Genomic DNA, 57,671 nt, shown 5'->3' with positions numbered 1-57,671 from the left:
GTTGGAAGTTGGGATTGATTTGGTGCAGGTTTATCGGGGCGAATGTCGGAATTTCTTTATTGGGGTGATTTCGGTTTTGAAAATATAATGGTGGAATTGAAAATAAAATCGGATTTTGAAAATAAGTTGGCCGGTTTTGAATATATCTTCTGTCTCTAAGGCCGTAGACCGGTACACTCCACGGCAATCCAGCCGGTTTCTTCAAAAATAGAGCCGAATCCAGACATAATCCAGCCAATTTCCTTAATAATCCGGCCGATCCACGTCAAAATTCAGCCGAAATGAACAATAATCCAGCCGAATTACTTTTTTTACCAAATACAATCAACCAAACCACCGCACCGCTAAACAAAAAAGGCAAGCTCCCCTAAAAGAGCTCACCTTTCATCTACCTATTTACGCATCCTTAATCATATCTTGCTCAGAAACAGGTGTTTCCTCAACTTCCTTCACACGCTCGATATCGGCACCAAGGCCAGCAAGCTTCTGATGGAAGTTCACATATCCACGATCTAAATGCTTTAGTTCTGTCACTCGAGTGTAACCGTCTGCTACTAGACCAGCGATGGAAAGTGCTGCTGCTGCACGTAGATCCGTTGCAGCCACTTCCGCCCCTTGAAGAGGTGTTGGTCCGTTCATGATCACAGAGCGTCCTTCGATCTTGATGTCTGCTCCCATACGACGGAATTCTTCTGCATGCATGAAACGATTTTCGAAAACCGTTTCAGTGATGACGCTGGTACCGTCAGCTGCAAGAAGCAAGGCCATCATTTGGGATTGCATATCTGTAGGGAAACCTGGATGAGGCATTGTTTTGATATCGACGGATTTCAGCTTCTCCGGTCCAATGACACGAAGTCCTTCTTCTTCGTCGATGATCGTAACGCCCATCTCTTCCATCTTCGCTACTAATGAAGATAAGTGTTCAGGGATCGCTCCCTTTACAAGGACATCACCTTGCGTAATCGCAGCTGCAACCATGAATGTTCCCGCTTCGATACGGTCAGGGATGATGCTGTGCTCAACGCCGTATAGACGGTCTACACCTTCGATACGGATCGTGCCTGTTCCTGCACCTACAACATTTCCTCCCATTTTGTTCAGGAAGTTCGCTAAGTCGACGATTTCAGGCTCTTTTGCTACGTTTTCAAGGATGGTCGTTCCTTCTGCAAGAACCGCTGCCATCATGATGTTTTCTGTAGCCCCTACGCTTGGGAAGTCCAGATACACTTTGGCACCTTTCAGTCTTCCATTTACTTCAGCTTCGATGAAACCATTTCCTACCTTCACTTTGGCTCCCATTGCTTCGAAGCCTTTCAAGTGTTGGTCGATCGGTCTTGATCCAATTGCACAGCCACCAGGAAGAGCGACACGCGCTTTACCTGTACGACCTAAGAGTGAACCCATTACAAGAACGGATGCACGCATTTTACGCACATATTCGAACGGTGCTTCAATAAACAACTCTCTTGATGCATTCACGATGACTTCACCATTGTTGAACTCTACATCTGTATTTAAATGACGTAATACTTCATTGATCGTATATACATCGGAGAGTGGTGGTACATTTGTAATTTTACTTTTTCCTTCACTTGCTAATAATGTAGCAGCGATGACTGGTAAAACGGCATTCTTTGCTCCTTCAACTTGCACTGTACCGCTTAAACGCTGACCGCCGCGGACGATAATTTTTTCCAAGAGTATTCCCCTCCGCGTCCAATTTCTCTATATTAATATTCAATAATTAGGATGGGTGTGCCAATCACAAAGGTTGTCTTAGCGCCCATTCCGCTTTTCCGTAGACCTAGTTGTATATTCATATCATCATTTTTAGTTGGTATAGTCCGTGACATTTGTTCCGAGTAAGCTGAAATGGAATAAAAGTCTTCTTCTTTAAGTGATTCCAGTTCTTTTGCGTCTAATTTCGACATTAATTCGACAGCCTGATTCGACAAAACTTTCTCAAGCTTATCATTGAATTCGCCTTTTATACAAGAGAAAATCAACGGTTTAGTAGTAAAAATGATTTCCATATTTGGGATGAATTCAGACTTGATATACTGCTTCGTATCTGCTCCCAACGCTTTCTGATTTCCGCGCATTTCATACATAATATACGAAACGGAGTGCTCGTTTGTGAGGGTCCTCTGGAATTTAATGGTTTCTTCCCCGTGAGACGTCTGACGATGTCCCACAACCACTACTTCTTCAGCTGACTCTTTCGTCACCCAGTCAAAATCAGAAAATGTTTCTTGCATAGTAGTACTATATTTGGCAAACCCTTTATTCGTGAAGCTTTTTTTGTTTTCCCTTGCATATAGAGACCATTCAGTTATCTGACCTTGAGAATGAACAATGGCTTGATCAAGCTTTTCAATGTCTAATAAATGTTTGGCTTCGATAGTGTTGTTCCCATTATAGACAGTAAGAAAACCTAATCCAACGAAAAAGATTAAAATAATGTAAAGATACCGACCCATTTTTCATTCCTCCCCTTACCTTAAGTCTGTCCGAATAGGAGAAGAACATACTTGAAAATGGTCGTCATCTTTTTACAATTATTGAGGCTTTCTGGTCGTCTTATGAAAAGGGTTTCACTTTGAAACTTTTTCACAAAGGGACGAACACAAAATTAATCTTACTCAAATCAGCCTCCCTTGAAAACATGCAGGAAGACCTATTTTTTGTCAGAAACTCTATTTATTCAAAGAAAACAGGCAAACTCTGAGACCACAGATAATAATCCAGTAAAAAACGGCTGACGGCTGACCCGATCGCGACCGTTAGTAGGATATACAATAGTCTCCCTTGAGCGACTCGATTCTTCTTCAGGAGCTTGTCTAGCTGAATGGCTTGCAGAGCCCAAAAGGTGATCCCGAATACAAATAGATGCACAAGCATGCTGATAAGGGCCTGTTGTCCAAAGCTTTCCACCACTCTTCTCACTCCCTCTAAATTATTTTGGCGCACATAGACCATTTTACCACATAATTCTGTAACAACACATCCATTAATAAAATTTAAGTTGAGTTGGATATGAATTTTCGTAGGATATTATCGGTTTAAGAATTGGTGGGATAGCGCTTGGAAATTTGGCGTGGCATTCTTTGTCTGAGATAACCGTTTGTCGAGGTCCGTCCCTCAAAATGACGTTATTTTGATTCATCTCTGGACGGTCATTGTGATGGATACTGTGTTTCTTTAGGATTCATTCCTATTATAATGAGGTCCGTCCCTCAAAAAAAGCCACCCCTTACAGAAAACTGTAAGGGGTGGCTTTTTGGGGTGGTGTTTGAAGTGGATGGTGGTTATTTGCCTTTGTTTTTGTTTTTATCTTTGTTTTTGCTTCTTTGGCCTTTCTGCATGCATTCGTAGTAGTAGCCTTGGCATCCACATTTTCTTTGTTTGCCTTTGCCTTTACCCTGATCCTTTTGTTTGTCCTTGCCACCTTTTGCGTCTTGCGGGCCCATTTCTCCCATCATCCATTGGTATTCCCCGTATTGTCTGCATTGCTTCTGACCTTTTCCTTGTCCTTTTTTCGTGCTCATCATTTCATCTCCTTTTGTTCTTTCTTTAGTTTACGTTTCTGAGTGGTGGGGCGTATGGGTTGTCCTCCCAGTTTCTGAGCCTTTTTATCGTGATTAAGTGACGATCCGTGTAGCAAAGACCCTCGCAGCCCGACGACTAGTCCTATAAAAAGGGCTTCTGTAATAGTACGTCGTCACGGCCTGTCACATATACATAAAGTGAAAACGTTTAGATAACTGGAGGGAACGAGTATGAATAAAGAATTATTGGGTTCATTGGTCGGAAAGGTTGTTAAAGTGAACCGTGGAGGTCCTGAGTCGAGTACTGGAAAGGTTTTGTACGGGGGGGATGATCACTTTGCCCTGCTGTCTGAAAAAGATGGGGTGGTTTACTACAATTCGGCACATGTGAAGAGTATTTCGCAAAACATCAAGTCTGGGTTGCCGGTTAAGGAAGAGCTGTCAGAAGAAGGATTGGAGTTTATGAAAGAGGACACATTGGGAGCTTTACTCACAAGCTTGAAATATCAATGGGTCAAGATCAACCGCGGCGGCCCTGAAAAGATTGAGGGGATCCTTGATCATTCAAATGAGGATTACGTCACGCTTGTATTGAACGAAGAAGTTGTACGCCTGGCTACGTACCATGTCAAGAGCATCAGCTACGGCGTGAAACCGGAAAAAGAAGAGAAAACAGAAGAAGAAAAGTAATTCTAAATTGGCAAGGAGGAGCATAGATGAGTAATTTCAATGATTCATTAAAAGCATTAACAGGTCATCAAATCAACATCATGTTGAATGACGGCACGAAGCTGTCAGGTCAGCTGGCAGAGGTCAGTGCTGAAATTATGACCCTCTATTCAAGTGAAAACGAAACATTATATTATCCGATTTCACAAATACAGTCCGTAACGAAAAGCTCTAAGTACGTAAAAGCATTGCCGGTCTCCGGTGAACATCTAAAAGGGGAAAAGATTTCAGATGTATTGTCTCAGAGCCTGCTGAACTGGGTGACAATCAACGGTACCGGCAATGCTTCCTATTCCGGCATTCTTTCAGCAGTGGAAGATGATCATCTCGTCTTGACCCAGGGGAAGGACAGAGTTTACCTGAAGCATTCTTCCGTACTGAACGTATATGATGCGTCTAAGAAGACGACTTCCAACGATACAGACAGCGGCACGTCCGATTCGTCCGACAATGCGTCCAACAACGAATCCGCTCAAGCAACGTCTCAGAAGCAATCCTCAAAAAAATCTTCAAGTAAAAATGCGAAGAAACGAAAGCCTGCCTTTTACCTCGATGAAATTGAAGGGGCCAATTCTTCCAAGTAATCATGCTCTATTCAACATTATTAAACCCGGGATTGGGAGTACACAATGAGGAGCATGTTTAATAAAAGAATAATCTCAGTATCCACTAAGGGGTTTTCCAAGAGGGTGCTGGGATTGTTCTTATCATCTTGTCAAAAACTTCATTTTATTCAAGCCGATTGAGTCCAAAAATGTGGACAAAGTATCTAGGCAAAGAATCAATGAAATGAATAGCTACCTTGTTCAGAAAGGAGTAACATGCACATGAAAAATGTTTATTCGAAATTCACCGGAGAAGCTGTCATCATTGAACTGACTGGTAAAAAGACCATCAATGGGTATTTAATCGAAGTGGGCAATGAAGTTCTGATTGTCTATAACGGATACGATTATATTTATATTTCTACCTCTCATATTAAAAACCTATCGGTCGTATCAAAAGAAGCCATCGGGATCGATGAACCGAAGGATAGTCCCCAGCTTGAGCAGGAGGACCAGCTGTCACTGCGAAAGATCCTCACAACGGCCAAAGGAGTCTTTCTTGAAATCTACACGATGGGCAATCAGCCGGTTCACGGCTATATTACGGGCATCATGAATAACTACTTTTCCTTCTATTCCCCTGTTTACAAAACGATGTACATCTCCCTGCAGCATTTAAAATGGCTGATTCCTTACTCTACGAATCAGTCACCTTTCCGCCTTGCTAAAGAGAACCTCCCCGTCAATCCATCGACCGCCATCACCCTTGCGAGAAGCTTTGAGGTCCAGATTGAAAAATTGACGGGCCACCTTGTTGTATTGAATCTCGGCGTTAACGAAGAGTTGATCGGTAAGATTGAGAAAGTGGACGGCAATATCATGGAAATAATCACGGCTAGGGGAGAATCCCTCTACTTAAATATGCAGCATATCCAGACTGTTCATTTGCCATGAAAAAAACCACCTTTCGATGAGAAAGGTGGTTTCTTCGTTATTAGAAGTTACGTTCGGAAACGTTAATTCTGTTCATGGCACGCTTCAGAGCGAGCTCAGCACGACGGAAGTCTACATCATCCTGTTGTGCCTGCATGCGGTCTTCTGCACGGCCTTTTGCTTCTTTCGCGCGTTGTACATCGATAGCTTCTGCTGTTTCAGCAGACTGTGCTAGAATTGTCACTTGTTCAGGACGTACTTCTAAGAATCCGCCACTGACAGCTACAAGCTCAGTGTTGCCACCTTTTTTCAGGCGAACCGCACCGATTTGTAGTGGAGCAACCATCGGAATGTGTCCAGGTAAGATTCCAAGCTCACCGCTTTGAGCTTTCGTGCTCACCATTTCCACTTCTGAATCGTACACTGGGCCATCGGGAGTGACAATATTGACTTTTAATGTCTTCATTTTCTTCCCTCCTGGTCCCTAATTATACCTCTACGCCCATTTCTTTCGCTGCAGCCAATACGTCCTCGATCGGACCTACCAGACGGAATGCATCTTCAGGAATGTGGTCGTATTTACCTGCAAGAATATCTACGAAACCTTTTACCGTGTCTTTTACTTGTACGTATGAACCCGGTTGGCCTGTGAACTGTTCTGCAACATGGAAGTTTTGAGATAAGAAGAATTGTACACGACGTGCGCGGTGTACTGTCAGCTTATCATCGTCAGAAAGCTCATCCATACCAAGGATCGCGATGATATCTTGAAGTTCTTTATAGCGCTGTAACGTTTGTTGAACGTTACGTGCAACATTGTAGTGTTCTTCTCCAACGATCTCTGGAGAAAGAGCACGGGAAGTCGATGCCAATGGATCTACCGCAGGATAGATACCCATTTCAGAAAGCTTACGCTCAAGGTTCGTTGTTGCGTCAAGGTGAGCGAAAGTTGTTGCAGGAGCCGGATCCGTGTAGTCATCGGCAGGTACATAGATCGCTTGGATCGATGTTACAGAACCTACGTTTGTTGACGTGATACGCTCTTGCAGTTGACCCATTTCAGTCGCAAGTGTCGGCTGGTAACCAACGGCAGATGGCATACGGCCTAGTAGGGCAGATACCTCAGAACCTGCTTGCGTGAAACGGAAGATGTTATCGATGAACAGAAGTACGTCTTGACCTTGCTCATCACGGAAGTATTCAGCCATTGTAAGACCTGTCAGGGCAACACGCATACGTGCTCCTGGCGGCTCGTTCATTTGTCCGAATACCATCGCTGTTTTCTTGATAACGCCAGAATCGCTCATCTCGTGGAAAAGGTCATTTCCTTCACGAGTACGCTCTCCAACACCGGCGAATACAGAGATACCACCGTGCTCTTGAGCGATGTTGTTGATAAGCTCCTGGATTAATACGGTTTTACCAACACCGGCACCACCGAATAGACCGATCTTACCACCCTTGATGTATGGAGCAAGTAAGTCTACTACTTTGATACCTGTTTCAAGAATCTCAACTTCTGTAGAAAGCTGATCGAATGTAGGTGCTTGTCTGTGAATTGGATCGCGACGAGCTCCTGCATCAACAGGCTCATCTAAATCGATTGATTCACCTAGAACGTTGAATACACGACCTAATGTAACATCCCCTACTGGTACAGAGATTGGCGCGCCTGTATCAAGTACATCGGCTCCACGTTGTAAACCATCTGTAGAAGCCATTGCGATCGTACGTACAGAATCATCACCTAGGTGAAGGGCAACCTCTAATGTAAGTTCAGCTCTATCTGCAATTTGGACCTTTAAAGAGTTGTAGATATCAGGAAGTTGGCCGCTGGCGAACTTGACATCAACAACTGGACCCATTACTTGAAGAACGTGTCCTTTGTTCATCTCTTTCCCTCCTAACTAGCTTTTGACAAAAACTTTATGAAGTCTAAACGGTCTAAATACCGTTAATGTTCTATTCGAGTGCAGCTGCCCCGCCGACGATCTCAGTGATTTCCTGAGTGATCGCTGCCTGACGCGCACGGTTAAATTTCAGTGTAAGGTCACTGATGATTTCTTTCGCATTATCAGTTGCATTTCTCATCGCTGTCATACGAGCGGCGTGCTCACTTGCTTTACCGTCAAGTAACGCACCGTAAATCAAGCTTTCAGCGTATTGAGGAAGCAACACTTCAAGGATCTCCTCTGCAGAAGGCTCGAATTCATATGAAGCAAGCTTTCCAGAAGGAGTCAGATCCGTTAACGGTAATACTTTTTTCTCCGTAACATCCTGTTGGATGGCACTCACATAGTGGTTGTAGAACATATACAGTTCATCGTATGCCTCGGCCGAGAACATACTAACCGCTTTGTTTGCGATGTCTTTAATATCAGCGAAATTCGGTTGATCCGGAAGACCAACGACGGATTCCATGACATTGTAGCCTTTTTTACGGAAGAAATCAGCACCGACACGGCCCAGAGCAATAATGGCGAATTCATCATTCGAGCTGTGACGCTCTTTAATTCGATTGCTAACAGCGCGGATCACGCTACTGTTATATGCCCCCGCCAAACCGCGGTCTGATGTAATGACCAGGTACCCGGTTCTTTTAACGGGGCGGGAGACTAGCATCGGATTCCTCACACCTTGACTGCCCGCTGCAACGGATGTCACCACTTCCTGGATCTTGTTCATGTAAGGAACGAATGACTTAGCATTCGTCTCAGCACGATTCAATTTAGAAGCCGATACCATTTCCATTGCTTTGGTGATTTGACTTGTCTTTTTGGTAGAAGTAATACGAGTTTGTATATCGCGTAACGATGCCACTGGTTCTCACCACCCTTTACATATTGTCAGATATAGGGAGGGGCTTTAAGAAGCCCTTCCCCCTATAATCCCTTATTCAGACTTGATGAACGTCTTCTTGAATTCGTTGATCGCAGCTTTCATTGCATCGTCTTCAGGAAGACCTTTAGTCGTGCGAATATGGTCTAACAGTTCCGTATGGTTGTGATCTAACCAGCTTAGAAGTTCAGACTCGAAACGACGGATATCTACTACTGGAATATCATCTAGAAGACCTTTTGTCAGTGCGTAAAAGATCATTACTTGTTTTTCAACTTTAAGTGGTTTGTTAAGATCCTGCTTCAGTACTTCTACTGTACGCGCTCCACGATTCAGTTTCGCTTGAGTCGCTTTATCAAGATCTGATCCGAACTGAGCGAATGCTTCAAGCTCACGGTAAGCCGCTAAGTCAAGACGTAGCGTACCGGATACTTTCTTCATCGCTTTGATTTGTGCAGATCCACCAACACGTGATACGGAAAGACCCGCATTGATCGCCGGACGTACACCGGAGAAGAATAGGTCAGATTGTAAGAAAATCTGTCCGTCCGTGATGGAGATAACGTTTGTTGGGATATAAGCGGAGATATCTCCTGCTTGTGTTTCAACGAATGGTAATGCTGTGATGGAACCGCCACCTTTAGCATCACTCAATTTCGCCGCACGCTCTAACAAACGAGAGTGCAAGTAGAATACGTCACCAGGGAATGCTTCACGGCCTGGAGGACGACGTAGTAATAGGGAAAGCTCACGGTAAGCAGAAGCCTGCTTAGAAAGATCATCATAGACAACAAGAACGTGCTTGCCGTTATGCATGAACTCTTCACCCATTGTGATACCAGCGTAAGGTGCTAAGAATAGCATTGGAGCCGGTGATGCAGCTGATGCCGTTACAACGATTGTGTAATCTAGGGCACCGTGCTTACGTAGGGTTTCAACCGCGTTACGTACTGTTGACTCTTTTTGACCAATGGCAACGTAGATACATACCATGTCCTGGTCTTTTTGGTTAAGGATCGCATCGATGGCAACAGATGTTTTACCTGTTTGACGGTCACCGATGATCAATTCACGTTGTCCACGACCTATTGGAACTAACGCATCGATCGCTTTGATACCCGTTTGAAGTGGCTCGTGTACGGATTTACGATCCATAACACCAGGTGCTCCACTTTCAATCGGACGTGTTTTCGTTGTTGCAATTGGACCTAATCCATCAACTGGTTGTCCAAGTGAGTTTACTACACGACCAACTAGTTCTTGTCCTACTGGTACTTCCATGATACGTCCAGTACGACGAACCTCATCGCCTTCACGAATGTCAGTATATGGTCCGAGAATGATGATACCAACGTTGTTTTCTTCTAAGTTCTGTGCCATACCCATGACACCGTTAGAAAATTCAACAAGCTCTCCAGCCATGACATTGTCGAGGCCATGAGCACGAGCGATACCGTCACCGATTTGGATAACTGTACCTACATCGCTTACTTTCATCTCAGACTGATAGTTTTCAATTTGCTTTTTTATCAGCGCGCTGATTTCTTCCGCCTTGATGCTCATGAATTTCACCCCTCATTTATACGAAAGTTAACGAATTAGTTCACGCTCAAGACGAGTCAATTTACCTTGCAGGCTTCCATCATAGATGCGTGTCCCGATCTGGACCTTGATGCCACCCAGTAAATTTTCGTCTGTCACATTGGTAATTCTTAATGATTGTTTTCCGACTTTTTTTGCAAAAGAAGACGACAATGCTGTTTGCTCATCTTCCGTTAACGGACGTACAGAGTACACTGTCGCATCTGCAATTCCGCGTGCTTCGTTTGTCAATTCAATGAATGCCTCAACCATTCCTGTGATTTCGCCCGTACGGTGACGGTCCGTCATCAGCATCAATGTATTCAAGACATACGGGGAAGCTGTAGAAAATGCTTCCTGAATCAATGACTTCTTCTTATCTAACGTAAGCTTAGGATTTTCAAAGAGAACCGTTAATTCGGCATTCTCAAGGAAAACCGCTCTCACTGTACGAAGCTCTTCTTCGATTCCTTCAAGCTGATTATGTTCTTGGGCAATCTCGAAAAGAGCTAACGCATAGCGCTTTGCAACTGTAGAGTAGCTCATCGCTCTTCCCCTACCTCTTGAATATAATCGTTAATTAACTTCTGTTGATCATCAGCTGAAAGTTCTTTCTCAATGACCTTAGAAGCAATAAGTACTGATAAAGATGCAACCTGTTTCTGGAGTGCAGCCACAGCTTGTTCTTTTTGTGTTTCGATTTCGCGCTTTGCAGATTCTTTCAATCTCTCTGCCTCTTGACGAGCAGTTGCGATGATCTCTTCACGTTGTTCAGAACCTTGTTTCTTAGAGTTTTCAATCATAGATTGTGCTTCAAGGCGAGCTTCTTTCAGAAGTTTCTTTTGCTCTTCTAAAATATTGTTAGCCTCAGTGCGGCTCTTTTCAGCTGCCGTGATTTCACCGGCGATGTGGTCTTCACGCTGTTGCATGATCCCCATTAATGGACCCCAGGCAAATTTCTTAAGAAGCGCCATTAGGATAAGGAACATGATCAGTTGGAAAACGATATCCCCAGTGTTCAGGCCAGCATGAGCTGCCTCACCGATAACGAATGCGTTAGTTAACATACTCGATTCACTCCCTTCAAGAATCGATTGGATCGTATTTTTTATAAATGAACCATTCTTGCAAAGAATCTATTCTCTAGTACATAGGAATGGCGAAGATAATCGTCAAGACGAACTTCGCCATTTAACATGTGTCAGTTTCTATTAGCTTCCTAGTGCGATGAAAGCGATAACTACACCGATGATTGGAAGTGCCTCAACTAGTGCGATACCGATGAACATTGTTGTTTGTAAAGTACCACGTAATTCCGGTTGACGTGCAATTCCTTCTACTGTACGACCTACGATAAGACCGTTACCAATACCTGCTCCTAGTGCTGCTAAACCAACTGCAATTGCTGCTGCGATAAGACTCATTCTAAAGTTCCTCCTTTAATGTATAAGAAAAATATTTTTTACATATATGTTTGTCCACCGTAATGAACAGGTATATATTAATGGTCGTGGCTTACTTTGTGAGCCATATAGACCATTGTTAACATACAGAAAATGAAAGCCTGGATCGATCCGACAAACACCGAGAATCCTTGCCAAGCAAGCATTGGTGCGATAGCCCCGATCGTTCCGCCGATACCACCGTTAACGGCAAGACCCGCAAGTAGTGCAAGCAGGATTTCACCGGCATAGATGTTACCGTAAAGACGAAGACCCAATGTAAGAGTGTTTGCAAACTCTTCAATGATTTTTAGCGGGAATAACCACCACATCGGCTTGAAGAAATCCTTCCCGTATTCGCCAAACCCCTTTAATCTGATTCCATAGAAATGGGACAGTACCACGACCATAACCGCAAGGGTCATCGTGATGGCAGGATCAGCTGTAGGTGATTTCCACCATAATTCACCGTCATATACGACAGAGAATGGCAGACCCAGCATATTGGAAACAAAAATATACATGATAATCGTGAGACCTAAGATATGGAAACGGCCACCCGTCTTCCAGTCCATGTTGCTCTTAATGATCCCTTTAACAAAGTCCATGACCCACTCGAAAAAGTTCTGCATACCGGTAGGCTTCAGGGCTAAGCGACGTGTAGATAAGAGGGCAATAATAAACACTATGGCCGTTGCGACCGTGATCATCAAAACGTTCGCAAGGTTAAAAGTCAAACCCAGAAAATCGGTTGTAGGTGCTCCATGATTCAAAATACTTCACCTCTCTTCCCCGCTATTTATTAGTTTTGAAACTGCTGAAAAAATAATCTATCATAATGACAATATAGGTCGTCATTAATCCAATAATAAGACTTAGGAGATGAAATGTTTCTGGAAATCGTGTGGCAATGATGACTCCAAGGGCGGCTGCGGCCATACGGGAAGTGGTTCCTAACGATCTCACTTTTTGCCCGGCTACCACTGCGTCCCCGAACTTCGAGACCCGCTTGGTCATGCCCCAGTGCATATAAAGACTTAATAATGTCCCTAAAATTAACCCTAAGAATACTGATTTGTGGGTGGTGAATCCCCAACCCAGGACGTAAATAGATAGCACATAAAATATGTATTTCCGCTGTCTATTAAACATTTGATGGAGTTCCGGCATATCTTATTATTCTCCTAAGAAGAAATGTCGTACAGTTCGAAGCATCGCATAAATTCCTGCGGCGAGACCGAGGAGTAATCCGATGATTAAAAAGAGTGGTGCTGAATCAACCTGCTGATCGATCCATCTGCCAAGGAAAATCCCGACCAGGATAGACCCGACAAGCTGTGCCAAAATGGCCGAATAAATCGCCATCGCTTTATATGGGCTTTCGTTTTTTTGACCCATTTCAACCTCTCCCATTCAAACGAAATTTGAACATGAGGCAAGCATTTCAGACATGATGCAAAACCGATTGCATAAGGGTTTTCGCATTGTGAAAACCTTATCATTTTACATCCTTTGTAAGCATACAATAGGGCTTAATCTATGTCAATGCGTTCAAGTTAAAAAGTTCACAACCTATCCACGTGTTTCTATATTGTTCACATTTTCAACACATTTGGTAGAAACGCGTAGGCGGGTTGGTCTGGAGCGACAAGCATAAGATCAACTGGCTGGACTATGAAAATTTTGCCTCCATCCAGAGACAGAAAACTTCTATAGTACCGCTTCCCCACTTGCTCACTATAGTAACAATCTCAATAGATTCCCTACTTCACATGCCCCTCCATTATATAGAAGATTCCCTTATTGAGTAACCCTTGAATTTAATGTAAATACTTCCAACTGACTTCAAAATACTTTCGTTTTAAAGAATAAAGGTCCGTCCCTCAAAAAGTTGTATGAGGGACGGACCTTTAATAATTGTTATTCGTTCGGATCGAAGGATTTCGGACGTTCGTCCAGGTGACCGAACTGGTAGCGGATCGCTTGGGTAATCCGGTAGGAAGCCTGTCCATCTCCGTAAGGGTTTGTTGCTTTGGACATTTTAGCATGTGCTTCCGGATCTGTCAGAAGTTCTTTCGCAAGCTTGTAGATGTTTTCTTCTTCGTTTCCTGCTAGCTTCAATGTCCCGGCTTCAATTCCTTCAGGACGTTCCGTTGTATCCCGAAGGACAAGGACCGGAACACCTAATGAAGGTGCTTCTTCCTGAACACCGCCTGAGTCAGTTAGAATCAAGTGAGCTCGGGATGCGAAGTTATGGAAGTCGATTACATCCAATGGTTCAATCAGATGGATACGCTTATCGTCTCCAAGTACTTCATCCGCTACTTCACGAACGGCAGGATTCAAGTGCACCGGATAGACAACCTGGATATCATCATGCTCTTCCACTAATCGCTTAATGGCGCGGAACATGTTACGCATCGGTTGACCGAGGTTTTCACGGCGGTGAGCCGTCAGCAGTACTAAACGGTCATCTCCGACCTTATCCAATACGTCATGATGATACTCGTCTTTTACCGTCGTTTTCAACGCATCGATCGCTGTATTTCCAGTGATGAAAATACCCTCTTCTTTTTTATTTTCGTTCAGAAGATTCTGAGATGATTTTTCAGTAGGAGCAAAATGAAGATCTGCCATGACACCTGTCAGCTGACGATTCATCTCCTCTGGGAACGGTGAATATTTATTCCAAGTTCTTAGTCCGGCTTCGACATGACCGACAGAGATCTGATTATAGAAAGCGGCAAGGCTTGCAACGAATGTTGTCGTTGTATCACCATGGACAAGAACAATATCCGGCTTTGCTTCTTTCATGATCTTATCGAGACCTTCCAGTCCGCGTGTCGTTACATCGATGAGTGTTTGACGATCTTTCATGATGTTCAGGTCATAATCAGGCGTGATATCAAAGATATTCAAAACCTGATCCAACATTTCACGGTGTTGAGCAGTTACTGTCACAATCGTTTCAAAGTTATCTGGATACTTTTTTAATTCCAGTACAAGGGGTGCCATCTTGATGGCTTCCGGCCTTGTTCCGAAAATCGTCATTACCTTGATTGGATTCGTCATTTTTTCGACCTGCCTTTCTTATTTCGTTCCGTACAAACGATCGCCAGCGTCCCCTAAACCAGGAACGATGTAGCCTTTTTCATTCAGCTTCTCATCAAGAGCGGCGATGAAGATATCAACATCAGGGTGTGCTTCTTTAATGGCATCTACACCTTCGGGGCATGCGACTAAGCACATGAACTTGATGCTGACAGCACCGCGTTTCTTCAATGAATTGATGGCTTCAACGGCAGATCCGCCTGTCGCAAGCATCGGATCGACCAGGATGAAGTCACGCTCTTCCACATCACTTGGAAGCTTTACGTAATATTCAATCGGTTTAAGAGTCTCAGGGTCACGATATAACCCGACATGTCCCACTTTTGCAGCTGGGATCAACTTAAGGATTCCATCGACCATACCAAGACCGGCACGTAAGATAGGAACAATCCCTAATTTTTTACCTGCAAGGGTCTTCGCTTTCGCCTTACTCACCGGCGTTTCTACATCGATATCCTCCAATGGAAGATCACGTGTGATTTCAAAGGCCATCAGTGTTGCAACTTCGTCTACCAGTTCACGAAATTCCTTTGTTCCTGTTTCTTTATCACGGATAAACGTTAACTTATGTTGGATCAACGGATGATCAAATACATATACTTTGCCCATTCGACTCTCTCCTTTAAATTCAGTTTTATGTAAAAATGGTTCTTCCACTTCATTTACACCTCAGACTATTGTACATAAAAGACTATTTAAGAGCAACATGAGATGGGAAGTGTAATGGAATCGTTAGAATTGAGAAGAATGGAGGTGGGATTGACTTCCGTAATGGGGACTTAGTGCATATTTGACTCAGTTTATGGATTTAAGAGTATGTGGTGCGGCGATGATTGCGTCATTTTCGAGTTTATTGCGTCATTTCTGGTGGGAATTGCGTCATTTTACTATATAATTGCGTCTTTTGCCATATTATGGTAAATTCACCATAAAAATAACCTCTCCACCAGGAACATACATCCCTAATGAAGAGGTCATCATCTATTATCTTTCAGGATATAATTCAAATTTGCTTGTTAAATCCAACACACGCTTGCGTGCTTCTTCCAATTTTGCTTCATCTTCGTGGTTTTTAAGAGTCAACGCCATGATCGAAGCAATTTCGTCCATATCCTCAAGTCCGAAGCCTCTTGACGTAACAGCCGCTGTCCCGATACGGACACCACTTGTAACAAATGGGCTTTCCGGATCGAATGGAATCGTATTTTTATTAACGGTAATCCCGATTTCATCAAGGACTTTCTCCGCCACTTTACCAGTCAAGCCAAGTGAACGAGTGTCGATCAGTAAGAGATGGTTATCAGAACCGCCTGATACTAAATCGATTCCTTCCTTCACAAGACCTTCCCCTAAACGCTTCGCATTGTCGATGATGTTCTGCGCATACTCTTTAAACGAGTCCTGCAGAGCTTCACCGAAAGCAACAGCTTTAGCCGAGATGACGTGCATAAGCGGTCCGCCTTGGATGCCAGGGAAAATAGACTTGTCTATCTTCTTCGCAAACTCTTCTTTACAAAGAATCATACCGCCGCGAGGTCCGCGCAATGTTTTGTGAGTGGTTGTCGTTACGAAGTCTGCATACGGAACCGGATTCTGGTGAAGTCCAGCCGCTACAAGACCAGCGATGTGAGCCATGTCCACCATTAGGTATGCTCCCACTTCGTCTGCGATTTCACGGAATTTCGCAAAATCGATCGCTCTTGGATAGGCACTTGCTCCCGCTACGATCAGCTTTGGCTTGTGCTCTAACGCTTTTTGTCTAACATCTTCGTAATTGATCAGGTGCTTCTCTTCATCTACACCGTACTCTACGAAGTTATATTGAATTCCACTGAAGTTGACCGCACTTCCGTGTGTCAGATGTCCCCCATGAGATAAGTTCATTCCAAGGACCGTATCGCCTTGTTCAAGGATCGTGAAGTAGACTGCCATATTCGCCTGTGCTCCTGAGTGAGGCTGAACGTTGACATGTTCCGCTCCAAACAGTTCTTTCGCACGGTCGCGGGCCAGATTCTCGGCTACGTCCACATGCTCACAGCCACCATAATAGCGGCGACCTGGGTACCCCTCTGCATACTTGTTCGTCAGCACGGAACCTTGTGCTTCCATAACCGCTTCACTGACAAAGTTTTCAGACGCAATTAACTCGATCTTCGTTCGTTGACGCTCTAATTCATCTTGAATCGCTGCATAAATTTCCGGATCTTGCTTGGCAATCTTACTCATACATATCCCCCTTTAATTCATAGGCCCAACTGCTCTCAAAGCCTCTTTGATTCATTCAATCCCATTCTAACACGATTCACTAAAAGGCGAAATAAAAACCTATAGTCAAAACGTAACGTTCGTGTTTAGAGACCATTTTGAGGGACGGACCTCATGTGAGTGAGTTCACAATTATTCACCCGCGCCAGCCACTCCCTTGCAAACAGCTTCACAACTACCTTTTTATTAGAACGACTAAACCCCAGAAACTACTAACGCTCTTTTAAGCCCACCCCGATTCTCCTTATTAAACATCAATCACCCCTTATCCCACTTAATCGTTCGTCTTTGACACCCCGTTTTCCGCCAAAACCAAAATAAAGGTCCGTCCCTCAGGAACGAACCTACAATGATTTATTCGTAGACGGCACGTGTGCCGCCGATGAGTTTTGGCCTTGTTTTAGCCAGGGTGATGTGTGCTTCGCCGAGGCTTTTTTGGTTGACTCTGATCGGGACGGCTACATGTTTCAGGTGCATGCCGATGAAGGTGTCGCCGATGTCGATACCGGCGTCGGCTTTGATGTGCTCGACCATGACAGGATCACGGAAGGAATGATAAGCCTGTGTCGCCATCGCCCCTCCTGCTTTTCGGACAGGGACGACGGTGACTTCATCGAGACCACGCTTTTCAGCGACTTCCCTTTCAAGGACGAGTGCCCGATTTAGGTGCTCACAGCATTGAAATGCCAACGAAACGCCCAACGCATCCGCCCATCCCTTCAACTCGTCATAGATCATTTCCGCGACTTTAATCGTTCCAGAAGTACCGATCCGCTCCCCCATCACTTCTGAGGTGGAGCAGCCAACAACGAATACTTGTCCTTTTTTCATCGGAACCTGATCGCTGAAATCTCTCAGGATCGTCTGCAGTTCTTCTTTCAATTGAGCGATTTCCATGAAACCCACTCCTTATTGTTTGTCTTCGTAAGCCGTGATCTTCCCTACTCGATTTGCGTGGCGGCCGCCTTCGAATTCCGTACCGAGCCACGTTTTGGCGATTTCACGTGCCAATCCAGCTCCAATTACGCGCTCACCCATGGCCAGCATATTGCTGTCATTATGTTCTCGTGTCGCTTTTGCGCTGAATACGTCATGTACAAGGGCACAGCGGATCCCCTTTACTTTATTGGCAGAGATGCTCATGCCAATCCCCGTTCCGCAGATCAGGATGCCCCGGTCGAATTCCCCGCTTGCCACTTTTTCCGCAACAGGCACGGCATAGTCCGGATAGTCGACGGATGTTCCGCATTCACAACCGAAATCCTCGTATTCCAAATCTAATTCTTCTAATAATGATTTGATTTCTTCCCTGATATTCATGCCACCGTGATCGGATGCAATTGCGATTTTCATATTCTCCCACTCCCATAGCCTTTGATACGTTTTATTTTGCCACATCCTCTTCATTATATAAAGCTTTTCAGCATGAAAAAGCGGGTATGAGGTCCGTCCCTCATACCCGTTTATTTTTATAAATGAAAACGCGTTATTGTACTCTTCAATGAATCTGCCTGCTCTTTAAGATTCAGAGCCAGCTTCTCCACGTCATTCATGACGACGGCCTGCTCTTTGGTGGAAGCCGATACTTCCACTGCTCCCGCGGATGTTTCTTCTGCGATGGCGGCAACTTCCTGTGACTGCTGGGAAGTGAGTTGGATGCTGTCCATCTGCTGGTCGACCAGGACGGAAATATTTTGTACTGCATCCGCCACTTCATGGATGGTTTTGGTCATCGTTTCGATCATTTCATTGGTTTGTGTTCCTTTTTGCGCTTCAGAGTTTGCAGAGTCCACCTGGGTCGTGATCTGTCCTACGACATTCCCTACCTCGGTTTGAATGTTTTTGATGAGCTCTGAAATGCCTTGAACCGCTTTTCCACTTTCGTCTGCGAGTTTCCGGACTTCCTCCGCCACGACGGCAAAGCCTTTCCCATGTTCCCCGGCACGTGCCGCTTCAATAGAAGCATTCAATGCAAGTAGATTAGTCTGGTTCGCAATATCCCCTACCAGCTGGATGATCTGCTCCACCTTTTTCGCATTGTCCTCAAGTCGGCGCACGGCGTCTAAGGAAGCTTCATTTCCTTTTGCCAATCGGCTGATGCCTTCCACGAGGGAATGAATCACTTCTTTACTGCCCTGCAGCTCTGTCACCATATTCTTCGACATATGCTCGGATGATTTGGAATGATTTTGAACTTCCTGTGCAATCCGGATGACATCCTCCACCGATTCAGCCGTGGATTGAATCGCCACAGCCGAGCTTTCGGCCCCCGCTGAAATTTCGCTGATCGTCCTTGAAATCGAATCCGCCTGAGTGGACGCGACTTCCGATGCTTTCGACAGCTCAATCACATTCGTGTTCGTTTTGTTAAAGTTGTCATCGATGCTGGATACCATGTCCCGCAAATTATGCAGCATACGGTTGAACGCCAGTGCCAGCGAGCGGATTTCATCATCGGACTTCGGTACATCGACCTCGATGGCAATGTCCCCTTCAGCCGCTTTTAACGCCACCTGCTCCAGACGCTGTAGCGGCTTAACGATGAATCCTGCGGCAATAAACGCAAGCACCGCGGACCAGAACACACCCATCCCGAGGGTCATGATCGTGAACCACAGTTCGTTCATATCCGGTGCAAAAGCAGGTTTGATTACATAAATAAAAAGTGCACTTGTCGTATACGTTACCACGGCAAGAAGCGTGATAAAGAAGACCAATTTCTTTCTAAGCCCCGATTTGTAGCTTTTCCCCATCTTTCTCTCTCCCTGTCTCTAGCCAAGCTTTTTCATTAACTCGTCAATCAATGAATCCAATTCCCTGTATGTATGTCTATAGATGTCCACGCTTCCCCCATAAGGATCCGACACATCCAAATCAGCGGGATCTTCCAGGACGAACTCCTTCAACGTGAAAATTTTATCCGCCACATGTGGATATTGATCCACGATCGCCCGCTTATGATTCGATGTCATCGTGAAAATGTAGGAAGCCCAGTCCAAGTTCTCCTTTGAAAGTGAACTCGATTGGTGTCTATGTATTATATCGTTCTCTTTCAGCACTTCTTTAGCCTGAAATGAAGCATCATTTCCGTCCATGGCAAAAACACCGGCAGATTTCACCTCGAACCTGTCTTTCCCCTTATGCTTCAAAACCGCCTCTGCCATAGGACTTCGGCACGTATTTCCCGTACAAACAAACAATATATTCATCTCGTCACCCTCCTTAAAGCCTATTATAAAATATTTTCCATCCCGTCCATAGACCATTCACGATTTATACAAAAAAAGACAAGCGGAGGCGGAGCTAAACAAAAAAAGCCCACCCCCGAGGGACGGACCTCAAATTTTATTTAAATCGGCAGCAGCAGCTTCACCCCGAACGCAAACAGAATACTTCCTCCAAGCGCCTCGCTGTACGTTCCAAGCACGCCCTGGAACTTCCGGCCGATCAATAGTCCTGACCACGTCAAAATGGTAGCGGCTATTCCGAAACAGAATAGGGCGACGGCTGTCCTTGCCCCGAAGATGCCGAGGGTCAATCCGACTGAAAAGCTGTCCAGGCTTACACTCAACGCAAACAGAACCAAACCGAAGCCCACCGGCGAAATAAGGGTCGTGTCCTCTTCCTTGAAGCTCGACATGAACATCTGGATTCCAAGGACGATGAGCAGTACACCGCCTGCGTATGCGGCAAAGGATCCGAACGTTTCCGAAAGAAATTTCCCCGTCATCATGCCAAGGAGCGGCATCCACACATGAAAGATCCCGACAACCAATCCTATATAAAAGACCTGCTTCAATCTCAGCTGAAACATTCCCATCCCGATTCCAATCGAAAAGGCATCCATCCCAAGAGCAAATGCCATTAACATCAAGGTCATCAATTCGCCGATAATCGTTGTCATTTATTTTTTTCCTCCTCCGGACATGCCTACAGAACATGCTTATGCACGTCCAAAAGGAAATAGAATATAAAATAAAAGCCCCTATGAGAGACCATAGGGGAACAACATTTATCTTTTTAAGACCCGGTGACCCGCCGCCTTCTGAAGCCGGTTCATGATCGCAAGCCCGACTCCTTCTTCCGGGAACATCTCAGCAAAAATAATATCCACATCACTTCTATTAAAAGCACGCAGCGTATCGTAGAGATGCTGTGCCACTGTGTTCAGATTATCCCTCCGACCAGCGGAAAGGATGAGATCCGCTTGATAGGCACCAACAAATTCCTCTGTGGTCAGGACGCCGACTTTCTTGCCTTCTTTCCTTTTTTCATCAACGAACCGTTGCACATCTTCCCTTGTTCCGTCCACTAAATAGACAGGGGCGTCAGGGGCATAGTGGGTGTATTTCATCCCCGGGGATTTCGGTGCCCCCTTGCCTTCTTTCAAGGAAGGATCCACTTCCACTTTCCCTACCACTTCTTCCAGCTGTTCTTTCGTGACACCGCCTGGTCGCAAAATCACAGGCACGTTTCCTGTGCAGTCCACTACTGTCGACTCCACTCCGACACCCGTTTCGCCTCCATCGACGACACCTGCAATCCGACCTTCAAGGTCATCGATCACATGCTGAGCCGTTGTCGGACTTGGTTTACCGGAACGATTCGCACTCGGGGCAGCAATCGGGAGACCCGCTGCCTCAATGATCGAAAGGGCAACGGGATGGTCCGGCATCCGGATCCCTACAGAGTCGAGTCCTGCCGTCACCTTCCCGGAAAAGACGCCTTCCTTATTTTTAAAAATGATCGTTAAAGGACCTGGCCAGTACGCATCGATAAGCTTCGCCGCATCCGCAGGAATGTCCGCCACCAGTCCTTCCAGCTGCTCCTTATTCGATATGTGGACAATCAGTGGATTATCAGACGGACGGCCCTTCGCTTTAAAGATTTTCTCCACTGCCTCGTCGGATGTGGCATTGGCACCCAGCCCATAAACGGTCTCTGTCGGAAAGGCCACCACCTCATTTTGTTGAAGAATCCCCGCTGCATCCACAATTTGTGGATAACTTTTGTTTTTATCCACATCACTTTCCACAATCCAATGTTTCATCATATATGTCATCCACCTTTATCTATCCAAACTGCATCTGTGTATAAATCCTGACTTTACAAGTTTCTTTACTTTTGAAAGTATAAAAGAAACCCCGACAATTCTCAAGTATTATCCACAAACTGCGAATAAACCGTCGAGGATTGTGGATAAACCTGTGGATGGTGTGAATAATTCTGAAAAAAGAGACAGTTATCCTCATCTCGCATTTTGTCGAAAGTACAACGCAAAAAACCGGACCATTTTATGAAGCATGGTCCAGTCCTGAATTCCCTTACAAAATTATTGTCGAAACTTCTATAAATCCAGCTTCATCGTTATACAATTATCCACAGTGGATAACTTTTTCGCATGAACAAAATTTTTCAGCTCATCCACAACGGGATCCGTTTCCTGTTGAAAACCGAGAAGATCGAAGAAAGCTAAAGACGCTTTTCGATTGGAAATCAGATAAAGACGCTCCAGATCCTTTTCTTTGGCAAGCTTTAGGATTTCCTGAAATAGGGCAAATAACTCTTCGCTTTCGAACGAGGATGTCACAACGAGGGAACGCAGGAGCCCGATTTTCTCCTGAACCTCGATCCCGAGGGTTCCAATCAACCGATTATCCCCATCTTCCACTACTAAAAAACAGTCAATGCTATGTTTAATGCCTTCCGTACTTAACCCTGCTTTCATCAAGAAGGCCACAACTTCATAAATGTCCTCACTCGTTGCCTGGCGAATTACTTTTAACATCCTTTCATCCTCCCTTTTCTATCATCCTCTAGTATCAATGTATGAAGGTTTGAGGAGATTAGAACAAGAAATGATAGAGAGATAGATTTTCCGCCAAGAAAAAAGCTCCATCCACATGGGATGAAGCTTCCTTAATTGAATAATCCTTTGAATAAATCTACCACGAAGAAGCGAACCTCTACTTCTTCCTCTTCCGTATCTTCGACGAAGACCGGATCTTCTTTTTGAACCGAAGTTTCTACTTCTTTTTCAACCTGGGCGTTTCCTTCTTCTTTATCCTGCTCCGGCATCACACCGGCTTCTACCGCTTCCACTTCGACTTGCTTATAGGCAATCACATCATCTTCACTTACCTGAGTTGCGTCTTCAGAATCTACTTCCGTCACTTCATTTCCGCTCGCTTCCACTTTTGTTTCAAAGCCTGTGCTTCTAACAGCATTTCCAGTAGAGAAATCCAGGAAACATAGCGGTGGATAAAGTACGCACCACCAGTTTGCCCCTTCACCTTTTCCAAGAGTGATCAATACCGCTTCGTATTCACCCGCCGGATAAAGATACTGACCGTATAGCTTTGTCGGGAATTCCACTTTGCCGAACTCGACTTTCACCGATTGATCCATGCCTTCTGCCGCCACGACGTCTTCTGCAATTCCCTGAAGCTGCGGCAATCCTTCCTTGATGACTGCCTTCGCCTCATCCTGGGATGTCAGTGTCGATACCCATTTCGTAATCTCTTTGTTCACTTCATCACGGACAAGTCTCTTAACATTCTGGTCCTCATCCAGATCACTGTTGGCCAGGATCCGCAGTCGAATCGCTTCATCAGGAATCACCATCGTCTCCTGAGCCGCCATTTCCTGCTTTGGTATATATAAACTTAGAATCGTTCCTAATGATAGAATCAAGATATACAATAACACCGTATGTTTTGTTTTCATTTTTTATCTCCCCCTCAGTAAAACAGTCTGGTCAAAAGGGGGAAATCTTAAACTAGTAAAATAACATTTTTGTTTGGGAATTTGGATTTGGAAATAAACTTGATCAGAAGGAGGTTGGAGACCATTTCCCTTCAAAAAAACCCCCGATCACGAAAATCGGGGGCGAACATCCTTATTTTCTCACACAAAATACCATACGATCTTTCCCGTTGATGTCATGAACGACCTCTGTCTCAGCATCTGGGAAGGTCTGGCGTAATAGATCCGCCACCGTCTCTCCCTGACCGACTCCGACTTCAAACCCGATCAGGCATTCCTCCTTCATGACAAGCGGCAGCTCATCCATAAACCGTTTATACAAATCATAACCGTCTTCCCCACCAAATAGAGCGAGTTCCGGTTCATGACCGATCACAACATCCGATAGAGTTTCGCGATCCGTCAAAGGAATATACGGAGGATTGGATAAAAGAATATCCAGCTTCACACCTTCTTTGATCAGCGGCTGCAACAGATCCCCTTCCAAGAATCGAACATCTGCGCCAAGTCTGGTGCTATTTTCCCTGGCAACCCTAAGTGCTTCACCCGAAATATCGACGGCCATCATCTCAAGGGGAAGCCGCTTCGACTCAAGCTTTAACGTAACCGCAATCGCCCCGCTTCCCGTCCCGACATCGGCAGCCTTCAGTAGAATACCGGGCTCAAACAACCTCTGCATCTTCTCCAGACCATAGTAGATGAGTTCTTCAGTCTCCGGTCTCGGAATCAGCACATGCTCATTCACCACAAACTCGCGGCCATAAAACTCCTCAGAGCCGATGATATGCTGAATCGGCACTCCGTCAGCATGCTCTCGGATTCCCTTCTGAAACTCGTCCCATTTCTCCTGAGGGACGGACCTCCGCTGTTCTGCTAAGAGCTGCGACCGTGACATTCCCAATAAGTGCCGCAGATAGATTTCTCCCACATTCTCATCGCGGCCATTTTCAACTAAAAAAGAAGAAGCCCATTTCAGGGCTTCAAATACCGTCACCATGACTATTCTTCCAGTCTTTCAAGAAGTTTGGACTGATCTTCGATGATCAGGGCATCGATGACTTCATCCATCTTTCCTTCAAGGATTTGATCAAGCTTCTGGATCGTCAGGCCAATGCGGTGATCCGTGACACGGTTTTGTGGGAAATTGTACGTACGGATACGCTCCGAACGGTCACCGGTACCAACGGCTGATTTACGGTTTGCATCGTATTCCGCTTGAACCTCGCGCTGGAATTTATCGTAGACGCGGGCACGCAATACTTTCATTGCTTTTTCTTTGTTCTTGATTTGGGACTTTTCATCCTGACATGACACAACGACACCTGTCGGGATATGCGTTAGACGCACGGCAGACATGGTCGTATTAACACTTTGTCCTCCCGGGCCGCTTGATGCGAAGGTATCGACTCGGATATCTTTATCGTGGATATCGACTTCGACTTCTTCCGCTTCCGGAAGGCAGGCAACCGTTGCCGTCGACGTATGGATACGTCCGCCGGATTCTGTTTCAGGTACACGTTGCACGCGGTGTGCTCCGTTTTCATACTTCATTTTAGAGAATGCACCATTCCCGTTGATCATGAAGATGATCTCTTTGTATCCACCGACACCAGTGGAGTTCGCTTCCATGACTTCGATCTTCCAGCCTTGGGACTCAGCGAAGCGGCTGTACATGCGGTATAAGTCACCGGCAAACAGGGCGGCTTCATCCCCACCCGCAGCTCCTCGAACTTCCATGATAACGTTTTTGTCATCGTTCGGGTCTTTCGGGATCAATAATATTTTCAGACGGGCTTCCAACGCTTCGATTTGCTCTTCAAGCTCGGACACTTCTTCTTTTACCATTTCACGCATATCAGCATCCAGCTTATCATCCAGCATCGCCTTTGCGTCTTTATACTGCCCGGTCAGTTCTTTATATTCTCGATATGCTTCTACCGTTGCTTGGATGTCTGATTGTTCTTTTGAATAATCTCTTAGCTTCTTTGGGTCATTCACAATTTCTGGATCACTCAACAGCTCATTTAACTTATCATAGCGATCTTCCACTGCTTGTAAACGATCGAACACAGCTATTCACCTCAATTTTAATCCATAACAGTACAATTATATTATATGGTGTATGTAAACACAAGGAAGAACGGGAATGGGGACAAGGGGAATTCAGGTGAAAAAGGGGCAGCCGATGAGCTCCCCCTTCCATTATCTTTCGGTGATTTTCACATTGATATCGTATCGGGGAATCGCTCGTTGCAGTTTGTCTTTGAGCATGGCTTCCTCTTTATCGGTCTCGGCCATGTTCATTTCTTCCTTCGTATGAGCGGTCACCCACATTTGATTTCCATTGATCCAAACCTCATCTGGTTGGAACTTCGTATTCTCTCTTACGACTTCCCGGGCTTTGTCTTCATATACACCCATTGTGGTAGAAGTCGTACCCTGTGAATTCGTCAAATTGGGGAAATTGGGATTTTGATCCGTGACATCCCGCACGCTTTCATCCTGGCGTTTATCCATTTCCGCCTTGCGGTTATCAATGAAACGGGTACCGCCCTTGTCATTATGCATGCCGTATTCCGACTCCTGATTCACGCCGCACGCTGTAATCAAAAGAAAGAAAACGGTAAAAGATAAAGCTAATACTAATTTTTTCATGCTTACACACCTCCTGCTATTAGGTTTTCCTGCAGGATGGTGGTTATGCACAGGTCTCAGTTGGGATGCGATGAGTGCAGAGGGGATTTTTGTAAAAATACGCAAATAATGAAAAAATGACGCAATCGCGGCCGAAAATGACGCAATTCCTGCCTGCAGGAGTCTTTGCTGATACCGCCATCTACCCTTGCCGAGCCTAAATCACGCTTCATATAAGAAAAGAATACGAAAACTCGATCAAACCGGCGATATTCCAATCCATTTTACGTAATCAAGCAGCCAAATCTGCCCACAAAAAAACAAAGCCCCAAATCTGAGACTTTGTTTCAAAGAAAATTATACTTCCTTCACCATATCCGGAGTCACGCTCATCCCCGTCGGCACTTCATGGTGATGGCGGCATCTTGGCTCGTACGCTTCGGATGCCCCGACAAGGATGACGGGATCATCGTAACATGCCGGTTCACCGTTGATCAGACGCTGAGTCCGGCTTGCCGGAGAGCCGCAGACGGCACAAACGGCTTGAAGCTTCGTCACTTGTTCGGCAATGGACATCAAATCCGGCATCGGACCGAATGGTTCTCCGCGGAAATCCTGGTCAAGACCTGCGAGGATGACTCGGTATCCGCTGTTTGCTAATTTCTGGACGACGTCGACGATGCCTTCGTCAAAAAATTGAACCTCATCAATGGCAACGACATCGACCTCTGGATTCAGATCATCAAGGATCACACTGGATTCCTCGACTGCTTTGGCAATGACAGAGGTACCATTATGAGATACAACCGATTCATCGCTATAGCGATTATCTAGTTTTGGCTTATACACAGCAATTTCTTGTTTAGCAAATTGAGTGCGTCGTACCCGGCGGATCAGTTCTTCGGATTTCCCTGAGAACATGCTGCCGCAAATGACTTCTACCCAACCCGTTTGTTTCATGACATACACGAAAGCGCCTCTCCTTCCTTACACGTTGATCTATTGTAAACAGCCTGGCTGTTAGTAAAAACGGACTATTCTTTTACTATAAAGCATTCCTTTATGTACGGGAATCATGCTCTCTATTCAGTAATTTGGCAGAAAAAAAGAGGCACAGCTCAATTGGAACTGCCTCTATTTTTCTAACCATTTTGCTTTAAACGTAATAAAAAACAGGCAAGCATGAAGATCCTTGCCTGTTTTTCTAATAGAAGAGAAGGATGAGCAGCTACGCACAAAGGCGTAGAATGCCTCCTTCTGGCTCTTCATTATTGTTGTTGATTTTTAAGACCGTATTTTTTGTTGAAACGGTCAACACGTCCACCTGCATCAGCGAATTTCTGACGGCCTGTGTAGAATGGATGGCATTCAGAACATACCTCAACGCGCATTTCTTCCGCTACAGAACCAGTTTCAAATTCGTTACCGCAAGCACAGCTAACTTTGATCGTGTTGTACTTTGGATGAATTGCTGATTTCATTTCTTTCATCTCCTTCCGCCCTGAATCATCTGAAACAGAGTAATTTATTACGAAGATATATGTGATATGAGCATAAGCATGAGAGTAATAGCCAGCCCCTTACCACATCCAGTTTTTAAAAACACATTGACACTATTATAACAAGGACAAGAGTTTTTTGCAAGGTGCAAAACTGGAAATTCCAGTCACTCTTCTTCCTTGAAAAATAGTTCGATTACTAGATTAACGCTTCTTGGACTCTTCTGTCAACACATTGAAAAATTCTTCATTCGTCTTCGACTGCTTCAGCTTGCGCATGAGCTTTTCGGCGAAATCAGGCTGATCGGACATGGCTTTTCGGATCGCCCACAGCTTTTCAAGATGATCAGGTTTGATAAGAAGTTCTTCACGACGCGTTCCGGAACGACGGATGTCGATAGCCGGGAAGATACGGCGTTCTGCAAGGGAACGGTCAAGATGAAGCTCAAGGTTACCAGTACCTTTGAACTCTTCATAGATGACATCATCCATACGGGATCCTGTGTCAACTAGTGCTGTTGCAAGGACCGTCAAGCTTCCTCCCTCTTCAATATTACGGGCAGCCCCGAAGAATCGTTTCGGACGGTGGAATGCCGCAGGGTCGATACCACCTGACAGAGTCCGTCCACTTGGCGGAATGACCAGGTTATACGCACGTGCCAGACGAGTGATACTATCCATCAGGATGATGACGTCACGCTTGTGTTCCACTAAACGCATAGCTCGTTCAAGGACGAGCTCGGCCACTTTGATGTGGTTTTCCGGCACTTCATCGAATGTTGAGCTGACAACTTCCGCTTCAACCGAACGCTCGATGTCCGTTACTTCCTCTGGACGTTCATCGATCAGAAGAATGATCAATTCCGCTTCCGGATGATTCGTCGTGATCGAATTCGCGATTTCTTTGATCAGCATCGTCTTACCAGCCTTAGGCGGCGCAACGACTAATCCACGCTGACCAAAACCGACCGGTGCAATCAGATCCATCACACGTGTGGAAATCTTATTCGGCGTTGTCTCTAGCTTCATTTGACGGTCAGGATATAAAGGCGTCAAGCCTGGGAAATGCACACGCTCTTTTGCAGAATCAGGTTCTTCCCCGTTCACCATTTCAACGTGAAGCAGTCCGAAGTAACGTTCGTTTTCTTTCGGTGGACGAACTTTACCAGACACTTTATCACCGTTTCGAAGATCAAATCGACGGATTTGTGACGCCGAAATGTAAATATCCTCAGAGCTCGGAGAATAGTTAATCGGGCGAAGGAAGCCAAATCCTTCTGATTGAATGATCTCGAGGACACCTTCCATGAAGAAGAAGCCTTCTTGTTCTGCACGGACTTTAAGGATAGCGAAAATCAATTCTTTTTTTGTTAATTTACTATAATAAGAAACTTTGTATTGTTTGGCCAGCTCATAAAGCTCTTTCAGCTTCATATTTTCTAAGCTGGAAATTGTTAGTTCTTCCATTATGACACCACGCTTTATTAATTTGTCCTACCTGAAGAAAATAATTTCGTTTATTTTCATTAGAGAGTAGCTGTTGATTTCCGCTCCAGGTGCTCGCTTTCCGCGGGGCGTGAGTTGAGCCTCCTCGGGCGCTGCCCTGCGGGGTCTCAAGATCCAGCTACGGCGGCTAGCCCCTCGAGGTCATAAGTCAAATCAACCAAAAAGGCAAAGAGCGCCTTTCCGGTTGATTCGCCTTATGCTTGTCGGGCCTGACCAATCCGCCTCCGCTTTTCGTCCATTCCCGCTTTTCCCGCAGGAGTCGAGCACCTTCCGCTCCAATCAACTTTGTCATACACTCTTTCACTAATAATTGTCTCCCTCTTAAAAAAGAAAATTGGGTAACTTAAATTGAAGAAATAGTTGAAGCATAATTAAAGAAAAAATACTGAAGATAAAAACCTTATCTATTGTAACCATACTTTTCAACAAGAATCAATAACCGGGTAGAAAAAGGAAGGTAGATTTGGTAGATAGGCAGCATTTTTTCAGCTATGAAGAATGAAAGTGAGTGATAAGAGTAGGGATGGGCTGTTTTATGCCCATCCTTTTCTCTTAAATAATGAAGAGTTGGTTTCTCTCTCTGTTTGGTTTCTCTATTATTTCATGACCAGGTTTGGCTTCTTCTGGAGACTGTGGCGTCCGTCGATGAAGCGGACGGTACCGGATTTCGCGCGCATGACGACTGAATGAGTCAGACCGTATGCTCCTTTAAGCTGGACACCTCTTAGAAGTTCTCCATCTGTTACACCCGTCGCAGCGAAGATGGCATCGTCTCCACAGACAAGGTCTTCCATGCGAAGGATCTTGTCCACATCAAGCCCCATGCTGATACAGCGCTGAAGCTCCGCATCGTTTTGCGGCAGTAACTTTCCTTGTATTTCTCCGCCAAGACATTTCAACGCAACGGCAGCAAGAACTCCCTCAGGAGCACCGCCGGATCCGAACAGGATATCGACACCCGTGTGATCGAATGCTGTGTTCATGGCTCCTGCCACGTCACCGTCATTGATCAGCTTGATGCGTGCTCCGGCTTCTCTCAGCTGTTGGATGATATGCTCATGACGGGGACGATTCAAGACAGTCGCTACAACATCTTCAATGTCCTTGTTCTTCGCTTTTGCTACGGCTTTCAGATTATCGATGACAGAAGCGTTGATGTCGATTTCCCCGACCGCTTCTGGTCCAACTGCGATTTTATCCATATACATATCCGGTGCATTCAACAGGTTTCCGTGGTCTGCCACGGCGAGTACCGCCAGTGCATTCCAGCCCCCTGAAGCAACGATGTTCGTTCCTTCAAGCGGATCGACAGCTACATCGACACGTGGGCCGTAGCCTGTCCCCAGTTTTTCACCAATATATAACATTGGAGCTTCGTCCATTTCCCCTTCACCGATAACGACTGTTCCTTTCATCGGTACGGTATCGAATACATCGCGCATGGCAGAAGTTGCAGCGTCATCCGCTTCATCCTTCTTCCCGCGACCCATCCATCGTGCCGATGCCAGGGCAGCCCCTTCTGTTACTCGTACAAGCTCCATTGATAAACTTCTTTCCATTTATATAGCCTCCCGTGTTCCCTTTTGTTTTACAATAATCATAAATTGTATAACATATTGACAGATTTATTGTAACACATTGAGAGGGTTAGAGAGACTTTTTTTCTGAAAAAGTAGGACATAATGGTGCGTACTTGTATAAAATTAATGGTAATAGAGGGTATAGTTGACGAAAACTGTTACCATTAGCGAGCAGCTGTTGATTTCCGCTTCAGGGTGCTCGCTTTCCGCGGGGCGTGAGTTGAGCCTCCTCGGGCTCTGCCCTGTGGGGTCTCAACTTTCACGCATTTCCCGCAGGAGTCGAGCACCCTTCCGCTCCAATCAACTTGGAGAATCTAATGACTCATATTAATTAATGAGTGTTAATAAACTCTCTCAATAATTCAAACTGGTTTCACTAATCCCCTACGACTTCATCTGCTCCATTTCCTCAACAGACATCTTCTCACGCCAGATGGTGGCGCCGAGGCCTTCGAGTTTGGCGACGAGGTCGCTGTAGCCGCGGTCGATGTGTTCGAGGCCGGTTACTTCTGTGATGCCTTCTGCCATTAGGCCTGCGATGACGAGGGCGGCTCCGGCACGGAGGTCGCTTGCCTTCACTTTAGCGCCTTGTAATTGGACAGGGCCGTTGACGATGGCTGAGCGGCCTTCGACTTTGATGGTGGCGTTCATTCTTCTCAGCTCGTCGATATGCTTGAAGCGGGCTGAGTAGATGGTATCCGTTACGACGGCAGAGCCTTCTGCGCGGTTCAATAACGTTGTGAACGGCTGCTGGAGATCCGTTGGGAAACCTGGATACACAAGTGTCTTCACGTCGACGGATTTAAGCTTGTCCGCCCGGCCGATAAAGATCTGGTCGTCGTTCGTTTCGACCGGCACTCCCATTTCACGGAGTTTGGCAATGACCGATTCCATATGTAATGGGATGACATTGTCGACAAGCACCCCTTTTCCGACTGCTGCGGCAAGGATCATGAATGTCCCTGCTTCGATACGGTCAGGAATGATGGTATGACGGCAGCCGTGAAGCTCGTCCACCCCGTCGATCCGGATGACATCTGTACCGGCTCCTTTGATCTTTGCACCCATATTACTTAGTAATGTGGCGACATCGATGATTTCAGGTTCTTTCGCCGCATTTTCAATGATCGTTCTGCCTTTTGCACGTACAGCTGCGAGCATGATGTTGATTGTTGCCCCGACGCTGACGACGTCCAGATAGATGCGGGCACCTTTTAATTCGTCGGCACGCAGATAGATGGCGCCCTGTTCATTGGTGACTTCTGCTCCAAGGGCTTCGAAGCCTTTGATATGCTGGTCGATCGGACGTGGACCGAGGTGACATCCACCCGGCAGTCCGATGACCGCTTTTTTGAAACGTCCGAGCATCGCACCCATTAAATAATAGGAAGCACGAAGCTTTTTCACCTTCCCGCTAGGTAAAGGCATGGACACCATTTGACTTGGATCTACACTCATATCCCCATCTTCCAATGTGACTGAACCACCGATCTCTTCCAAAAGATCTTTCAGCGTTCTTACATCTGAGATGTCTGGTAACCCTTCGATTGTGACTGGAGAATCAGCAAGAATGGTTGCCGGGATCAAGGCTACCGCACTATTTTTGGCCCCACTGACTTTAATGGTTCCTTCTAGGGGGTAACCTCCTGCAATTTTTAGCTTTTCCATATTAAACTCCCTTCCACTGTTCATGGCAATGCCAAGAACAAAAAGGATTATTTTTCCAATTGAAGACGTTCTAAGAAGTATTGTCTACTAGTGTATACATAATTCGTCAAAACATGTATAGGATAATCGAATTTTTTTCTTTTAGACCGATTGACCTAAAATCAGCGGTTGTTCCAATCATTCAGGAATGCATCAATTCCTTTATCCGTCAGTGGATGCTGGAATAATTGCTTCAATACTTTAAGGGGAACGGTTGCAATGTGAGCCCCTCTTAGTGCCGCTTCTGTAATATGCTGCGGGTGACGGGTCGAAGCCGCGATGATTTCTGTTTCAAGGCCGTGAATCGCGAAGATTTCAGCAATCTTGGACACAAGCTCTAGACCATCATGACCGATATCATCTAATCTTCCTAAAAAAGGCGAAACATACGTCGCTCCGGCACGAGCGGCTAAAAGCGCCTGATTCGCACTGAAAATCAGCGTGACATTTGTCTTAATCCCTTCTTTAGCAAAAGTAGATGTCGCTTTAAGGCCGTCTGGTGTCATTGGAAGCTTCACCGTGATGTTTGGAGCGATTTTCGCGAGTTCCCTGCCTTCTTTGATCATGCCTTCAGCATCTGTCGCGATGACTTCAGCGCTGACAGAACCAGGGACTAAGTCTGTAATTTCTTTTAATCGATCTTCAAATGTTACGTCCTTCTCTTTCGCGACAAGGGACGGATTCGTTGTCACTCCTGATAGAATACCCCATTCAAATGCTTCTTTGATTTCACTCATGTTTGCTGTATCGATGAAAAACTTCATAATCCTACTACCCCTTTTCGACAAAATTTTCAATCATCTTTAATGAACGGAAGGGACTGACCCAAAAAGGTATCAACCCTCTCCTGGTGCCAGTCCCATCCTACTGCATCATTCTATTTCTACCACGATTGGAACGGGTCTAATCTAAATCAGACGCCTTTTCCAAACATTACCTTCATTACGCCTGGTTAGAAGAACCGAATTCGCGCATTTTACCAGCAACTGTCGCTTTGATCGCTTCACGAGCCGGCCCCATGTATTTACGTGGATCATATACTTCTGTATCAGCTGCAAGTACTTCGCGTACCGCTTTAGCAGAAGCAATTTGGTTTTCTGTGTTTACGTTGATTTTAGCTGTTCCGTAAGAAATCGCTTTTTGGATATCTTTTGTAGGGATTCCAGTTCCGCCGTGAAGTACTAGAGGTACTCCAGTCGCAGCTCCGATTTCTTCCATTTCTTTGAATCCAAGGTTTGGTTCACCTTTGTAAGGACCGTGAACAGAACCAAGTGCAGGTGCAAGTGTGTCGATGCCAGTGCGCTCAACCAATTCCTGACACTCTTTAGGATCTGCATAAATAACGCCGTCTGCCACTACGTCATCTTCCTGTCCACCGACTGTTCCAAGCTCAGCTTCAACAGAAACGCCTTTAGAGTGAGCATACTCAACCACTTTAGAAGTGATTTCGATGTTCTCTTCGAAAGGACCGTGAGAAGCGTCGATCATTACAGATGTGAAACCTGCATCGATTGCTTCTTTACATTTGTCATAGCTTGAACCGTGGTCAAGGTGGATCGCAACAGGTACAGTGATGTTCAGGTCTTCCATAAGACCTTCAACCATTTTCACAACTGTTTTGAAGCCGCTCATGTAACGCGCCGCACCTTCAGATACACCAAGGATGACAGGTGATTTTTCTTCTTCTGCCGCTTGCAGGATCGCTTGAGTGAACTCAAGGTTATTCAGGTTGAATTGACCTACTGCATAGCTTTTTTCTTTTGCTTGAATAAGCATGTCTTTCATTGAAACTAAAGGCATGGTTATTTCCTCCTTTTATTCAGTCAGTAAACCATTTTGGTAGAAATGGCGGTGTTATTTATAGCACCTTGTGACATTGTTTACAATTTCACTTGTATCATACCAAAACAGAATTGATTTTACCAACTGAAGAGGCGAAATGTTAAAAATACTACTATTTTCACTATTCACACAAAGGGATCAAGCTGGAATATATTGCTTGACGGCTTTTCTGATATCATCAATATCAAAAGGCTTCGCAAAATGAGTAAGCGCTCCCAAGTCTTTCGCTTCTTGAATCATGTCGAGTTCCCCGTATGCAGTCATGATAATGACACGAATATCCGCATCTTTCTGCTTCATCCGTTTCAGGATTTCAATTCCATCCATTCCAGGAATTTTCATATCGAGTAAAACCAAATCAGGGGAGTGATTATCTACGATTTCAAGAGCCTGGATGCCGTTCGCTGCCTGAAATGTTTGGTACCCTTCCTTTTGTAACACTTCATTCAATAGTATCCTTATACCAAATTGATCGTCTACAATTAGAATCTTCTCATTCATACGTCCCAGTCCCCTTCACATTATGATCGTTATGTAATCCGACAGTAAATGATTGTATATTTATTACTTATTCTCTTTTTATTGTAAAAACCCTTCTTAATCTCAAGATTTTGCTTGAGACCTTTTTCCCTTTATAATAAGCGTTATGATGAAAAATGTCGAAGAAGAATAGTGAAGGAGACCGAATTCTATGATTAAAATGTTCACCACACAGTTAACGGGACTGTTTAAACGGATTTATGATAAGCAGGAATTTGAAATTGAAGACGGAGCGCGACTGCTCGCTCAAGCTGCCATCGGACAGGGGCACATCTATATGAAAGGATATGGGGAAATGGAAGCCGTCACGGCAGAAGCTTTGTATGGCGCAGAGCCTCTCCCTTCCGCGAAACGATATGATGCTTCTGTTGAACTGACTGAAGCTGATCGCGTGCTGATCGTTTCCCGCTATTCAACAGATGAGGAAGCCTTGGCACTCGGTAAGAAGCTTTCTGCTGAAGGTGTTCCCTTCGTTGCTGTGTCCGGTGTCGTCGAAGGAGAAGAGAGCTTATTGGATTTTGCGGACATTCACCTGGATACCAAACTGATTAAAGGGATGCTTCCAGGGGATGAAATCGGCGAGCGCGTGAGCTTCCCTTCGAGCATGGCCGCCCTTTATCTTTATTTTGCACTGGGATTTGTGATTCGTGAGATGTTGGAGGAGTATGAGGAGTAGATGGTTTGAGCCCTTTCTCGGTGGAGGAGGGCTCCTTTTTATACGTCTTTTTTGAACATACTAATTGACGTGATGATTAGAATGGACAATGAATAGATGATGACAGTACAAGATGGTTGAGAGATCAGGTTAAGCACTAGAGTTGATAAATAGGCGGAATAATTCCGCTTATTTCGTAATGTATATAGTAAAAAAGCCGAAATAGAAGGAAAAATTCCGCCTATTGTCTCTATATATACAAAAATGCTGGAATTTTCTGTGCGTAGTCGGAAAATCTCCGCTTATTTATCCCCAAAAAAGATATATTCTGAATATAACCGGAAAAACTCCGCTTATTTTACTTCTACTCGTTTATCAAGAGTACTTAAATTAGAACCTCGCGAAATTTCCAGAAGATTATAGAAAGACTGATATATCCCTAAAACGGTCGATAAACCCAATCCACGCGCTCCAACTCACACAAAAAAGCCCTCCCACACAGGGAGAGCTCTTCCAAAGATATCTTATTTCCCACCATACGCAAGTGACGCTTCCACAAAGTCTCTGAATAGAGGCTGCGGGCGTGTCGGGCGTGATGTGAACTCCGGATGGAATTGAGAAGCGACGAACCATGGGTGGTCGCTCAGCTCGATGATTTCCACAAGACGGCCATCAGGGCTTGTGCCTGAGAAGATGAAGCCGGCTTTTTCCATTTGCTCACGGTAGTGATTATTGAATTCGAAGCGGTGACGGTGACGCTCGTACACGACTTCCCCATCGTAGGCCGTATAGGCTTTTGAGCCTTTTGTCAGCTTACAAGGATACAGGCCGAGTCGAAGTGTTCCACCAAGGTCTTCGATGTCTTTTTGTTCCGGTAACAGGTCGATGACCGGATACGGCGTTTCTGGATTCAGCTCAGCAGAGTGTGCACCTTCAAGTCCAAGGACATTGCGCGCATATTCTACGGATGCAAGCTGCATACCAAGGCAGATCCCAAGGAAAGGAATCTTGTTCTCACGTGCATATTGCGTCGCGGAAATTTTCCCTTCCACACCGCGGTCACCGAATCCACCCGGTACGAGGATTCCATCTACGCCTGCGAGTTTTTCTGCTACGTTTCCATTGTCGACAAGCTCAGAGTTCAACCATCTCACTTCGATGTCGCTGTCGAAATGGTACCCTGCATGACGAAGGGCTTCCACGACAGAAATATAAGCATCCTGCAGTTCAACATATTTCCCGACAAGGGCGATCGTTGTTTTGCGGGATAGGTTTTTCACGCGGTCAACCAGTTCGTTCCACTCGGTCATATCTGCTTCGTGGCAATCGAGCTTCAAGTGCTGACATGTGATCTCATCAAGCTTCTGGTCCTGAAGGGCAAGTGGTACAGAGTATAATGTATCTGCATCCATCGCTTCAATAACAGCATTTTTATCGATATCACAGAATAACGCGATTTTGTCTTTCATGTCCTGCGTCATCGGCATTTCGGTACGCACGACGATGACATTTGGCTGGATACCAAGGCTGCGAAGCTCTTTTACGCTGTGCTGAGTCGGTTTTGTTTTCATTTCACCGGCTGCCTTGATGTAAGGAACGAGTGTACAGTGAATGTACATCACGTTGTCACGGCCTACATCGCTCTTGATTTGACGGATCGCTTCAAGGAATGGAAGAGATTCGATATCCCCTACCGTTCCACCGATTTCTGTGATGACGACATCAGAATTCGTTTCGCGACCGGCACGGTATACGCGCTCTTTGATTTCGTTCGTGATGTGAGGAATGACCTGCACGGTTCCACCAAGATAATCACCGCGGCGCTCTTTTTTCAGTACAGTTGAGTAGATTTTACCCGTTGTGACAGAGCTGTATTTTGTCAGATTGATGTCAACGAAACGCTCATAGTGACCTAAGTCAAGATCTGTTTCCGCACCGTCATCGGTTACGAATACTTCACCGTGCTGATAAGGACTCATTGTCCCCGGATCCACGTTGATGTATGGATCGAACTTCTGGATCGTGACGCTCACTCCACGATTTTTCAATAGTCTTCCAAGGGACGCTGCTGTGATCCCTTTCCCTAGTGACGACACTACGCCGCCTGTTACGAAAATATACTTAGTCATGTATATGTCCCCCTTCAAAATAAGTTTGTTTCAAAAAAAGTAGAGGGTGTCTCTTATGTAGTCATGTCATGAATTTATCTTGTTCAAAGAAGGACAAGTCCATTCTCCTAAAATAAATCCATCTGCATAAACCAGCTAAAAGACAGCCTCTTATTATCAAGATGCGTAAAAATGTAAGGGGTCTTTAAAAGATAGATTCGCTCGTTCACGTCAAAGCATTCTTCTTATAAAAACAAAAAACGCCCCACTTACAATCATGTAAGGGGAGCGTGATATACGTTATCTGTCCCTTTTTAGGGAGCCCAAATAAAATACTACCTTCCTAGAGAGGAGAAGTCAAGCATAGAATGAGGACCGAATTTTCAATCATTTCAATGGAAATAAAAAGCCCCCAAAAGGCAATGAACCTGGTGGAGGCTTTTAGGATTCGGAGGGATTACTTCTCTTCCTCTTCGTCCAAATCTTCTTCATCTTCTTCGTCTTCGTCATCAACGTCATCGAATTCATCGATTTCAAGTTCTTCTTCGTCTTCATCGATGTCCAGATCTTCGTCCGCATCGTCTACATCGATATCGTCATCGTCGTCATCTGTCAGATCATCGTCATCGTCTGAATCATCAAGATCATCGTAATCAAGATCTTCATCGTCCAGATCATCGAAATCATCCAGATCCAGATCTTCGTCTTTCTTCTTCGCTTTTTTCTTTTTGCTGGATTTCATCGTTGGAACGGTTTCTTCTTCGATTTGATCAACCGGATACCATTCTCTTAATCCCCAACGGTTATCACCCATGGCAATGTATCGTCCGTCAATATTCAAGTCGGTATAGAATTGAAGTAAACGGCTCTTTACCTCTTTATCAGAGATTTCAAGTAAACCCTTGATTTCCTTCACGATCTCTTCAAATGCCATCGCTTGCTTTTTCTCTACTAAAATTTCATGTGCCAGCTCAATGAATGATGTTTGACGCAATTCTTCTTTGGATAATTGCTTAAGACTCACTTTACGCACTTCCTTTCTCTATTTCACACTCTACTAAGTAGAGTAAAAAAGGGCAAAAATTCTCCATTATCAATTTTAACCATATTCATCATTATAAACAATATAAATCACTTTATGCCAGACATATCTGGTTTTTCCCACATTTTTTCACACCTGATTTCAAGAAGGTCTGCCATTCCCCCATTTTTCTTCTCTCTTACCGCTCCTGATCGTCCGGAACGCTTCATAGAATAAATAGAAAGACAGCAGGAAAAAAGGGATGGCCCCCAGTTGAATCTGGTATAAAAGGATGGCGGCGTACAGGGTGAGAATCAATAATATGTAACGTAAAATGGCCTTCACAGTCTCACATCCAAACGTATGTATCGTCTTTTTCGTTCACATTTCTGACAATTTTATTATATAGGAAATCTTACCCTATAACTATTACGTTCATGTTAAAAATTGGTTGAGTTCGTATAAAGGATAGACGGTTTGGCGGGTTTTTAAACTTGTCAGGTGAATTTATTCTTTAGATAGGCGCTGTTGATTTCCGCTCCAGGATGCTCGCTTTCCGCGGGGCGTGAGTTGAGCCTCCTCGGCTTTGCCTGCGGGGTCTCAACTTTCCCGCTATTCCCGCAGGAGTCGAGCACCTTCCGCTCCAATCAACTTAGTATATTACTCAACAATTAGCTATTAGTAAAAAAGAATTTCCCCCATCGTTAAGACTATGCCTGATCATCCCTTTATAGAATGTTCACTGTGAAAAAAGAGACCACTGCACCCCCACAGTAGTCTCATTTCTTTATTCTTTGTTACATATTACGTCTATACTGTCCGCCTACTTCGTAGAGGGCGCGTGTGATTTGTCCGAGGCTTGCGACTTTCACGGTTTCCATGAGTTCTTCGAAGATGTTGCCTCCGCCGACGGCTGCCTGCTTTAAGCGTGTGAGGGCTTCTTCGGTTTTATCTTTGTGCTGTGATTGGAAGTCTCGGAGATTATCAATTTGTGTTTCTTTTTCTTCTTTTGTTGCACGTGCCAGTTCCATGCTGTCCATGTCTTCTTCTGAAGGTGGATTTGGATTCAGGTACGTGTTCACTCCTACGATCGGAAGCTCTCCGGAATGCTTTTTCATTTCGTAGTACATGGATTCTTCTTGGATCTTCCCGCGTTGATACTGGGTTTCCATTGATCCGAGTACGCCTCCGCGGTCATTTAAGCGGTCGAATTCTGTGAGGACCATTTCCTCCACAAGATCTGTCAGCTCTTCTGCAATGAACGAACCTTGAAGCGGATTTTCATTTTTGGATAATCCATGTTCTTTCGTGATGATCATCTGGATCGCCATGGCACGGCGGACAGATTCTTCCGTAGGTGTCGTAATGGCTTCATCATAGGCGTTTGTATGCAGGGAGTTACAGTTATCCTGCAGGGCCATCAATGCTTGAAGCGTCGTACGGATATCGTTGAAATCAATCTCCTGTGCATGCAGGGAACGACCGGATGTCTGGATATGATATTTCAGCTTCTGACTGCGTTCGTTGGCACCGTATTTATCTCTCATCACCGTTGACCAGATGCGACGGGCCACGCGTCCGATCACCGTATACTCGGGATCGAGACCGTTTGAGAAGAAGAATGATAAGTTTGGTGCAAAGGCGTTGATATCCATCCCGCGGCTCAGATAGTATTCCACGTAGGTGAAACCGTTCGCCAGTGTGAAGGCAAGCTGAGAAATCGGATTTGCCCCCGCTTCGGCGATATGGTAGCCCGAAATCGATACAGAATAATAGTTTCTCACCTTATGATCGATGAAGTACTGCTGGATGTCCCCCATCATGCGGAGGGCGAATTCAGTTGAGAAGATACACGTGTTTTGTCCCTGATCTTCTTTTAAAATATCGGCCTGAACCGTTCCACGGACGACTTGCAGCGTCTGTTCCTTCACTTCCACATATTCTTCGACTGTGAGTACGCGGCCAAGCTCCTCTTCCTTCATACGGATCTGCTGATCGATGGCTGTGTTCATATACATGGCAAGGATGATCGGTGCCGGACCGTTGATCGTCATGGAAACCGACGTTGACGGCGCACACAGATCAAAGCCTGCATACAGCTTCTTCATATCCTCGAGCGTACAGATGCTCACGCCGCTCTCCCCGACTTTTCCGTAAATGTCCGGACGGTGATCTGGATCTTCACCGTATAATGTTACAGAGTCAAAGGCCGTACTCAGGCGTTTCGCATCATCATCTTTGGATAGATAGTGGAAACGGCGATTCGTCCGTTCAGGCGTTCCTTCCCCGGCAAACTGACGCTTCGGATCTTCTCCTTTTCGCTTAAAAGGAAACACTCCAGCTGTGTAAGGGAATGAGCCAGGCACATTCTCTTTATATACCCAATCCAGAATCTGACCGTAGTCTTTGTATTTCGGAAGGGACACTTTCGGGATATCGAGACCGGATAAGCTTTTTGTCTTTAATTCAGTGACAATCTCTTTATCACGGATCTTCGTGACGAACTGATCCTTGCTGTAGGTCTCTTTTAGAGAATCCCATTTTTGTAAAATTTGTTTGGATTCTGCCGTCAATTTATTTTCGATTTCTTCTTTCAGTGTTTGAAGGGATGTGACGACCCCGTCATTCGTTTCTTTCTCGTTGACTGCTTCGATGGCGCCTTCAAGCTGGAATAATCGGCGGGCCAGGTTTACCTGCTCTTCGGCTTTTTTATGATAATTGCGAACCGTTTCGGCAATTTCGCGCAGATAGTAACGGCGGTTGTTTGGAATGATGACATTTTGCTTTTCAACATCCACATCTTTGGAGAAACTCGTTTTCCAATCCAGCTCCATTTTATTGTTCACTGTTTCGATCATCGCCGCGAAAAGGGCATTCGTTCCAGGATCGTTGAACTGGCTGGCGATCGTTCCGTATACAGGCATGTCATCAAGATCTTTATCAAACAGCATATGACTGCGCTGGTACTGCTTCTGCACCTGGCGTCTCGCATCCTCTGAACCTTTGCGCTCAAATTTATTGATAACGATCAGGTCTGCATAATCGATCATATCGATTTTCTCAAGCTGGGACGGCGCACCGAATTCACTTGTCATGACGTACATAGACATATCACAGATTTCAGCGATTTCCGCATCCCCCTGCCCGATCCCGCTCGTTTCAACGACGATCAGATCATACCCTGCCGCTTTCACGACATTGATTGCGTCTTTGATGGCAAGTGAGAGCTCCGTCTTTGATCCACGTGTAGCAAGACTTCTCATATACACACGTGGATTGAAGATCGCATTCATGCGGATCCGGTCACCAAGAAGGGCTCCGCCTGTTTTTTGCTTCGTTGGATCGATGGACAGGATCGCGATTTTCTTTTCTGGAAGTTCATTGATAAAACGGCGGATCAGCTCATCCGTCAATGAACTCTTCCCTGCTCCACCCGTTCCGGTGATCCCTAATACAGGTGCTTTTTTCGCTAAATTCTTGATTTCCGAAAAAACGGTCTGGGCTGTAGCCGCCACTTCTTCATTGGCCCCTACCTGGTACTCGGCAAGTGAGATCAGCTTCGACACCGTGTTCACATTTCCAGTCGCAAGCTTTTCAACTTCTTGATTGACGCTTCCTTTGATAGTCGGGAAGTCACACTCCTCGATCATCTTGTTGATCATCCCTTGAAGACCCTGCGTACGTCCGTCTTCCGGTGAGAAAATGCGGGCAATTCCGTATTCATGGAGTTCCTTGATTTCACGAGGGATGATGACACCACCGCCTCCGCCATAAATACGGATGTGGGATGCCCCTCTTTCGTTTAAAAGGTCGTACATATATTTAAAGTATTCGACGTGACCGCCCTGGTAGGATGAAATCGCAATCCCCTGAACATCTTCTTGAATAGCAGCATTGACGACTTCTTCTACAGAACGGTTATGTCCCAAGTGGATCACTTCCGCCCCACTTGCCTGGATAATCCGACGCATTATGTTGATCGACGCATCATGTCCGTCAAATAGGCTCGATGCCGTGACAAAACGTACATGGTGCTTTGGTTTATAAATCTCAACCGTGCTCATATTACTCCCCCTGTTCTCCCTTGTTTTTCAAATCCGATGATTCCTGCAAACAGCAGCTCGATTTGAAGATCGATATATTCCTCAAGTGTGAATCGTTTCTGCATCGCCCAACGACGGAATCCCCACATCTGTCCCTGGACAAATACATTTTGAGCCAGCATATGGCACTGATTTTCATCAAGCTCAAGCTTTCCGCTTTCCACGCAGCCTTTGATCAGGTCTTCCACCATCCCGACCATTTCAAGTTCCTTGCGAAGCACATAAGGTAAAGCATCCTTTGACAGGGACTTCGCTTCCTGATACATGACAAGCACTTCATCCTGCATCCGGTCCATCACCTTGAAATAATGGGCGATGCCGAGCCTCAAGCTCTCGATCGTCCCTTTGCCGACGTCCAGTTCCTCAAGCTCCAATCGAACCTGTTCATAAATGCTGTCACACACTAAATACAGGACATCTTCCTTTGTTCGTATATATTCATACAGCGTTCCGATACTGAAACCGGCGGCCTTTGCGATCTCTCTGGTCGTGGTGCGATGAAACCCCTTTTGTTTAAACAGAGAAACGGCCCCACGAATCATCTGATCACGCCGCTTTTCCACCAAACGCTCATCCTTAACCGAAGCATGAACTTCCCTCTTCTTATTCAAAACAATCGACCGCCTTTATATTCCGTTTCTCCCATTGACCCTGCTGACTGCTTCATCCCCCAACAAAGCAGTCAGAACTCTGTCTCTATACCAGCACATACCGGGTCTGGCACCCTTAAGCAGCAAGCGATGTCAGTAACCCCTTTACGCCACGAAACATCCAACAACCCCATCGGGTGCCTGACACGCGTTAGGACGAACCGGGTAATCCCCTTCTAAAAAAAATCCCGGCAACCCTTACTTCGTCACCATCCGCGAAATAACCAATCTCTGAATCTCCTGCGTCCCCTCATAAATCTGGGTGATCTTCGCGTCACGCATATAGCGCTCCACAGGATAATCCTTCGTATAACCGTATCCACCAAAAATCTGAACCGCTTCTGTTGTCACTTTCATCGCTGTATCCCCTGCCATCAGCTTCGACATCGCCGATTCTTTTCCGTATGGAAGCCCTTCTGACTCCAACCACGCAGCTTGATAGGTTAATAGACGGGAAGCCTCGATGGATGTCGCCATATCGGCGATCTTGAATGAAATCCCCTGATTCGCTGCAATCGGCTTGCCGAACTGCTCACGCTCTTTGGCATAGTCGACAGACGCATCAAGGGCCCCTTGTGCAATCCCGACAGCTTGAGCGGCAATTCCATTACGGCCGCCGTCAAGAGTCATCATGGCAATCTTAAAGCCGTCGCCTTCCTTGCCAAGCATGTTTTCTTTCGGTACTTTACAATCTTCAAAGACGATTTCAGTCGTTGGCGATGAACGGATCCCGAGCTTCTTCTCTTTTTTCCCGACAGAGAACCCTTCAAAGTCTGCCTCTACGATGAACGCACTCGTTCCACGCTGGCGCTGTGAAGGATCTGTCAAAGCAAATACAATATACGTATCCGCGATTCCACCATTTGTGATGAAAATTTTAGACCCGTTCAATACGTAGTGATCTCCTTCTAAACGAGCTGTCGTCTTCATTCCGCCAGCGTCAGATCCCGAACCCGGCTCAGTCAGCCCATATGCACCGATCTTCTCGCCCTGTGCCATCGGACGGAGATACTTCTGCTTCTGTTCTTCCGTACCGAATTTGTATACCGGCCAGCCGGCTAATGAAGTATGAGCAGAAAGGGTTACACCCGTTGACGCACACACCCTTGATAACTCTTCAACAGCGATACAGTACGCCAGATAGTCACTGCCGATCCCGCCGTACTCTTCCGGCCAAGGAATCCCCGTTAGCCCAAGCTCAGCCATCTTCTTGAATAAATCCATATCAAAGCGCTCTTCCTCATCACGCTCAGCAGCAGTCGGCGCCACCTCGTTCCGTGCAAAATCACGGACCATCTTACGTATCATTTCATGCTCTTCTGACAATTTAAAATTCATCTCAAGTTCCTCCTCTTCTCATCTGTAAACCGGTGCTGGCACTCTAAAAAAGCCAGCCGTGAAACCTCACACTATAGGCGCCTGAATGTATTCACTTCGACACCCCGACTGATTAAACCAACAGATTCTTCCCAATTACCATCCGCTGAATCTCGCTCGTTCCCTCGTAAATCTCCGTCACCTTCGCATCCCGGAACAGGCGCTCAACAGGATACTCCTTCGTGTAGCCATATCCGCCATACACCTGAATCGCTTCCGTCGACACTTCCACGGCCGTTTTCGAAGCAAACAGTTTGGCCATACTTGCTTCTTTCCCGCAGGAGATGTTGTTTGAGCGGAGATTAGCCGCACGGTACACAAGTAGCTTCGAGCCTTCAACTGCCGTCGCCATATCGGCAAGCTTAAAGCCGATTCCCTGCTGGGCTGCGATCGGCTTGCCGAATTGCACCCGCTCTTTGGCATAAGCCGTTGAATAATCAAAAGCTGCTTCAGCGATGCCAAGGGCCTGAGCGGCGATACCAATCCGGCCGACATCAAGATTCGCCATGGCGATTTTGAAGCCCTCCCCTTCTTCACCGAGAAGGTTTTCAGCAGGCACTTTCATATCTTCAAAGGTCAACTGAACGGTCCGGGAACCGTGAAGACCCATTTTATGTTCGTCTTTCCCGATCACAAGACCCGGTGTGTCTTTCTCTACAATGAAGGCAGATACGCCCCGGCTTCCTTTGGTTGGGTCCGTTGTGGCAAAAACGATATACGTATCCGCTTCTCCACCATTCGTGATGAAGACTTTCGATCCGTTCACCACATAATGATCCCCACGTTTCTCAGCACGGGATTTCAGGCTCTTCGCATCGGATCCGGCGCTCGGTTCCGTCAGACAGAAAGCACCTAAATACTCACCCGATGCAAGCTTCGGAAGGTACTTTTGCTTCTGCTCCTCGTTTCCGAAATAAAGGATCGGATTGGTCCCTACAGACGTATGAACGGACAAGATGACCCCGATGGTTGCGCTTACTTTTGACAGCTCGTGGATCGCAATGATATACGATGTGAAGTCCATCTCCGAACCGCCGTATTTCTCCGGGATCGTGATCCCCATCAAACCAAGCTCAGCCATTTTATTTAAAATCTGTCTCGGGAATTCTCCCTCTTCCATTTTCTCGATGAACGGCTGGATCTCTGTTTCGGCAAAGTCCCGGACCATCTTTCTCATCATCTGCTGTTCTTCCGTGAATCGTAACTCCATGACTGTTTCCTCCCCGATGTTCGTTATTCGTACGAATAGAAGCCGCGCCCTGTTTTCTTACCGAGCCAACCGGCTTTCACATATTTTCTAAGCAGCGGACACGGGCGGTATTTATCATCCCCGAAGCCTTCGTGCAGGGTTTCCATGATGTACAGGCATGTGTCCAGTCCGATGAAGTCTGCTAACGTCAGAGGTCCCATCGGGTGATTCATACCGAGCTTCATCACTTCATCAATCGCTTCTTTACTTGCCACCCCTTCATACAGAGTAAAGATCGCTTCATTGATCATCGGCATCAGGATCCGGTTTGAAACGAATCCAGGGAAATCCTCCACTTCCACCGGTACTTTATTGAGTGATTTCGTCATGTCTTCAATCGCCTGATACACTTCATCCGTCGTCGCCAGTCCCCGGATGATCTCAACGAGCTTCATGACCGGAACCGGGTTCATGAAGTGCATGCCGATCACCTGCTTCGGACGTTTCGTCGCTGCAGCGATTTCTGTAATCGGCAGTGACGATGTATTAGAAGCTAGAATCGTGTGCTCAGGAGTGATTTCATCCAATTGAGCAAAGATTTTCGTCTTGATGTCCATATTTTCAACTGCCGCTTCGATGACAAGGTCCACTTGTTTGGCATCGTGGATATCCGTTGAAGACGTCAGGCGGTTCAACGTTGCTGTCTTGTCTTCTTCTGACATTCTCCCTTTTTCAACGGAGCGCGTCAGATTCTTTGTGATGACGCCCATTCCCTTTTGGACAAATTCTTCTTTTAAATCGTTCAGGTATACATGGAATCCGGCCTGAGCACATACTTGGGCGATTCCTGAACCCATTTGTCCTGCGCCGATGACCATTACGTTTTTGATGTTCATATTGTTCTCCCCTTTGTAATCTATAAGACTGGTAATCCAGTTGGTTTGGTTTTGGATGGATCAGCTGCTGATTTTCAGCGGAAATTCAGCAGCTGAACCTATGTGTGTACCAGGTACAACGAGACCATGATGTACCTGGTACAAAACAGCCATTATGTGCCTGGTACAATCAACCTCATCTGTACCAGGTACAACCACCCCCTACTGCTTCGCCACCTCAATCATAATCGCATCCCCTTGACCGCCTCCGCTGCAGATCGAGGCAATCCCGACTCCGCCACCGCGGCGTTTCAGTTCGTATGCCAGTGTCAGGATGATACGCGCCCCACTTGCTCCGATCGGATGACCGAGGGCAACCGCTCCACCATTTACGTTCACTTTTTCAGGGTCCAATCCTGCAATTTTTCCGCTGGTCAATGCAACCGCTGCAAACGCCTCGTTGATTTCAAACAGGTCGACTTCTTCCAGTGATTTTCCTGTTTTCTTCAGAAGCTCGTTGATGACAAGACCCGGTGTTTGCGGGAAGTCTTTCGCTTCAACAGCGATGGCAGTGTGGCCAAGGATCGTCGCTAACGGCTGCTTGCCTTCTTTCGCTGCTCTTTCTTCACTCATCAGCACCATGGCAGCCGCCCCGTCGTTTACTCCTGGCGCGTTTCCTGCCGTGATGGTGCCCTCTGAACCAAAGACCGGGCCTAATTTGGCCAGTGCTTCGATGGACGTTTCCTTCCGTGGTGCTTCATCTTTATCGACGACAACCGGATCTCCCTTGCGTTGCGGCACCTCGACGGCGACGATTTCCTCACCGAGTACGCCTTCTTCCGTCGCTTTCACTGCCCGCTCGTGGCTTCTGAGTGACCATTGATCCTGCTCTTCTCTTGATAGTTCGAATTCCTTCGCTGTTTCATTTCCGTACGTGCCCATGTGGACGTTATTGAAGCTGCAAGTCAATCCGTCGTGAACCATCAGGTCTTTCACCTGTGAGTCTCCCATCTTGAATCCCCAGCGGGCTTTCGGAAGGATATAAGGGGCATTGGACATGGATTCCATGCCGCCTGCCACGATCACTTCACCGTCGCCAGCACGGATGATCTGATCACCAAGCGTGACGCTCCGCATTCCGGATGCACATACTTTGTTGATCGTTTCCGTTTTGACATTCCACGGCAATCCCGCATGGCGTGAGGCTTGACGTGAAGGGATTTGCCCCTGCCCGCCTTGCAAAACCGATCCCAGGATGACTTCTTCAACATCTTCCCCGCTTACGCCGGCTCGTTTCAAGGCTTCCTTCACAGCGAATCCGCCAAGCTCTGAAGCTGTGAAACTGCTGAGGCTTCCCCCGAATTTACCAAAAGGTGTTCTAGCTCCATCTAAAATAACCGTTTTTCCCATCTCCATCGCTCTCCTTTATATGAGTTTCATTCGACAAATTGTATACGCTTTCAATTAACTTTAAAAAATTTTGAACGACTCTCGACTGAACGCTCGCTCAACTATTCTCCACAAGAGAAGGGACAATTTCTGTCCCCAATATACCTTTATTGTACTTCAAATTCAGCTTGAACGCATTGATTTTTTAGAAAGTTTTTATTTTTCCATCAAATTTATTATTGTAGAAAAACAATAGGAGCGAAACGCAATAGAGACTATTTTGTTTCACTCCTAAATGTGTGTCTAATTCATTATTGTTTTGATAATATTCTTTTTATGAAGCTGCCGGCTGATCGTTTTGATTACCACAAACGGCTCTTTCCAGGATTTCTGCGACATCGAGAGTCGACACCGTTTCTTCAACTTCTTTTGCTTTCGTACCATCTGATAGCATGGTCAGGCAGTATGGACAGCCTGAGCTGATGACCGATGGATTGACAGCCAGTGCCTGTTCGGTACGGGAAACGTTGACGCGGTGACCTGCATCTTCCTCCATCCACATGAGTCCTCCACCTGCACCACAGCACATGCCTTTTTCACGGTTACGCTCGATCTCGACCAATTTCACGCCGGAAATCGATTTCAGGATTTCACGCGGTGGATCGTATACTTCGTTGTAACGACCAAGGTAACAAGAATCGTGGAAGGTGATCGTTTCGTTCACTTCGTATTGCGGTTTCAGGCGGCCTTCCTGTACAAGCTGGTGCAGAAGTTCTGTATGGTGATAGACCTCTGCTTCCAGACCAAAGTCCGGATACTCATTTTTGAAAATGTTATAAGCATGCGGATCGATCGTGACAACCTTCTTGATCTCATGCTTTTCAAATTCGGCGATGTTCTGTCCGGCAAGCTCCTGGAATAAGAATTCATTTCCAAGGCGGCGCGGTGTATCTCCGGAGTTCTTTTCCTTATTTCCAAGGATCGCGAACTTCACTCCCGCTTCATTCATCAGCTTGGCAAAGGATAGAGCGATCTTTTGGCTTCGGTTATCGAATGAACCCATGGATCCGACCCAGAATAGGAATTCAAAGTCTTCTCCGGCTTTTTTCATTTCTTTCACTGTAGGAATCGTGACGTCTTCTCTTGCTTCACGCCAGTTTTCACGTTCTTTACGGTTCAGACCCCAAGGATTCCCCTGGCGCTCGATGTTTTGCATGGCGCGCTGTGCGTCTGCATCCATCTTTCCTTCTGTCAGAACGAGGTAGCGGCGAAGGTCGATGATTTTATCGACGTGTTCGTTCATGACCGGACATTGGTCTTCACAGTTACGGCATGTTGTACATGCCCAGATTTCTTCTTCCGTGATGACATCACCGATCAGGCTTGGACTGTACGTAGCTCCTGCAGCTGCTTCTTCAGCCGCTTGAGTGGCACTTGCCATCGCAAGCTGATTTCCTTTTGTGCCGTTGAAAGCAAACGTCGGCACCCAAGGCTTCTTCTGTGTCACGACTGCACCATGATTGGTGAGGTTATCACGAAGTTTGACGATCAGGTCCATCGGGGAAAGCATTTTCCCGGTTCCCGTTGCCGGACACATATTCGTACAACGACCACATTCCACACATGCATAGAAATCGATCATTTGATGTTGTGTAAATTCTTCTATTTTTCCTACCCCGAAGCTTTCGGCTGACTCATCTTCAAAGTCGATGGGCTTCAGCTTCCCAGGGTTGTCTAAACGATTGAAATAAACATTGGCAGGTCCTGCAATTAAATGCGCGTGCTTTGACTGTGGCACATACACAAGGAATGCCAATAAGAATAGTAAATGAATCCACCAGGCAATATAGAAAATGGCGATGGAAGCCGTTTCTCCGATTGCTCCAAGTGCTCCTGCTATCAGTGACGCTATAGGCTCAGTCCAGGCAAGTTCTTCTCCATGCCAGATGAGGCCCATTCCGTTCCCGACAAGGACGGAAAGCATTAATCCACCGATGAACAATAGGACGAGTCCTGACTTGAATCCTCTTTTTAATCGGACCAACTTTTCCACATAGCGGCGATGGAAAGCCCAGACAACCGCGACGAGGATCATCAGTGTGACGATCTCCTGGAAGAACGTGAATCCAGGGTATAAAGGTCCAAGAGGCAGATGGCTACCAGGTGCCAGCCCTTTCCAGATAAAGTCGATTGCCCCGAATTGGACAAGGATGAAACCATAGAAGAACATGACGTGGATCGCTCCACTTTTCTTATCCTTCAGAAGCTTCTTTTGTCCGAAGACATTGACCAGGATCTTCTGGAATCGCTCTTTGAATCGTTTGTCGAACTCCACTTTCTTCCCGAGCTTAATATATTCAATTCTCGTCTTTACTACATACACAAACAGACTCAGTGCATAAACGGTCACAAGGATAAATGCGACCCAATTGAGAATGAGTAACCCATTCATAGACAAACACTCCCCCTTCTTTGGTCTGAAATGAACATCCCCTTTGTTCAAACTTTTACAAACCAAATTAATATTCTGAATAGTTCATATCTCCATTATATTATGAATGAGCATTCAGTCAATGGTTTTTACGAATAAAAATGAAAACCTTTTCATGAACGGATATTCATTTTCCCAAAAGAAACAGGACTATTTATCCCCCCACATGTTTCAAAAGAACGGGTAAATGGGAAAAGAAGAAAGAATGCAATGTACATAAAATTAAGGACATACTAAAGACAATGCAAATGAGAGAGTGATTCTATGTGGTGGTTGATTCTGCTGTTGATCCTTGCCGCTGTCATCGGATGGATGATGATTGATTTCCGATTGGGAAGAAGTCATTTTATCCGCACGCGGACAAGAAGAGATTATGAGAAACGAATGAGTGATATCCAATTGTTTTCAAGGGGACCCGAGCTTTTCGATCAAATGTTTAAAGAGATGAGAGAAGCAAGGTCTTCTATTCATGTTTTATTTTATATCGTCCAGGATGACCATTTTGCCCTGAGGTTCATGGAATTACTGAAAGGAAAAGCACGAGAAGGGATAGAAGTCCGTCTTCTGATGGATCAGATCGGGAGTCATAACGTCCCTAAATCAAAGGTGAAGGACCTTCGGGATGCGGGTGTGGAAGTGGATTTCTGCCGAAGAGTGAAGCTTCCTTACCTGTTCTTTTCCTCCCAACAGCGTAATCACCGGAAGATCACCGTCATTGATGGTACGATCGGTTATTTGGGTGGCTACAATATCGGGAAGGAATACATCGATGAAAATGATAAGCCTGAACTTTCCCCCTGGAGGGATTATCATCTCCGCTTAAAGGGCGAAGGGGTCCACGATCTCCAGACAGAATTCTGTATTGACTGGTTCCGTGCAACGAGGAAGGATCTGAAGGATGAAGCGACGTACTTCCCTTCTGCTGAAAAAGGTAGTATTCAGCATCAGATCTTCCCTACAGAAGGCATCAATATCGAAGACTTCTTTGGGAAATTCATCGATGAGGCACAAGATGAGGTCATCATCGGAACACCGTACTTCATCCCCACCCCCCCATTGATGGATGCCCTCATGGGTGCATTGGACAGGGGTGTCACCGTTAGGATCATCATACCGAATAATGCCGATCATATGCTGGTGAAGGAAGCGGCCTTTCCTTATTTCAGGCCTCTCCTTGCAAAAGGAGCACAAGTGTATCAATTCATGGACGGCTTTTATCATGCGAAAGTGATGGTCGTCGATGATCATTTCTGCGATATCGGAACGGCAAACTTTGATAAAAGAAGCTTTTTCATCAATTTTGAAATTAATAATCTGATTTATGACAAAGGATTCATTCAGACACTGAAAAAGGAAATGGCTAAAGACATGGAAGCTTCTGATCCATTGAGCGAAAGCGATCTCTCTTCCGTCTCCATGCTCACCCGTGTAAAAGAACGCATCGGTTCAGCCATTTCAATCTTACTTTAGGGGGATGACTCATGAAAGTCCGTTTAGGGTTCGTGGCAAACTCCCTCTCTTTATGGGATGCAAGCCCGGCCAAAACCATGACCTACAAGAGATATTCAGAGTTACCCAAAGGTGAGCGCATGGATCGCCTGAAGGAAGTGACGGCGTTAAACCTGGAGCATACGAAACGCATCCTCTATCTGTGCGCTGCTCATGAAATTAAACTGTACCGATTATCGAGCTCCCTCGTCCCCCTTGCCACCCATCCGGAAGTGGAATGGGATTTCTACTCCCCATTTAAAAGTGAATGGAAGGAGCTTGGGGATCTGATCAAGAAATTCGGGATCAGGTCAAGCTTCCATCCGAACCAGTTCACCTTGTTCACAAGTCCCAAGGAGCATGTGACGGACAATGCCGTGAAGGATATGGTGTACCATTACCGGATGCTTGAGTATATGGGAATCGAAAAGGATTCCGTCATCAACATCCATATCGGTGGAAGCTATGGGGATAAGGAAGCGACATTGGTCCGTTTTTATGAAAACTTGAAGAGTCTCCCCCTTGATGTGAAGGACATCATGACGTTGGAAAACGACGACAAGACGTATACGGTCAACGAAACGTTGAGTGTATGTGAAAAAGAGGACATCCCCATGGTCCTCGACATTCATCATCATGAGGCGAATCCGGGTGAAGAGCCACTTGAAGATCAACTGGAACGTATTTTTGCCACATGGGACAGAAGAGACTTAGTGCCGAAAATACATATTTCCTCCCCTAAATCGGAAAAGGCTTTCCGTTCACATGCTGACTTGGTCGATCCCGGATTTGTGGAGGGATTCTTTAAGACGCTGAAGAGCCTCGATCAGGACGTGGACTTTATGATCGAAGCTAAAGCTAAGGATCTGGCGATGCTGAAACTGATCGAAGACCTCTCCTCCATTCGCGGGGTGAAAAGGATCGGCGGGGGGACGCTTGAGTGGACGTAAAAAAAAAGATGGGCACGTGGTGTCCGTCTTTTTTTGTTTGGTCGCGTATGTACGATTTACTTGAACACGGATTCGATCCAGGGCTGAATCGCCATAAAGGCTTTGAATCCAAGGTAGATGCCCACGATTCCCGCAATTCCGGCAAGTGCGGGCGGTGCCGGTATCGGAAGCTTGAACAGAGCAAAGATAAACCCGACCAAAAATCCCGTTACAATAGCTAAAACGACCGTCTTCATACCATTCTCCTCCTACATTCATCTACCATTATTATACGTTAAACCGTGAGAAATATAAGAAAAAAAGGTCCACCCCCTTTGAGGGACGGACCTTTAAAATGGACTTTACATTTTTTCCGGAGCTGCTACACCGATTAAAGCAAGAGCATTTTGCAACGTAACACGTACCACTTTCACTAAAGCGAGACGAGCTGTTGTCAGCTCACGATTTTCTTCATCAAGTACTTTGTTGGCATTGTAGAAGCTGTGGAAAGCGGATGCCAGGTCATTGATGTAATTTGCCACGCGGTGAGGTGTGCGTTTCTCAGCCGCATCAGCGATCATTTGTGGGAATTCACCCAGTTTTTTCAGTAGGTCGACTTCTTTTTCCGTACCGATCAGCTTTAAGTCGATCTTGTCTTCAGAAGAGAGTCCCTGTTCTTTTGCCTGACGCAGGATACTGCAAATACGCGCGTGGGCGTATTGAGCGTAGTACACAGGATTTTCGTTGGATTGTGATACGGCCAAATCCAGGTCAAAGTCCATGTGCGTGTCGGCACTTCTCATGGCGAAGAAATAACGGACTGCATCAAGACCGACCTCTTCCACTAGCTCACGTAACGTAACGGCTTTTCCTGTACGCTTACTCATCTTCATCTTTTCACCATTTTTGTAGAGATGAACGAGTTGAATCACTTCGACTTCCAGCTTGTCACGGTCAAAGCCAAGAGCTTCGATGGCCGCTTTCATACGAGGGATGTATCCGTGATGGTCCGCACCCCAAATATTGATGAGTACATCATGTCCGCGCTCGAATTTATCCTGATGATAGGAAATATCCGGAGTCAGATATGTGTACGTGCCGTCGTTCTTAATCAGAACACGGTTCTTGTCGTCACCAAGTTCAGTCGAACGGAACCAGGTTGCACCGTCCTCTTCGTAAACGTGACCGTTGTCTCTCAAAGTCTTCAGCGCAGCGTCGATCTTGCCGTTTTCATATAGGGATGTTTCAGAGTACCAGACGTTGAATGGTACACGGAACATTTCAAGATCCTTTTGAAGCTTCGCCATTTCAATCTTCAGGCCGTACTCACGGAAAAACTTGTAGCGTTCTTCATCGCTTACTTCTGCATATTTAGAACCGAATTCTTCCGCCAGCTTCTTCCCGATTTCGATGATGTCCTGTCCGTGATACCCGTCTTCAGGCATCGCTTTGTCTTGTCCCAGCGCTTGGAAATAACGGGCTTCAACGGAAATCGCCAAGTTGTGGATCTGATTACCGGCATCATTGATGTAGTATTCACGAGTTACCTTATAACCTGCTTTTTCAAGGACGTTACATAGGGAATCACCAACCGCGGCGCCACGTGCATGGCCGAGGTGAAGGTCACCAGTAGGGTTGGCAGAAACGAACTCGACGTTCACTCTCTCACCATTTCCAGCATCTGATTGACCGTATTCCTGATCCTGATCGAGAATCAAAGAAATCAAGTCTGTTAAGTACTCGTTGTTCATGTAGAAATTGATGAATCCAGGTCCTGCGATCTCCATTTTCTCGATGGAAGCTTTGGACTGGTCAAAGTTTGCGACGATGTCATCAGCGATCATGCGCGGAGCTTTCTTCGCAACGCGTGCAAGCTGCATGGCCATATTCGTTGAATAATCACCGTGTGACTTTTCCTTCGGTGTTTCAAGGATCACATCGGGGATCTGCTCCTCTGTTGCGAGTCCCGCTTTCAGAACCGCTGCTTTGATTTCGGCTTTCAGGTTTTCTTGTACTTTTTCGACGATATTCATATCCCTATGCTTCCTCCTTATAGTGAATGGACATAACATAATCCCCAACCGGGCTGTCCTGCATCTTTAACTCGTATGAAAGATTGAAATCCCCTTCAAGCGTCGAGTCACTCTGTGTATGTGAAAGTGTTTTTGTTTTGGTTGTCAGTAAAAGGGTGCCAAGCTGGCTTTCGTAGGAGCCGTTCTGCTCCTCGAGTTCGTTGAAGGCCATTCTCATTTTGACTGCTCCGCTCCTGAGGATGAGGGCCTGTCGATCTGTGACTTTGACAATCGTATGAGTGGTCCCTTCCTCTTGCACCTCATCGTACTTTAGAAAAATGGCATCCCCTTTTTCATAGTATCGACCAAATGATACCAATTCAAAAGAGTCACTTTCCTCTCCTATTGTGATCTTGGTTTTCAAGTGAACTTTGACAGGTGTAGAATCCGCTTTTGCCGTCAAACCACTCACATCCTTTTCTTTTTAGGGTCCGATCAAGTGATAGGTCCGTCCCTCAAATGGACGGCCCTTCCTTCTAACTAATTAAGTATAAGAAGTATTGGGGGAAATTGCAATGGAACAGGGTGAGTTTTCATTTTTTGGAGGGGATGTAAGCGGATTTATGTTTTATTTTAATAGATAATAAGAAGGGCCTTTTCAGTTAGGCAATCAGGTTAAGCATAAGCGCTGATAAATAGACGGAAAAATTCCGGTAAATAGTAATTCATTTCTAATAATGACCGAAATAGCCGGAAAGATTCCGCCTATTGCTTCGAAAAATAGTAAAATGGGGGATTTTTCTGTTCATAAGCGGAAAATCTCCGCTTATTTAACCTCAGAACGAGTTCCGTTCTGAATATAACCGGAGATTTTCCGCCTATTTTACTTATGTTGGCTCTTCTATAAAGGCAAGACATCTTATTTCAACGATTACGATGGTCCAATAAAGAAACTCGCCCATCACTGCGTCGAGTTCTCCTTTTTTATATCATTTCGGCAAAAAGCCCCCCACTTCATGGAAGCAGGGTTCTTTATGATGGTCTATTTTTTGATAAGACCGTCCCGTTTCATTTGGTTCACTTGATCGGTGAATGTTGTTTCGAGACTTCTGTACGTCATTCCAAGATCCGCGATACTTTTCTTGGTATCGAATTTTACAGGGTGTCCGACGTTTTTGCTCACATACGGTCTTGTAAGTCCAACTGTAGGTGCAATCAGCCAGATGAGGGGCTTCGGAACCACCCTGGTCGGGAGTGGATACTCATTAGGGAAGTTCTTTGCAATCAGCTTTGCGATTTCGATGAACGTGATTTCACCGCCTGATAGGATGTAGCGTCCTTTCGCTTCCGGTGTGAAGGCTGCGAGCATATGGGCTTTCGCGATGTCACGCACATCGACGACTCCTGTTGGGAGATCCGGCACCCCTGTCTTAAATCCGCCGGTCAGAAACGATAGAATCGTAGACGTGCTCGTGGAGTCCGTCCGTTTGGTGAGTGCCGGCCCCATAACGAAGGAAGGATTGATGGTGACAAGATCCCAGCGGTCCTGAGCTTCCATCATCTTCCACGCTTCTTTTTCCGCTACGGTCTTTGAGTAATTGTAAGGCTGGTGTTCCGTTGAGCTCGTCGTATTCCAATCGTCTTCTGAGAAATGAGTCTTGCCCTTCATATCAATATGGTCACCGAAGATGGCGACGACGCTGCTGGTCAAGACGACACGCTTGACGGACTCTGCCTTATTCACTGATGTTAATACGTTTTGAGTTCCTTTTCTCGCCGGTTCCACGAGTTCTTTTTCAGGATCTTTGATGCCATTGATCAAGAAGGGAGAGGCTGTATGGAAGACGTACTCCGAGCCATCGACGGCTTGATCGAAGCTCCCTTCCTTCAGCAAGTCGGCTTCGTAAATGGTCAAGGTCCCGGGAGTGGCAGTTTCAATGTCTTTCAGATGCTGGTATTTTTCTTCTGTTTGCAGGTTGCGGACGGTCGTTCTTACGTCATGCCCCTGTTCAAGGAGTTCTTTCACGAGCCATGAGGCAACGAAGCCTGTTCCGCCGGTTACGAGTACGGTTGATGGGTTCATATGATCATCCTTCTTTCGTTTTTTTGTAAAGGCTGTTTTCGCAAAGAGTGTTGCTATTCATATTCAGACGAAGGTTTGCGAATGCTCTGTCATATAGGGTGTGGTGCAGGAGGGTGAAGGGAACTGCTTCGCTTTCCACGGACGTTCGGCCGAGCCTCCTCAGCAAAAACCGCTTCCGGGGTCTCGGCACGCCCGTTTTCCGTAGGAGTCTACGCAGTTCCCTTCACCCTCTA

The 57,671-nt window shown here is 45.8% G+C and carries 57 protein-coding genes; 6 read left to right on the top strand and 51 right to left on the bottom strand.

Annotated elements, in window-relative coordinates:
* Nucleotides 1-396 precede the first annotated feature (396 nt).
* From murA to SLH55_RS11420, 4 genes are all read right to left on the bottom strand, one after another.
* Nucleotides 397-1,701, bottom strand: a complete 1,305-nt coding sequence (murA, locus tag SLH55_RS11435) for a UDP-N-acetylglucosamine 1-carboxyvinyltransferase (RefSeq protein WP_320323426.1) — start codon at nucleotides 1,699-1,701, stop codon at nucleotides 397-399.
* A gap of 32 nt (nucleotides 1,702-1,733) precedes the next feature.
* Nucleotides 1,734-2,483, bottom strand: a complete 750-nt coding sequence (locus tag SLH55_RS11430; RefSeq protein WP_219165458.1) for a YwmB family TATA-box binding protein — start codon at nucleotides 2,481-2,483, stop codon at nucleotides 1,734-1,736.
* A 220-nt stretch (nucleotides 2,484-2,703) separates the two neighbouring features.
* A complete protein-coding gene (locus SLH55_RS11425; RefSeq protein WP_219165459.1) occupies nucleotides 2,704-2,940 on the bottom strand; it encodes a DUF1146 family protein in 237 nt (78 codons plus the stop codon).
* A gap of 371 nt (nucleotides 2,941-3,311) precedes the next feature.
* On the bottom strand, nucleotides 3,312-3,551 hold the full coding sequence (locus SLH55_RS11420; RefSeq protein WP_320323425.1) for a hypothetical protein: 240 nt from the start codon (nucleotides 3,549-3,551) through the stop codon (nucleotides 3,312-3,314).
* Between the two features lie 231 nt (nucleotides 3,552-3,782).
* Here SLH55_RS11420 and SLH55_RS11415 point away from each other — a divergent pair, with 231 nt between their 5' ends.
* From SLH55_RS11415 to SLH55_RS11405, 3 genes are all read left to right on the top strand, one after another.
* The gene (locus tag SLH55_RS11415; RefSeq protein ID WP_320323424.1) at nucleotides 3,783-4,241 is read left to right on the top strand and encodes a hypothetical protein; all 459 of its coding nucleotides are present in this window, start codon (nucleotides 3,783-3,785) and stop codon (nucleotides 4,239-4,241) included.
* A 26-nt stretch (nucleotides 4,242-4,267) separates the two neighbouring features.
* Complete coding sequence (locus SLH55_RS11410; RefSeq protein WP_320323423.1) at nucleotides 4,268-4,864, top strand: hypothetical protein; 597 nt, start codon at nucleotides 4,268-4,270, stop codon at nucleotides 4,862-4,864.
* 243 nt (nucleotides 4,865-5,107) lie between these two features.
* Entirely contained in the window at nucleotides 5,108-5,779 is a 672-nt protein-coding gene (locus tag SLH55_RS11405; protein ID WP_320323422.1) for a DUF2642 domain-containing protein, read from the top strand.
* Nucleotides 5,780-5,819: 40 nt separating this feature from the next.
* Here SLH55_RS11405 and SLH55_RS11400 read toward each other — a convergent pair whose 3' ends face one another.
* The 33 genes from SLH55_RS11400 to SLH55_RS11240 all read right to left on the bottom strand — a co-directional run bounded on the left by SLH55_RS11400 (nucleotide 5,820) and on the right by SLH55_RS11240 (nucleotide 35,029).
* The gene (locus SLH55_RS11400) at nucleotides 5,820-6,224 is read right to left on the bottom strand and encodes a F0F1 ATP synthase subunit epsilon (RefSeq protein ID WP_034765168.1); all 405 of its coding nucleotides are present in this window, start codon (nucleotides 6,222-6,224) and stop codon (nucleotides 5,820-5,822) included.
* A gap of 22 nt (nucleotides 6,225-6,246) precedes the next feature.
* Nucleotides 6,247-7,650: a F0F1 ATP synthase subunit beta gene (atpD, locus tag SLH55_RS11395; protein ID WP_098351510.1), complete on the bottom strand. Its 1,404-nt coding sequence runs from the start codon at nucleotides 7,648-7,650 to the stop codon at nucleotides 6,247-6,249.
* Between the two features lie 70 nt (nucleotides 7,651-7,720).
* The gene (locus SLH55_RS11390) at nucleotides 7,721-8,578 is read right to left on the bottom strand and encodes a F0F1 ATP synthase subunit gamma (RefSeq protein WP_219165464.1); all 858 of its coding nucleotides are present in this window, start codon (nucleotides 8,576-8,578) and stop codon (nucleotides 7,721-7,723) included.
* A 72-nt stretch (nucleotides 8,579-8,650) separates the two neighbouring features.
* Nucleotides 8,651-10,159 (bottom strand): F0F1 ATP synthase subunit alpha, encoded by a 1,509-nt coding sequence (gene atpA, locus SLH55_RS11385; protein ID WP_098351508.1) that lies wholly within the window; start codon nucleotides 10,157-10,159, stop codon nucleotides 8,651-8,653.
* 27 nt (nucleotides 10,160-10,186) lie between these two features.
* The gene (locus tag SLH55_RS11380) at nucleotides 10,187-10,723 is read right to left on the bottom strand and encodes a F0F1 ATP synthase subunit delta (RefSeq protein WP_219165465.1); all 537 of its coding nucleotides are present in this window, start codon (nucleotides 10,721-10,723) and stop codon (nucleotides 10,187-10,189) included.
* Complete coding sequence (gene atpF, locus SLH55_RS11375; protein WP_219165466.1) at nucleotides 10,720-11,244, bottom strand: F0F1 ATP synthase subunit B; 525 nt, start codon at nucleotides 11,242-11,244, stop codon at nucleotides 10,720-10,722. Before atpF ends, SLH55_RS11380 begins: the two co-directional genes overlap by 4 nt.
* Before the next feature lie 144 nt (nucleotides 11,245-11,388).
* Nucleotides 11,389-11,601 (bottom strand): F0F1 ATP synthase subunit C, encoded by a 213-nt coding sequence (gene atpE / locus SLH55_RS11370; protein WP_032086923.1) that lies wholly within the window; start codon nucleotides 11,599-11,601, stop codon nucleotides 11,389-11,391.
* 77 nt (nucleotides 11,602-11,678) lie between these two features.
* Nucleotides 11,679-12,392 (bottom strand): F0F1 ATP synthase subunit A, encoded by a 714-nt coding sequence (gene atpB / locus SLH55_RS11365; RefSeq protein WP_219165467.1) that lies wholly within the window; start codon nucleotides 12,390-12,392, stop codon nucleotides 11,679-11,681.
* A gap of 22 nt (nucleotides 12,393-12,414) precedes the next feature.
* Nucleotides 12,415-12,789, bottom strand: a complete 375-nt coding sequence (locus SLH55_RS11360; protein WP_226675561.1) for an ATP synthase subunit I — start codon at nucleotides 12,787-12,789, stop codon at nucleotides 12,415-12,417.
* Nucleotides 12,790-12,795: 6 nt separating this feature from the next.
* Entirely contained in the window at nucleotides 12,796-13,017 is a 222-nt protein-coding gene (locus SLH55_RS11355; protein ID WP_098438721.1) for an AtpZ/AtpI family protein, read from the bottom strand.
* A 522-nt stretch (nucleotides 13,018-13,539) separates the two neighbouring features.
* Nucleotides 13,540-14,691, bottom strand: coding sequence for a non-hydrolyzing UDP-N-acetylglucosamine 2-epimerase (gene wecB, locus SLH55_RS11350; protein WP_320323421.1), 1,152 nt, complete (start codon nucleotides 14,689-14,691; stop codon nucleotides 13,540-13,542).
* A gap of 18 nt (nucleotides 14,692-14,709) precedes the next feature.
* Nucleotides 14,710-15,339 (bottom strand): uracil phosphoribosyltransferase, encoded by a 630-nt coding sequence (upp, locus tag SLH55_RS11345; RefSeq protein ID WP_098351501.1) that lies wholly within the window; start codon nucleotides 15,337-15,339, stop codon nucleotides 14,710-14,712.
* Between the two features lie 375 nt (nucleotides 15,340-15,714).
* A complete protein-coding gene (gene glyA / locus SLH55_RS11340) occupies nucleotides 15,715-16,956 on the bottom strand; it encodes a serine hydroxymethyltransferase (RefSeq protein ID WP_079533936.1) in 1,242 nt (413 codons plus the stop codon).
* Nucleotides 16,957-17,349: 393 nt separating this feature from the next.
* On the bottom strand, nucleotides 17,350-17,892 hold the full coding sequence (locus SLH55_RS11335) for a TIGR01440 family protein (protein ID WP_320323420.1): 543 nt from the start codon (nucleotides 17,890-17,892) through the stop codon (nucleotides 17,350-17,352).
* Between the two features lie 12 nt (nucleotides 17,893-17,904).
* Nucleotides 17,905-18,348: a ribose 5-phosphate isomerase B gene (rpiB, locus tag SLH55_RS11330; protein ID WP_320323419.1), complete on the bottom strand. Its 444-nt coding sequence runs from the start codon at nucleotides 18,346-18,348 to the stop codon at nucleotides 17,905-17,907.
* Nucleotides 18,349-18,464: 116 nt separating this feature from the next.
* The gene (locus tag SLH55_RS11325; protein ID WP_320323418.1) at nucleotides 18,465-19,748 is read right to left on the bottom strand and encodes a methyl-accepting chemotaxis protein; all 1,284 of its coding nucleotides are present in this window, start codon (nucleotides 19,746-19,748) and stop codon (nucleotides 18,465-18,467) included.
* Between the two features lie 18 nt (nucleotides 19,749-19,766).
* Nucleotides 19,767-20,204, bottom strand: a complete 438-nt coding sequence (locus SLH55_RS11320) for a low molecular weight protein arginine phosphatase (protein ID WP_320323417.1) — start codon at nucleotides 20,202-20,204, stop codon at nucleotides 19,767-19,769.
* 140 nt (nucleotides 20,205-20,344) lie between these two features.
* A complete protein-coding gene (locus SLH55_RS11315; protein ID WP_219165475.1) occupies nucleotides 20,345-20,899 on the bottom strand; it encodes a manganese efflux pump MntP family protein in 555 nt (184 codons plus the stop codon).
* 108 nt (nucleotides 20,900-21,007) lie between these two features.
* A complete protein-coding gene (locus SLH55_RS11310) occupies nucleotides 21,008-22,048 on the bottom strand; it encodes an L-threonylcarbamoyladenylate synthase (protein WP_374939744.1) in 1,041 nt (346 codons plus the stop codon).
* Between the two features lie 294 nt (nucleotides 22,049-22,342).
* Nucleotides 22,343-22,783: a hypothetical protein gene (locus SLH55_RS11305; RefSeq protein WP_320323416.1), complete on the bottom strand. Its 441-nt coding sequence runs from the start codon at nucleotides 22,781-22,783 to the stop codon at nucleotides 22,343-22,345.
* 131 nt (nucleotides 22,784-22,914) lie between these two features.
* Nucleotides 22,915-23,721 carry a stage II sporulation protein R gene (gene spoIIR / locus SLH55_RS11300; RefSeq protein WP_320323415.1) on the bottom strand — a complete coding sequence of 269 codons (807 nt, stop codon included), beginning with the start codon at nucleotides 23,719-23,721 and terminating at the stop codon, nucleotides 22,915-22,917.
* Nucleotides 23,722-23,893: 172 nt separating this feature from the next.
* Nucleotides 23,894-24,757 carry a peptide chain release factor N(5)-glutamine methyltransferase gene (gene prmC / locus SLH55_RS11295; protein WP_320323414.1) on the bottom strand — a complete coding sequence of 288 codons (864 nt, stop codon included), beginning with the start codon at nucleotides 24,755-24,757 and terminating at the stop codon, nucleotides 23,894-23,896.
* 2 nt (nucleotides 24,758-24,759) lie between these two features.
* Nucleotides 24,760-25,830, bottom strand: coding sequence for a peptide chain release factor 1 (gene prfA / locus SLH55_RS11290; RefSeq protein WP_034765126.1), 1,071 nt, complete (start codon nucleotides 25,828-25,830; stop codon nucleotides 24,760-24,762).
* A 132-nt stretch (nucleotides 25,831-25,962) separates the two neighbouring features.
* Entirely contained in the window at nucleotides 25,963-26,415 is a 453-nt protein-coding gene (locus SLH55_RS11285) for a hypothetical protein (RefSeq protein WP_320323413.1), read from the bottom strand.
* A 336-nt stretch (nucleotides 26,416-26,751) separates the two neighbouring features.
* A complete protein-coding gene (locus SLH55_RS11280) occupies nucleotides 26,752-27,363 on the bottom strand; it encodes a thymidine kinase (protein ID WP_060674359.1) in 612 nt (203 codons plus the stop codon).
* A 299-nt stretch (nucleotides 27,364-27,662) separates the two neighbouring features.
* Nucleotides 27,663-27,875 (bottom strand): 50S ribosomal protein L31, encoded by a 213-nt coding sequence (gene rpmE / locus SLH55_RS11275; protein ID WP_219165479.1) that lies wholly within the window; start codon nucleotides 27,873-27,875, stop codon nucleotides 27,663-27,665.
* Between the two features lie 222 nt (nucleotides 27,876-28,097).
* Nucleotides 28,098-29,360, bottom strand: coding sequence for a transcription termination factor Rho (rho, locus tag SLH55_RS11270; protein ID WP_201714481.1), 1,263 nt, complete (start codon nucleotides 29,358-29,360; stop codon nucleotides 28,098-28,100).
* Between the two features lie 187 nt (nucleotides 29,361-29,547).
* Nucleotides 29,548-29,703, bottom strand: a complete 156-nt coding sequence (locus SLH55_RS11265; RefSeq protein ID WP_320323412.1) for a hypothetical protein — start codon at nucleotides 29,701-29,703, stop codon at nucleotides 29,548-29,550.
* A 292-nt stretch (nucleotides 29,704-29,995) separates the two neighbouring features.
* Entirely contained in the window at nucleotides 29,996-30,958 is a 963-nt protein-coding gene (gene glpX / locus SLH55_RS11260) for a class II fructose-bisphosphatase (protein WP_219165480.1), read from the bottom strand.
* 405 nt (nucleotides 30,959-31,363) lie between these two features.
* On the bottom strand, nucleotides 31,364-32,647 hold the full coding sequence (locus tag SLH55_RS11255; protein ID WP_206858198.1) for a UDP-N-acetylglucosamine 1-carboxyvinyltransferase: 1,284 nt from the start codon (nucleotides 32,645-32,647) through the stop codon (nucleotides 31,364-31,366).
* Nucleotides 32,648-32,808: 161 nt separating this feature from the next.
* Nucleotides 32,809-33,450 carry a fructose-6-phosphate aldolase gene (gene fsa / locus SLH55_RS11250; RefSeq protein WP_219165481.1) on the bottom strand — a complete coding sequence of 214 codons (642 nt, stop codon included), beginning with the start codon at nucleotides 33,448-33,450 and terminating at the stop codon, nucleotides 32,809-32,811.
* Nucleotides 33,451-33,628: 178 nt separating this feature from the next.
* Nucleotides 33,629-34,486: a class IIb fructose-bisphosphate aldolase FdaB gene (fdaB, locus tag SLH55_RS11245; RefSeq protein WP_098351487.1), complete on the bottom strand. Its 858-nt coding sequence runs from the start codon at nucleotides 34,484-34,486 to the stop codon at nucleotides 33,629-33,631.
* A gap of 180 nt (nucleotides 34,487-34,666) precedes the next feature.
* Nucleotides 34,667-35,029: a response regulator gene (locus SLH55_RS11240; RefSeq protein WP_206858194.1), complete on the bottom strand. Its 363-nt coding sequence runs from the start codon at nucleotides 35,027-35,029 to the stop codon at nucleotides 34,667-34,669.
* A gap of 190 nt (nucleotides 35,030-35,219) precedes the next feature.
* Here SLH55_RS11240 and SLH55_RS11235 point away from each other — a divergent pair, with 190 nt between their 5' ends.
* Nucleotides 35,220-35,744, top strand: coding sequence for a DUF2529 domain-containing protein (locus SLH55_RS11235; protein ID WP_219165482.1), 525 nt, complete (start codon nucleotides 35,220-35,222; stop codon nucleotides 35,742-35,744).
* Nucleotides 35,745-36,247: 503 nt separating this feature from the next.
* On the opposite strand, the gene SLH55_RS11230 is transcribed toward SLH55_RS11235, so the two are convergent.
* From SLH55_RS11230 to SLH55_RS11185, 10 genes are all read right to left on the bottom strand, one after another.
* Complete coding sequence (locus SLH55_RS11230) at nucleotides 36,248-37,852, bottom strand: CTP synthase (RefSeq protein WP_226675539.1); 1,605 nt, start codon at nucleotides 37,850-37,852, stop codon at nucleotides 36,248-36,250.
* A 436-nt stretch (nucleotides 37,853-38,288) separates the two neighbouring features.
* Nucleotides 38,289-38,855 carry a DNA-directed RNA polymerase subunit delta gene (gene rpoE, locus SLH55_RS11225; RefSeq protein WP_320323411.1) on the bottom strand — a complete coding sequence of 189 codons (567 nt, stop codon included), beginning with the start codon at nucleotides 38,853-38,855 and terminating at the stop codon, nucleotides 38,289-38,291.
* Nucleotides 38,856-39,014: 159 nt separating this feature from the next.
* Nucleotides 39,015-39,197 (bottom strand): hypothetical protein, encoded by a 183-nt coding sequence (locus tag SLH55_RS11220; RefSeq protein WP_219165485.1) that lies wholly within the window; start codon nucleotides 39,195-39,197, stop codon nucleotides 39,015-39,017.
* Nucleotides 39,198-39,649: 452 nt separating this feature from the next.
* Nucleotides 39,650-42,916: a fused isobutyryl-CoA mutase/GTPase IcmF gene (gene icmF, locus SLH55_RS11215; RefSeq protein ID WP_320323410.1), complete on the bottom strand. Its 3,267-nt coding sequence runs from the start codon at nucleotides 42,914-42,916 to the stop codon at nucleotides 39,650-39,652.
* Entirely contained in the window at nucleotides 42,913-43,566 is a 654-nt protein-coding gene (locus tag SLH55_RS11210; protein ID WP_034765087.1) for a TetR/AcrR family transcriptional regulator, read from the bottom strand. The genes icmF and SLH55_RS11210 overlap by 4 nt, the downstream gene beginning before the upstream one ends.
* Before the next feature lie 237 nt (nucleotides 43,567-43,803).
* Complete coding sequence (locus tag SLH55_RS11205; protein ID WP_320323409.1) at nucleotides 43,804-44,943, bottom strand: acyl-CoA dehydrogenase; 1,140 nt, start codon at nucleotides 44,941-44,943, stop codon at nucleotides 43,804-43,806.
* A 112-nt stretch (nucleotides 44,944-45,055) separates the two neighbouring features.
* On the bottom strand, nucleotides 45,056-46,192 hold the full coding sequence (locus SLH55_RS11200; protein WP_320323408.1) for an acyl-CoA dehydrogenase: 1,137 nt from the start codon (nucleotides 46,190-46,192) through the stop codon (nucleotides 45,056-45,058).
* 23 nt (nucleotides 46,193-46,215) lie between these two features.
* Entirely contained in the window at nucleotides 46,216-47,067 is an 852-nt protein-coding gene (locus tag SLH55_RS11195) for a 3-hydroxybutyryl-CoA dehydrogenase (RefSeq protein WP_219165489.1), read from the bottom strand.
* Between the two features lie 201 nt (nucleotides 47,068-47,268).
* The gene (locus SLH55_RS11190; RefSeq protein WP_219165490.1) at nucleotides 47,269-48,456 is read right to left on the bottom strand and encodes an acetyl-CoA C-acetyltransferase; all 1,188 of its coding nucleotides are present in this window, start codon (nucleotides 48,454-48,456) and stop codon (nucleotides 47,269-47,271) included.
* Between the two features lie 313 nt (nucleotides 48,457-48,769).
* Nucleotides 48,770-50,887 carry a 4Fe-4S dicluster domain-containing protein gene (locus SLH55_RS11185; protein WP_320323407.1) on the bottom strand — a complete coding sequence of 706 codons (2,118 nt, stop codon included), beginning with the start codon at nucleotides 50,885-50,887 and terminating at the stop codon, nucleotides 48,770-48,772.
* A gap of 303 nt (nucleotides 50,888-51,190) precedes the next feature.
* Here SLH55_RS11185 and cls point away from each other — a divergent pair, with 303 nt between their 5' ends.
* Nucleotides 51,191-52,396 carry a cardiolipin synthase gene (cls, locus tag SLH55_RS11180; RefSeq protein WP_320323406.1) on the top strand — a complete coding sequence of 402 codons (1,206 nt, stop codon included), beginning with the start codon at nucleotides 51,191-51,193 and terminating at the stop codon, nucleotides 52,394-52,396.
* Between the two features lie 11 nt (nucleotides 52,397-52,407).
* The gene (gene uvsE, locus SLH55_RS11175) at nucleotides 52,408-53,364 is read left to right on the top strand and encodes a UV DNA damage repair endonuclease UvsE (protein WP_320323405.1); all 957 of its coding nucleotides are present in this window, start codon (nucleotides 52,408-52,410) and stop codon (nucleotides 53,362-53,364) included.
* A gap of 56 nt (nucleotides 53,365-53,420) precedes the next feature.
* Here uvsE and SLH55_RS11170 read toward each other — a convergent pair whose 3' ends face one another.
* The 4 genes from SLH55_RS11170 to SLH55_RS11155 form a co-directional block, all read right to left on the bottom strand.
* Entirely contained in the window at nucleotides 53,421-53,600 is a 180-nt protein-coding gene (locus SLH55_RS11170; protein ID WP_032086963.1) for a XapX domain-containing protein, read from the bottom strand.
* A 105-nt stretch (nucleotides 53,601-53,705) separates the two neighbouring features.
* Nucleotides 53,706-55,376 (bottom strand): arginine--tRNA ligase, encoded by a 1,671-nt coding sequence (gene argS, locus SLH55_RS11165; protein WP_320323404.1) that lies wholly within the window; start codon nucleotides 55,374-55,376, stop codon nucleotides 53,706-53,708.
* 4 nt (nucleotides 55,377-55,380) lie between these two features.
* The gene (locus tag SLH55_RS11160; protein ID WP_257474816.1) at nucleotides 55,381-55,818 is read right to left on the bottom strand and encodes a DUF1934 domain-containing protein; all 438 of its coding nucleotides are present in this window, start codon (nucleotides 55,816-55,818) and stop codon (nucleotides 55,381-55,383) included.
* A gap of 579 nt (nucleotides 55,819-56,397) precedes the next feature.
* A complete protein-coding gene (locus SLH55_RS11155) occupies nucleotides 56,398-57,438 on the bottom strand; it encodes an NAD-dependent epimerase/dehydratase family protein (protein ID WP_320323403.1) in 1,041 nt (346 codons plus the stop codon).
* Between the last annotated feature and the right edge of the window lie 233 nt (nucleotides 57,439-57,671).

Source organism: Rossellomorea sp. YZS02 (assembly GCF_033963925.1).
GTDB lineage: Bacteria > Bacillota > Bacilli > Bacillales > Bacillaceae_B > Rossellomorea.
Note: the sequence above shows the minus strand (reverse complement) of the source record. Positions and strands in the feature narration are given on the sequence as shown.

What these genes read in the sequence shown, in the direction of transcription:
- SLH55_RS11430 (WP_219165458.1), bottom strand. Translation starts at nt 2,483, where the DNA reads ATGGGTCGGTATCTTTACATTATTTTAATCTTTTTCGTTGGATTAGGT.
- SLH55_RS11420 (WP_320323425.1), bottom strand. Translation starts at nt 3,551, where the DNA reads ATGAGCACGAAAAAAGGACAAGGAAAAGGTCAGAAGCAATGCAGACAA.
- SLH55_RS11415 (WP_320323424.1), top strand. Translation starts at nt 3,783, where the DNA reads ATGAATAAAGAATTATTGGGTTCATTGGTCGGAAAGGTTGTTAAAGTG.
- SLH55_RS11410 (WP_320323423.1), top strand. Translation starts at nt 4,268, where the DNA reads ATGAGTAATTTCAATGATTCATTAAAAGCATTAACAGGTCATCAAATC.
- SLH55_RS11405 (WP_320323422.1), top strand. Translation starts at nt 5,108, where the DNA reads ATGAAAAATGTTTATTCGAAATTCACCGGAGAAGCTGTCATCATTGAA.
- SLH55_RS11400 (WP_034765168.1), bottom strand. Translation starts at nt 6,224, where the DNA reads ATGAAGACATTAAAAGTCAATATTGTCACTCCCGATGGCCCAGTGTAC.
- atpD (WP_098351510.1), bottom strand. Translation starts at nt 7,650, where the DNA reads ATGAACAAAGGACACGTTCTTCAAGTAATGGGTCCAGTTGTTGATGTC.
- atpA (WP_098351508.1), bottom strand. Translation starts at nt 10,159, where the DNA reads ATGAGCATCAAGGCGGAAGAAATCAGCGCGCTGATAAAAAAGCAAATT.
- SLH55_RS11380 (WP_219165465.1), bottom strand. Translation starts at nt 10,723, where the DNA reads ATGAGCTACTCTACAGTTGCAAAGCGCTATGCGTTAGCTCTTTTCGAG.
- atpF (WP_219165466.1), bottom strand. Translation starts at nt 11,244, where the DNA reads ATGTTAACTAACGCATTCGTTATCGGTGAGGCAGCTCATGCTGGCCTG.
- atpE (WP_032086923.1), bottom strand. Translation starts at nt 11,601, where the DNA reads ATGAGTCTTATCGCAGCAGCAATTGCAGTTGGTTTAGCAGCACTAGGA.
- SLH55_RS11360 (WP_226675561.1), bottom strand. Translation starts at nt 12,789, where the DNA reads ATGCCGGAACTCCATCAAATGTTTAATAGACAGCGGAAATACATATTT.
- SLH55_RS11355 (WP_098438721.1), bottom strand. Translation starts at nt 13,017, where the DNA reads ATGGGTCAAAAAAACGAAAGCCCATATAAAGCGATGGCGATTTATTCG.
- wecB (WP_320323421.1), bottom strand. Translation starts at nt 14,691, where the DNA reads ATGACGAATCCAATCAAGGTAATGACGATTTTCGGAACAAGGCCGGAA.
- upp (WP_098351501.1), bottom strand. Translation starts at nt 15,339, where the DNA reads ATGGGCAAAGTATATGTATTTGATCATCCGTTGATCCAACATAAGTTA.
- glyA (WP_079533936.1), bottom strand. Translation starts at nt 16,956, where the DNA reads ATGAGTAAGATTGCCAAGCAAGATCCGGAAATTTATGCAGCGATTCAA.
- SLH55_RS11335 (WP_320323420.1), bottom strand. Translation starts at nt 17,892, where the DNA reads ATGGAAATCGCTCAATTGAAAGAAGAACTGCAGACGATCCTGAGAGAT.
- rpiB (WP_320323419.1), bottom strand. Translation starts at nt 18,348, where the DNA reads ATGAAAATCGCAATTGCATCCGATCACGGTGGCATGAATATCAGGGAA.
- SLH55_RS11325 (WP_320323418.1), bottom strand. Translation starts at nt 19,748, where the DNA reads ATGGGGAAAAGCTACAAATCGGGGCTTAGAAAGAAATTGGTCTTCTTT.
- SLH55_RS11320 (WP_320323417.1), bottom strand. Translation starts at nt 20,204, where the DNA reads ATGAATATATTGTTTGTTTGTACGGGAAATACGTGCCGAAGTCCTATG.
- SLH55_RS11315 (WP_219165475.1), bottom strand. Translation starts at nt 20,899, where the DNA reads ATGACAACGATTATCGGCGAATTGATGACCTTGATGTTAATGGCATTT.
- SLH55_RS11310 (WP_374939744.1), bottom strand. Translation starts at nt 22,048, where the DNA reads ATGATGAAACATTGGATTGTGGAAAGTGATGTGGATAAAAACAAAAGT.
- SLH55_RS11305 (WP_320323416.1), bottom strand. Translation starts at nt 22,783, where the DNA reads ATGTTAAAAGTAATTCGCCAGGCAACGAGTGAGGACATTTATGAAGTT.
- spoIIR (WP_320323415.1), bottom strand. Translation starts at nt 23,721, where the DNA reads ATGAAAACAAAACATACGGTGTTATTGTATATCTTGATTCTATCATTA.
- prmC (WP_320323414.1), bottom strand. Translation starts at nt 24,757, where the DNA reads ATGGTGACGGTATTTGAAGCCCTGAAATGGGCTTCTTCTTTTTTAGTT.
- SLH55_RS11285 (WP_320323413.1), bottom strand. Translation starts at nt 26,415, where the DNA reads ATGAAAAAATTAGTATTAGCTTTATCTTTTACCGTTTTCTTTCTTTTG.
- rpmE (WP_219165479.1), bottom strand. Translation starts at nt 27,875, where the DNA reads ATGAAATCAGCAATTCATCCAAAGTACAACACGATCAAAGTTAGCTGT.
- rho (WP_201714481.1), bottom strand. Translation starts at nt 29,360, where the DNA reads ATGGAAGAACTAACAATTTCCAGCTTAGAAAATATGAAGCTGAAAGAG.
- glpX (WP_219165480.1), bottom strand. Translation starts at nt 30,958, where the DNA reads ATGGAAAGAAGTTTATCAATGGAGCTTGTACGAGTAACAGAAGGGGCT.
- SLH55_RS11255 (WP_206858198.1), bottom strand. Translation starts at nt 32,647, where the DNA reads ATGGAAAAGCTAAAAATTGCAGGAGGTTACCCCCTAGAAGGAACCATT.
- fsa (WP_219165481.1), bottom strand. Translation starts at nt 33,450, where the DNA reads ATGAAGTTTTTCATCGATACAGCAAACATGAGTGAAATCAAAGAAGCA.
- fdaB (WP_098351487.1), bottom strand. Translation starts at nt 34,486, where the DNA reads ATGCCTTTAGTTTCAATGAAAGACATGCTTATTCAAGCAAAAGAAAAA.
- SLH55_RS11240 (WP_206858194.1), bottom strand. Translation starts at nt 35,029, where the DNA reads ATGAATGAGAAGATTCTAATTGTAGACGATCAATTTGGTATAAGGATA.
- SLH55_RS11235 (WP_219165482.1), top strand. Translation starts at nt 35,220, where the DNA reads ATGATTAAAATGTTCACCACACAGTTAACGGGACTGTTTAAACGGATT.
- SLH55_RS11230 (WP_226675539.1), bottom strand. Translation starts at nt 37,852, where the DNA reads ATGACTAAGTATATTTTCGTAACAGGCGGCGTAGTGTCGTCACTAGGG.
- icmF (WP_320323410.1), bottom strand. Translation starts at nt 42,916, where the DNA reads ATGAGCACGGTTGAGATTTATAAACCAAAGCACCATGTACGTTTTGTC.
- SLH55_RS11205 (WP_320323409.1), bottom strand. Translation starts at nt 44,943, where the DNA reads ATGAATTTTAAATTGTCAGAAGAGCATGAAATGATACGTAAGATGGTC.
- SLH55_RS11200 (WP_320323408.1), bottom strand. Translation starts at nt 46,192, where the DNA reads ATGGAGTTACGATTCACGGAAGAACAGCAGATGATGAGAAAGATGGTC.
- SLH55_RS11195 (WP_219165489.1), bottom strand. Translation starts at nt 47,067, where the DNA reads ATGAACATCAAAAACGTAATGGTCATCGGCGCAGGACAAATGGGTTCA.
- SLH55_RS11190 (WP_219165490.1), bottom strand. Translation starts at nt 48,456, where the DNA reads ATGGGAAAAACGGTTATTTTAGATGGAGCTAGAACACCTTTTGGTAAA.
- SLH55_RS11185 (WP_320323407.1), bottom strand. Translation starts at nt 50,887, where the DNA reads ATGAATGGGTTACTCATTCTCAATTGGGTCGCATTTATCCTTGTGACC.
- cls (WP_320323406.1), top strand. Translation starts at nt 51,191, where the DNA reads ATGTGGTGGTTGATTCTGCTGTTGATCCTTGCCGCTGTCATCGGATGG.
- uvsE (WP_320323405.1), top strand. Translation starts at nt 52,408, where the DNA reads ATGAAAGTCCGTTTAGGGTTCGTGGCAAACTCCCTCTCTTTATGGGAT.
- SLH55_RS11170 (WP_032086963.1), bottom strand. Translation starts at nt 53,600, where the DNA reads ATGAAGACGGTCGTTTTAGCTATTGTAACGGGATTTTTGGTCGGGTTT.
- argS (WP_320323404.1), bottom strand. Translation starts at nt 55,376, where the DNA reads ATGAATATCGTCGAAAAAGTACAAGAAAACCTGAAAGCCGAAATCAAA.
- SLH55_RS11155 (WP_320323403.1), bottom strand. Translation starts at nt 57,438, where the DNA reads ATGAACCCATCAACCGTACTCGTAACCGGCGGAACAGGCTTCGTTGCC.